Source organism: Escherichia sp. KTE96 (genome assembly GCF_000408525.1).
In the GTDB taxonomy this organism is placed as follows: Bacteria; Pseudomonadota; Gammaproteobacteria; order Enterobacterales; family Enterobacteriaceae; genus Escherichia; species Escherichia marmotae.
Genome location: NZ_KE137146.1, coordinates 478248 through 528359, shown reverse-complemented (window position 1 = coordinate 528359; position 50112 = coordinate 478248). Strand labels below are relative to the sequence as shown.

The window sequence follows — 50112 nt, the reverse complement described above, 5'->3', positions numbered from 1 at the left end:
AGGGCGGATAAGGCGTTCACGCCGCATCCGCCAATAAATAATAACTAACAGGGAGTAAAGGCGATGGGAATTAATGAAATCATCATGTACATCATGATGTTCTTTATGCTGATAGCTGCCGTAGACAGGGTTCTGTCGCAGTTCGGCGGTTCAGCGCGTTTCCTCGGTAAATTCGGTAAAAGCATTGAGGGATCGGGCGGCCAGTTTGAAGAAGGCTTTATGGCAATGGGCGCTCTGGGTCTGGCGATGGTCGGTATGACCGCGCTTGCGCCTGTACTGGCACACGTACTTGGGCCGGTAATCATCCCGGTTTACGAAATGCTCGGCGCAAACCCGTCAATGTTCGCCGGAACACTGCTGGCGTGCGATATGGGCGGCTTCTTCCTCGCCAAAGAACTGGCGGGCGGCGATGTGGCAGCGTGGCTATACTCTGGGTTAATTCTCGGGTCGATGATGGGGCCAACGATTGTGTTTTCCATTCCGGTGGCGCTTGGCATCATCGAACCGTCTGACCGCCGTTATCTCGCACTCGGCGTGCTGGCCGGTATTGTGACCATTCCGATTGGTTGTATCGCCGGTGGTCTGGTGGCGATGTATTCCGGTGTGCAGATCAACGGCCAGCCGGTGGAATTTACCTTCGCGCTGATCCTGATGAATATGATCCCAGTGATCATTGTCGCGATTCTGGTGGCGCTGGGGCTGAAATTCATCCCGGAAAAAATGATCAACGGTTTCCAGATCTTCGCCAAATTTCTCGTGGCATTAATCACCATCGGTCTTGCCGCTGCGGTGGTGAAATTCCTGCTTGGCTGGGAACTGATCCCCGGTCTTGATCCCATCTTTATGTCTCCTGGCGACAAACCCGGCGAAGTGATGCGCGCCATTGAAGTGATCGGATCGATTTCCTGCGTTCTGTTGGGGGCGTACCCGATGGTGCTGCTGCTGACCCGCTGGTTTGAAAAACCGCTGATGAGTGTCGGTAAGTTGCTGAATATAAACAATATTGCGGCGGCGGGTATGGTGGCGACGCTTGCCAACAATATCCCGATGTTCGGCATGATGAAGCAGATGGATACCCGCGGCAAAGTGATCAACTGTGCCTTCGCCGTTTCCGCTGCCTTTGCCCTGGGCGACCACTTAGGTTTCGCCGCTGCCAACATGAACGCCATGATCTTCCCGATGATTGTCGGCAAGCTGATCGGCGGTGTTACGGCGATTGGCGTGGCGATGATGCTGGTGCCAAAAGAAGATGCGACCACGGCTAAAACCGAAGCGGAGGCGCAATCGTGAACACTCGCCAGCTACTGAGCGTCGGTATCGATATCGGCACCACCACCACCCAGGTGATCTTCTCCCACCTGGAACTGGTTAACCGTGCGGCAGTGTCGCAGGTGCCGCGTTACGAATTCATCAAACGCGAAATTAGCTGGCAAAGCCCGGTGTTCTTTACCCCTGTCGACAAACAGGGCGGATTAAAAGAAGCGGAACTGAAAACTTTAATCCTTGAGCAATATCAGGCTGCGGGCATTGCACCGGAGAGCGTCGATTCCGGTGCCATTATTATCACCGGCGAAAGCGCGAAAACCCGCAATGCCCGTCCGGCGGTGATGACGCTCTCTCAATCGCTGGGCGATTTTGTCGTCGCCAGTGCCGGACCGCATCTCGAATCGGTGATTGCCGGGCACGGTGCCGGAGCGCAAACACTCTCTGAACAACGGTTATGTCGGGTGCTGAATATCGATATCGGTGGCGGCACGGCGAACTACGCCCTGTTCGATGCCGGAAAAATCAGTGGAACTGCCTGCCTCAACGTCGGCGGTCGGCTGCTGGAAACCGACTGCCAGGGGCGCGTGATTTACGCTCATAAACCGGGGCAGATGATTGTGGATGAGTGCTTCGGCACAGGCACTGACGCCCGTTTACTGACCGGTGCGCAGTTGGTGCAGGTTACCCGGCGGATGGCGGAACTGATTGTCGAAGTGATTGAAGGAACGCTCTCGCCGCTCGCGCAGGCATTGATGCAAACCGGTTTGCTGCCCGCAGGCGTTACGCCCGAAATCATTACTCTTTCTGGCGGCGTGGGCGAATGTTATCGCCATCAGCCCGCTGACCCGTTCTGTTTTGCCGATATTGGGCCGCTGCTGGCAACAGCGCTGCATGACCATCCGCGCCTGCGTGAGATGCGCGTGCAGTTTCCGGCGCAAACCGTGCGCGCCACGGTGATTGGCGCGGGTGCGCATACCCTTTCGCTCTCTGGCAGCACTATCTGGCTGGAGGGCGTGCAACTGCCGCTGCGCAATTTGCCGGTGGCGATCCCGATTGATGAAACGGATCTGGTGAATGGCTGGCAACAGGCGCTGATTCAGCTCGATCTTGATCCCAACTCTGACGCGTACGTGCTGGCGCTTCCCGCCGGGCTTCCCGTGCGTTACGCCGCGGTACTGACGGTCATCAACGCGCTGGTCGATTTCGTCGCGCGTTTTCCGAATCCGCATCCCCTGCTGGTGGTGGCCGGGCAGGACTTTGGTAAAGCTCTGGGCATGTTGTTGCGCCCACAGCTACAACAACTCCCGTTGGCAGTCATTGACGAAGTGATTGTTCGCGCGGGGGACTATATCGACATTGGTACGCCTCTTTTTGGCGGATCGGTTGTGCCGGTGACGGTGAAATCACTCGCATTTCCTTCCTGAGGGAACGACTTATGAAACTAAAGACCACATTGTTTGGCAATGTTTATCAATTCAAGGATGTAAAAGAGGTGCTGGCGAAGGCCAACGAACTGCGTTCGGGGGATGTGCTGGCGGGGGTTGCGGCAACAAGCTCGCAGGAGCGGGTAGCGGCAAAGCAGGTGTTGTCGGAAATGACCGTGGCGGATATCCGCAATAACCCGGTGATTGCCTATGAAGAAGACTGCGTGACGCGGCTGATTCAGGATGACGTTAACGAAACGGCCTACAACCAGATTAAAAACTGGAGCATCAGCGAGCTGCGTGAGTACGTCCTGAGCGACGAAACCAGCGTTGATGATATTGCCTTTACCCGTAAAGGGCTGACCTCGGAAGTGGTCGCGGCAGTGGCGAAGATTTGCTCTAACGCGGATCTGATCTACGGCGCAAAGAAAATGCCGATTATCAAAAAGGCCAATACCACCATCGGTATTCCAGGCACTTTCAGCGCCCGTTTGCAGCCAAACGATACCCGTGATGACGTACAAAGTATCGCCGCGCAAATCTATGAAGGGCTTTCCTTCGGGGTAGGCGATGCGGTGATCGGCGTCAACCCGGTGACGGACGATGTGGAAAACTTAAGCCGCGTGCTGGACACCATCTACGGGGTGATCGACAAATTCAACATTCCGACTCAGGGCTGCGTGCTGGCGCACGTCACCACCCAGATTGAAGCGATTCGTCGCGGCGCACCGGGCGGGCTGATTTTCCAGAGTATTTGTGGCAGCGAGAAAGGGCTGAAAGAGTTCGGCGTGGAACTGGCAATGCTGGACGAAGCCCGCGCAGTGGGCGCAGAGTTCAACCGTATCGCCGGGGAAAACTGCCTCTACTTCGAAACCGGACAAGGTTCTGCACTCTCCGCTGGTGCCAACTTCGGTGCAGATCAGGTGACGATGGAAGCGCGTAACTACGGGCTGGCGCGTCATTACGATCCGTTTATCGTCAACACCGTGGTCGGTTTTATTGGGCCGGAGTATCTCTACAACGACCGGCAGATTATCCGTGCGGGCTTAGAAGATCACTTTATGGGCAAGCTGAGCGGCATTTCTATGGGCTGTGACTGCTGCTACACCAACCACGCTGACGCTGACCAGAACCTCAACGAAAACCTGATGATCCTGCTCGCTACCGCAGGCTGCAACTACATCATGGGGATGCCACTGGGTGACGACATCATGCTCAACTACCAGACCACGGCGTTCCATGACACCGCTACTGTGCGTCAGTTACTGAATCTGCGTCCGTCACCGGAGTTTGAACGCTGGCTGGAAAGCATGGGCATTATGGCAAACGGTCGCCTGACCAAACGGGCGGGCGATCCGTCACTGTTCTTCTGATGACGCGGAGATAACACATCATGGATCAAAAACAGATTGAAGAAATTGTACGCAGCGTGATGGCGTCAATGGGACAAGCGGCCGCCGCGCCGTCAGAAGCAAAATGCGCCACCACAACCTGTGCAACACCGGTGACCTCGGAAAGCTGCGAGCTGGATTTAGGTTCTGCTGAAGCGAAGGCGTGGATTGGCGTTGAAAATCCGCATCGCGCAGACGTATTAACCGAACTGCGCCGCAGCACCGTGGCCCGCGTCTGTACCGGTCGTGCCGGTCCGCGTCCGCGTACCCAGGCGCTGTTGCGTTTCCTGGCCGACCACTCGCGCTCTAAAGATACGGTGCTGAAAGAGGTGCCGGAAGAGTGGGTGAAAGCGCAGGGGCTGCTGGAAGTACGTTCTGAAATTAGCGACAAAAACCTTTATCTGACGCGCCCGGATCTGGGACGTCGTCTGTGTGCGGAAGCCGTCGAGGCTTTGAAAGCGCAATGTGTCGCCAATCCTGACGTGCAGGTCGTTGTCTCCGATGGTCTGTCTACGGATGCCATCACTGTGAACTACGAAGAAATTCTGCCGCCGCTGATGGCGGGCTTGCAACATGCGGGGCTGAAAGTCGGCACGCCGTTTTTTGTGCGTTATGGTCGCGTGAAAATTGAAGACCAGATTGGCGAGCTTCTTGGCGCGAAAGTGGTGATCCTGCTGGTGGGCGAACGTCCGGGGTTAGGGCAGTCAGAGAGCCTCTCCTGCTACGCCGTTTACTCACCGCGTATGGCAACTACCGTGGAGGCCGATCGCACCTGTATCTCTAACATTCACCAGGGCGGCACGCCGCCGGTTGAAGCCGCAGCCGTCATTGTGGATTTGGCGAAACGTATGCTGGAGCAGAAAGCATCCGGCATCAACATGACCCGATAAGGAGGCATCATGCCAGCTTTAGATTTGATTCGACCGTCGGTCACTGCCATGCGGGTGATTGCCTCCGTTAACGCTGATTTTGCGCGTGAACTGAAATTGCTGCCGCATATTCGTAGCCTCGGGCTGATTTCCGCCGATTCTGATGATGTCACCTACATTGCGGCTGATGAAGCGACAAAACAGGCGATGGTTGAAGTGGTGTATGGTCGCTCGCTGTATGCCGGCGCGGCGCACGGCCCGTCACCGACTGCCGGTGAAGTATTGATTATGCTCGGCGGGCCAAACCCGGCGGAAGTGCGTGCCGGTCTGGATGCGATGGTCGCGCATATTGAAAACGGCGTGGCGTTCCAGTGGGCGAACGATAAGCAAGATACGGCATTCCTCGCTCATGTGGTTTCGCGTACCGGTTCTTATCTCTCTTCCACTGCAGGCATTACGCTCGGTGATCCGATGGCGTATCTGGTGGCACCGCCGCTGGAAGCGACCTACGGCATTGATGCTGCGTTGAAATCTGCTGATGTGCAACTGGTGACTTATGTTCCGCCACCGTCAGAAACCAACTATTCAGCGGCATTTTTGACCGGTAGCCAGGCAGCGTGTAAAGCGGCCTGTAACGCCTTTACTGATGCAGTGCTGGAAATCGCGCGTAATCCAATCCAACGTGCGTAACGGAGGTTGCCGATGAACAATGCACTGGGTTTGTTGGAAGTTGACGGCATGGTCGCCGCAATCGATGCGGCAGATGCCATGCTGAAAGCGGCAAACGTGCGTCTGCTCAGTCATGAAGTGCTTGACCCCGGTCGCTTAACGCTGGTGGTGGAAGGCGATCTGGCGGCGTGTCGTGCAGCGCTGGATGCCGGTTATGCCGCCGCAATGCGTACCGGGCGAGTTATCAGCCGCAAGGAAATTGGTCGACCTGATGATGACACCCAGTGGCTGGTTGCTGGCTTTAACCGACAGCTAAAGCAACCTGGCGCGCCAGCGATCGTCACGGAATCTGCCGACGAGTTGTTGGCGTTGTTAACATCAGTACGTCAGGGAATGACGGTCGGAGAAGTTGCCGCCCACTTTGGCTGGCCGCTGGAAAAAGCCAGAAATGCGCTCGAACAGCTCTTTTCTGCCGGGACGTTGCGTAAACGCAGTAGTCGTTATCGTCTCAAGCCCCATTAACCTGTCGGAGGTGCCGGGTGTCATATAACACCCGGCATTAACATCATGAAAAAGACCCGTACAGCCAACTTGCACCATCTTTATCATGAACCCTTACCCGAAAATCTGAGGCTCACGCCGAAGGTTGAAGTGGATAATGTTCATCAACAACAGACAACAGATGTCTATGAACATGCTTTGACAATTACCGCCTGGCAGCAGATTTATGATCAACTGCATCCGGGAAAGTTTCATGGTGAATTTACGGAAATCCTGCTTGATGATATTCAGGTTTTCCGTGAATACACCGGTCTGGCGCTGCGCCAGTCGTGTCTGGTCTGGCCGAACTCATTCTGGTTTGGTATTCCGGCGACGCGCGGTGAACAGGGATTTATCGGTTCGCAATGTCTGGGAAGCGCAGAAATAGCTACGCGGCCTGGCGGCACTGAGTTTGAATTAAGTACGCCGGACGATTACACCATTCTTGGCGTGGTGATCTCGGAAGATGTCATTTCCCGTCACGCAAACTTTCTGCATAACCCGGAAAGGGTGCTGCATATGTTGCGTAATCAGTCGGCGCTGGAAGTGAAGGAGCAGCATAAAGCCGCACTGTGGGGCTTTGTTCAACAGGCGCTGGCGACGTTTTGCGAGAACCCGGAGAACTTACATCAATCCGCTGTGCGTAAAGTGCTTGGCGATAACTTGTTGTTGGCGATGGGAGTGATGCTGGAAGAAGCGCAGCCAATGGTGACGGCGGAAAGCATCAGTCATCAGGGCTATCGACGATTGCTTTCCCGCGCCCGCGAATATGTGCTGGAGAATATGTCCGAACCGGTAACGGTGCTGGACTTGTGCAATCAACTGCACGTCAGTCGCCGCACCTTACAAAACGCATTTCACACTATTTTGGGCATTGGCCCGAACGCGTGGCTGAAACGCATTCGCCTGAACGCCGTGCGCCGCGAGCTGATAAGCCCGTGGTCGCAAAGTCTGACGGTAAAAGACGCCGCCATGCAGTGGGGATTCTGGCATCTTGGGCAATTTGCGACGGATTATCAGCAACTGTTTGCCGAGAAGCCATCACTGACGCTGCATCAGCGGATGCAGGAGTTAGGGTGATGAAATTACACCCAATCCCTGACCTGAATAAATTCACTCAACGCCGCCTCCGGGCTGCTTTCTTCCGGTTGATAATCGTACTCCCAGCGTACCAGTGGCGGCATTGACATCAGGATTGATTCGGTGCGCCCGCCGGTTTGTAAGCCAAACAGCGTACCGCGATCCCAGACCAGGTTGAATTCGACATAACGACCGCGACGGTAGAGTTGGAAATTGCGCTCGCGCTCGCCATATGTCATTGCTTTACGTCGCTCAACAATCGGCAAGTATGCGTCGGCGTAACCTTTGCCTACCGCCTGCATAAAGGCGAAGCAGTGGTCGAAGTCTGGCGTGTTCAGGTCATCAAAGAACAGCCCGCCAATGCCGCGCTGTTCATTGCGATGTTTAAGGTAGAAGTATTCGTCGCACCACTTTTTGTAGCGTGGATAAACATCTTCGCCAAATGGCAGGCACAGGTCGCGGGCGGTGCGGTGCCAGTGAATGGCGTCTTCTTCAAAGCCATAGAAAGGGGTTAAGTCAAAACCACCGCCAAACCACCAGACGGGATCGACACCCGGTTTTTCGGCAATAAAAAAGCGCACATTGGCGTGGCTGGTGGGAACATACGGATTATGCGGATGCACTACCAGCGATACACCCATCGCCTCGAAACTGCGCCCGGCAAGTTCCGGGCGATGAGCAGTGGCAGAAGCGGGCATCGCGTCGCCGTGGATGTGAGAAAAGTTGACGCCCGCCTGTTCGAAAACACCACCATTACGCAACACCCGGCTACGCCCGCCGCCACCAGCTTCGCGCTGCCAGCTATCTTCGGCAAACTGTGTGCCATCTACGGCGCTCAGTTGCTGGCAAATTGTATCCTGAAGGTTGAGCAGGAACTGTTTAACCTGGTGTGCGTCGGGCTTCATAACTTACCGTTTTTTCGAGTGTGCTTTCTGGTTGTCAAACCAATGGAAATAACTGATCACGCCTTCGGCAATGGCAGAGGCGATTTTCTGACGAAACGCCGCCGTGCCTAACAGTCGCTCTTCTTCCGGGTTGGTGATAAATGAGGTTTCCACCAGCACCGAAGGAATCGACGGTGATTTCAACACCACAAACGCGGCTTGTTCGGTGTTGCGGCTGTGCAGCTTATGCACTGGTTTAATCTTCTTCAGAATATGCGAGCCAAGCGTCAGGCTGTTTTTAATGGTATCTGTTTGCACCAGATCAAACAGCACTTGCTGCAATAGATGATCCCTGTCAGTCGCTTTTTTCCCGGCGACTTCATCAGCGCGGTTTTCGCGTTCCGACAAATATTTTGCCATCGCACTACTCGCGCCACGGTTGGAGAGGGCAAAGACCGATGCCCCCGCGGCTTTCGGGTTGGTGAAGCCGTCGGCGTGAATTGACATAAACAGATCTGCGCCATGCTTATGGGCGATTTCAACGCGATCGTACAGTGGAATAAACGTATCGCCAGAACGCGTTAAACGCGCATCAATGCCATGATTGCGCAAAATAGAACGGACATTTTTGGCGATTGCCAGCACCACGTGTTTTTCTTTTGATCCGTTGCGACCAATCGCACCGGTATCAATCCCGCCGTGACCTGGATCGAGAACGACTACCCGTTTGCCTCCGGCTTTTTTGGCTTTCGGCTTACTGTGTCCGTTACTGGTTTTTAAAGGTTCTTCTTTGGCGATGGCTTGCGACATTCCTGACAACGTCAGGGCAGCCAATCCGGCTTTCAGCACCTGGCGGCGCGAAGTGAGTGTTTTTAGTGGTTTAAAAGTGCTCATACGGCCTGAGTTGTAATAATAAAGTTCCAGATGTTATATCGTATCGCGTAATCCGTTACGACGGTTTGCTGGTGAGAATTGTTTTACTTTTCATTTCAATAAATGACAACGCGTCATTATGCCACTTTTTCAACCGATTTTCGTCAGATATTGGCTAATTCGGTCGTTCACGCCATAATCACCCTTTTAACCCCCAAAAAGGTAACTCATACCATGGAGATACGCGTATTTCGCCAGGCAGATTTCGAAGAGGTCATCACCCTTTGGGAGCGTTGCGACTTGCTGCGTCCGTGGAACGATCCGGAAATGGACATCGAGCGCAAGATGAACCATGACGTCAGTTTGTTCCTGGTCGCGGAAGTTAACGGCGAAGTAGTGGGAACGGTGATGGGCGGTTATGACGGGCATCGCGGGTCTGCTTATTATCTTGGCGTGCATCCGGAGTTTCGCGGGCGTGGAATTGCCAATGCATTGCTTAATCGGCTGGAGAAAAAGCTTATTGCTCGCGGCTGTCCGAAAATTCAGATCAATGTACCGGAAGACAACGATATGGTACTCGGAATGTACGAACGCCTGGGATATGAACACGCCGATGTGCTGAGTCTGGGTAAGCGTTTGATTGAAGATGAAGAGTACTGAGTTTCATCCTGTCCATTATGATGTGCACGGACGCCTGCGTTTACCCTTCCTCTTCTGGTTTGTGCTATTGCTTCAGGCGCGAACCTGGGTGCTGTTTGTCATTGCCGGTGCGTCGCGCGAGCAGGGCACTGCGCTGCTGAATCTGTTTTATCCCGATCACGATAATTTCTGGCTGGGGTTGATACCGGGCATTCCGGCGGTGCTGGCATTCTTACTGAGTGGTCGGCGGGATACGTTTCCCCGTATCTGGCACGTGCTCTATTTTCTGTTGCTGTTGGCGCAGCTCGTTTTGCTTTGTTGGCAACCGTGGCTGTGGCTAAATGGTGAATCCGTCAGCGGTATCGGTCTGGCGCTGGTTATCGCGGATATTGTGGCGTTAATCTGGCTGTTGACCAATCGACGTTTACGCGCTTGTTTTGTGGAAGGAAAAGAATAACGGCACTTTTTTGCAAATTCGCACTCCAAGCAACGTTATTGAATAACCAAAGGAAGTGACATGAAATCGCTGCGTTTAATGTTATGCGCTATGCCGTTGATGCTGACCGGCTGTTCCACCATGTCGTCAGTTAACTGGTCTGCCGCTAATCCGTGGAACTGGTTTGGTTCGTCCACTAAAGTGAGCGAGCAAGGCGTTGGCAAATTAACGGCGTCCACGCCACTACAAGAACAAGCCATTGCCGATGCGCTTGATGGTGATTATCGGCTGCGCAGCGGAATGAAAACCGCGAACGGTAATGTGGTGCGCTTTTTTGAAGTGATGAAGGGCGACAGCGTGGCGATGGTTATCAACAGTGATCAAGGTACAATCAGCCGCATTGATGTCTCAGATAGCGATATTCCTGCTGACACGGGGGTTAAAATCGGTACACCGTTTAGTGACCTTTACAGCAAAGCATTTGGCAATTGCAAAAAAGCAGACGGTGATGATAATCGTGCCGTCGAATGTAAAGCCGAAGGCAGTCAACATATTAGCTACCAGTTTAGCGGTGAGTGGAGTGGTCCTGAAGGGTTAATGCCTTCTGACGATACCCTAAAAAACTGGAAAGTCAGTAAAATCATCTGGCGGCGTTAATTTGCGTCTGAACAAACCGTCGCCACAAAAAACACGTAAAATAGCGCTCAACAATGCCACGGATTGCGTGGCATTCTTATTTCAGGAGGAACAATGTCTCAGGTTCAGAGTGGCATTTTGCCAGAACATTGCCGCGCGGCGATTTGGATCGAAGCCAACGTAAAAGGGGAAGTTGATGCCCTGCGTGCGGCCAGTAAAAACTTTGCCGATAAACTGGCAACCTTTGAAGCAAAATACCCGGACGCGCATCTTGGCGCGGTTGTCGCCTTTGGCAACAACACCTGGCGTGCTCTGAGCGGCGGCGTGGGAGCCGAAGAGCTAAAAGATTTTCCGGGTTACGGAAAAGGTCTTGCGCCGACGACCCAGTTCGATGTGTTAATCCACATTCTTTCTCTGCGTCACGACGTAAACTTCTCCGTGGCCCAGGCGGCGATGGAAGCCTTTGGCGGCTGCATTGAGGTAAAAGAAGAGATCCACGGCTTCCGTTGGGTGGAAGAGCGTGACCTGAGCGGCTTTGTTGACGGCACGGAAAATCCGGCGGGTGAAGAGACGCGTCGCGAAGTGGCGGTCATCAAAGACGGTGTGGATGCGGGCGGCAGCTATGTGTTTGTGCAGCGCTGGGAACACAACCTGAAGCAACTCAACCGTATGAGCGTTCACGATCAGGAAATGATGATCGGCCGTACTAAAGAAGCCAACGAAGAGATCGATGGCGATGAGCGTCCGGAAACTTCTCACCTGACCCGTGTTGATCTGAAAGAAGATGGCAAAGGCCTGAAGATTGTTCGCCAGAGCCTGCCATATGGCACCGCCAGCGGCACGCACGGCCTGTACTTCTGCGCTTACTGCGCACGTTTGCATAACATTGAGCAGCAGTTGCTGAGTATGTTTGGCGATACTGATGGCAAACGTGACGCAATGTTACGTTTTACCAAACCAGTCACTGGCGGCTATTACTTTGCACCGTCGCTGGACAAACTGATGGCGCTGTAAGTTTTACTCACGCACTTGTAGCGTCTTGCCGGATGCGGCGTAAATGCTTAATCCGGCGTGTAAGATCGTTCAAACTTAATAAATTGCAGTCAACCTGTAGGCCCGATAAGCGTAGCGCATCGGGCTGTTTTGTCTCTAAGCTACTGCTTAGTCCAGATTGACGTTATGGCAGCCAAAGAGCGTGGTGTAAACAGCACGGCACAACTGAGCGGATCACTGCTCAGGTGTATGAACAGCCAGGAGATGTCTTCAAATTTGTCATGGGTTATTCCCTGTCTAAAACCTGACGAATAAAGCCATTGTATTGATCCAGTTGTTTTTTCGCTTCTGCGGCATCGAGATTTTTCAGCACCATCACAATGGCCGTTTTGCAGTGACGGTCGCAGGCAATCAATGCCGCTTCCGCTTGTTCCTCGCTACATCCGGTCGCGTTTTTGACGATATTGACCTGGCGCACGTGCAATTTTTCGTTGGTGGCGACCACATCGACCATCAGGTTACCAAACACTTTGCCTGACTTAATCATCAGCCCGGTGGAGAGCATGTTGAGCACCAGTTTCTGCGCCGTACCTGCTTTCATCCGCGAAGAACCGGTAACCACTTCAGCCCCGACGACTGGCGTAATAGCAAACTCTGCGGTGGTGGAAACCGCGCTTCCCGGATTACAGGAAATACCGACCGTACGGCAACCCAACTGGCGCGCGTATTCCAACCCGGCAATCACATATGGCGTGCGTCCACTGGCGGCAATACCAACCACCACATCCTGCGCCGTTAAAGTAATATTTTTCAGATCGTTGATGCCGCCTTCCCGGCTGTCTTCCGCGCCTTCCACTGCGTGCTGGATGGCATATTCGCCGCCAGCAATCAAACCAACGACCAGACCTGGTTTCACGCCGTAAGTGGGGGGGCACTCGCTGGCATCGAGAATACCCAGACGACCGGAAGTTCCCGCGCCGAGATAAATCAGACGACCGCCGCCGCTCACCTGGGTGTGGATAACATCAATCGCCGCTGCGATATCCGGTAGTACGCGCTCAACGGCGAGCGGTACGGTTTTATCTTCTTCGTTAATGATCCGACACATTTCCAGCGTCGATACGCGGTCAATTTCAGCAGAGGCATTGTTGGAGCCTTCAGTAATCATCTTTTCAAGTTGCATAGGCAATCACCTTAAATATTTGTCTTCAAATAATTTCATTTGGCGTGAATCATATCTCCCTGCCTGATTATGTACAGCAGTGAATTCGCGCAATGGCTGAGTTGTGGTTATGGGTGATTTTACTTAAGATTTCCCTGAATTTAGATCCACTCCTCAGCATTGATCTGTCATTCAGGTATGGTAGGGACAATAGGGCGTAATGCTCTGTATTCAAAAGGAGAAACTTGAAATGGGTAAACTCACGGGCAAGACAGCACTGATTACGGGCGCATCGCAAGGTATTGGCGAAGGTATTGCCAGAACCTTTGCGCGTCATGGCGCAAACCTAATCTTGCTGGATATCTCCCCTGAGATTGAAAAGCTGGCAGACGAGCTGTGTGGTCGCGGTCATCGCTGTACGGCGGTAATTGCCGATGTACGCGACCCGGCGTCGGTTACGGCAGCGATCAAGCGCGCGAAGGAAAAAGAAGGGCGCATTGATATTCTGGTGAATAACGCAGGTGTTTGCCGTCTGGGTAGTTTTCTGGAAATGAGCGATGACGATCGCGATTTCCATATTGATATCAATATCAAAGGCGTGTGGAACGTCACGAAGGCAGTCCTACCGGAGATGATTGCCCGCAAAGATGGTCGCATTGTGATGATGTCTTCGGTCACTGGCGATATGGTGGCCGATCCGGGCGAAACGGCGTATGCCTTGTCGAAAGCGGCGATTGTTGGCCTGACCAAATCGCTGGCAGTGGAGTATGCTCAGTCGGGGATTCGCGTTAACGCAATCTGCCCTGGTTACGTGCGCACGCCAATGGCGGAAAACATCGCTCGCCAGTCGAATCCGCAAGATCCGGAATCAGTACTGACTGAAATGGCGAAAGCAATTCCGCTGCGTCGCCTCGCTGATCCGCTGGAAGTAGGCGAGCTGGCAGCCTTCCTGGCGTCGGATGAGTCCAGCTATTTAACGGGTACACAGAATGTGATCGATGGCGGCAGCACACTGCCAGAGACGGTCAGCGTCGGCATCTGATTCACCTCTGTTTCCTCCCTGCATCAGTGGGGAGGATTTCGCCTTATTCTCTTTTTAACTTCCAAATCACCAAACGGTATATAAAACCGTTACTCCTTTCACGCCCGTTATAAATATGATGGCTATTAGAAAGTCATTAAATATATAAGGGTGCGCAATGGCCGTTAACTTACTGAAAAAGAACTCTCTCGCGCTGGTCGCTTCTCTGCTGCTGGCTGGCCACGTGCAGGCAACGGAACTGCTGAACAGTTCTTATGACGTCTCCCGCGAGCTGTTTGCTGCCCTGAATCCGCCGTTTGAGCAACAATGGGCAAAAGATAACGGCGGTGACAAACTGACGATAAAACAATCTCATGCCGGGTCATCAAAACAGGCGCTGGCGATTTTGCAGGGCTTAAAAGCCGATGTTGTAACTTATAACCAGGTGACCGACGTGCAGATCCTGCACGACAAAGGCAAGCTGATCCCGGCGGACTGGCAGTCGCGCCTGCCGAATAACAGCTCGCCGTTCTACTCCACGATGGGTTTCCTGGTGCGTAAGGGCAACCCGAAGAATATCCACGACTGGAACGATCTGGTGCGTTCCGACGTGAAGCTGATTTTCCCGAATCCGAAAACCTCCGGTAACGCGCGTTATACCTACTTAGCAGCGTGGGGCGCAGCCGATAAAGCGGACGGCGGCGATAAAGCCAAAACCGAACAGTTTATGACCCAGTTCCTGAAAAACGTTGAAGTCTTCGATACCGGCGGTCGTGGCGCGACCACAACCTTTGCCGAGCGTGGCCTGGGCGACGTGCTGATAAGTTTTGAGTCGGAAGTGAACAACATCCGCAAACAGTATGAAGCGCAGGGTTTTGAAGTGGTGATTCCGAAAACCAATATTCTGGCGGAATTCCCGGTGGCATGGGTGGATAAAAACGTGCAGGCCAACGGTACGGAAAAAGCCGCAAAAGCTTATCTGAACTGGCTCTACAGCCCGCAGGCGCAAACCATCATCACCGACTATTACTACCGCGTGAATAACCCGGAAGTCATGGACAAGCTGAAAGATAAATTCCCGCAGACCGAACTGTTCCGCGTGGAAGATAAGTTTGGCTCCTGGCCAGAAGTGATGAAAACCCACTTTACCAGCGGCGGTGAGTTAGACAAGCTGTTGGCTGCGGGGCGTAACTGATGTTTGCAGTTTCTTCAAGACGCGTGCTGCCGGGCTTTACCTTAAGCCTTGGCACCAGTCTGTTGTTTGTGTGCCTGATATTGTTACTGCCGCTTTCCGCGCTGGTGATGCAGCTTTCTGAGATGAGCTGGGCGCAGTACTGGGAGGTGATCACCAATCCGCAGGTGGTCGCGGCCTACAAAGTGACGCTGCTGTCAGCGTTTGTGGCATCGATTTTTAACGGCGTTTTCGGTCTGTTAATGGCGTGGATCTTAACCCGCTATCGCTTTCCGGGGCGCACGCTGCTTGATGCGCTGATGGATTTACCCTTCGCGCTACCGACAGCGGTCGCGGGTTTAACCCTGGCGTCGCTCTTTTCCGTGAACGGTTTTTACGGCGAATGGCTGGCGAAGTTTGATATCAAAGTGACCTATACCTGGCTGGGGATCGCGGTGGCGATGGCCTTTACCAGCATTCCGTTTGTGGTGCGAACCGTGCAGCCGGTACTGGAAGAATTAGGGCCGGAATACGAAGAAGCGGCAGAAACGCTCGGCGCAACACGTTTACAGAGTTTCCGCAAAGTGGTGCTGCCGGAGCTTTCTCCGGCGCTGGTGGCGGGCGTGGCGCTGTCGTTTACCCGTAGTCTTGGTGAGTTTGGCGCGGTGATATTTATCGCCGGGAACATCGCCTGGAAGACGGAAGTAACGTCGCTGATGATTTTTGTTCGCTTACAGGAATTTGATTACCCGGCGGCGAGCGCGATTGCTTCGGTGATCCTCGCAGCATCGCTGTTGCTGCTGTTTTCTATTAACACTCTGCAAAGTCGCTTCGGTCGGCGTGTGGTAGGTCATTAATGGCGGAAGTTACACAGTTGAAGCGTTATGACGCGCGCCCGATTAACTGGGGCAAATGGTTTTTGATTGGCACCGGGATGCTGGTGTCGGCGTTCATCCTGCTGGTGCCGATGATTTACATCTTTGTGCAGGCATTCAGCAAGGGGATCATGCCGGTATTACAGAACCTGGCAGACCCGGACATGCTGCACGCCATCTGGCTGACGGTGATGATTGCGCTGATTGCTGTGCCGGTGAACCTGGTGTTCGGCATCCTGTTGGCCTGGCTGGTGACGCGTTTTGATTTTCCGGGGCGTCAGTTGCTGCTGACGCTGCTGGATATTCCGTTTGCGGTGTCGCCGGTAGTCGCCGGTCTGGTGTATCTGCTGTTCTACGGCTCCAACGGCCCGCTGGGCGGCTGGCTTGACGAACATAATCTGCAAATTATGTTCTCCTGGCCGGGAATGGTGCTGGTGACTATCTTCGTGACGTGTCCGTTTGTGGTGCGTGAACTGGTGCCGGTGATGTTAAGTCAGGGCAGCCAGGAAGACGAAGCGGCGATTTTGCTTGGCGCGTCTGGCTGGCAGATGTTTCGCCGCGTTACGTTGCCGAACATCCGCTGGGCGCTGCTGTATGGTGTGGTGCTGACTAACGCCCGCGCGATTGGCGAGTTTGGTGCGGTATCGGTGGTTTCCGGCTCGATTCGCGGCGAAACCCTGTCGTTGCCATTACAGATTGAATTGCTGGAGCAGGACTACAATACCGTCGGCTCCTTTACCGCCGCCGCGCTGTTGACGCTGATGGCGATTATCACCCTGTTTTTAAAGAGTATGTTGCAGTGGCGTCTGGAGAGTCAGGAAAAACGCGCGCAGCAGGAGGTACATCATGAGCATTGAGATTGCCAGGATTAAGAAGTCATTTGGTCGCACCCAGGTGTTGAACGATATCTCACTGGATATTCCTTCTGGTCAGATGGTCGCGTTACTGGGGCCGTCCGGCTCCGGGAAAACCACGCTGCTGAGGATTATCGCCGGGCTGGAGCATCAAACCAGCGGGCATATTCGCTTCCACGGCACCGACGTCAGCCGCCTGCACGCGCGCGATCGTAAAGTGGGATTTGTGTTCCAGCATTACGCGCTGTTCCGCCATATGACGGTGTTCGACAACATCGCCTTTGGCCTGACGGTGCTGCCGCGTCGAGAGCGCCCAAATGCGGCGGCGATCAAAGCGAAAGTCACCCAGTTACTGGAGATGGTGCAGCTTGCTCATCTGGCAGATCGTTATCCGGCGCAGCTTTCTGGTGGTCAGAAACAGCGTGTGGCGCTGGCGCGTGCGCTTGCCGTGGAACCGCAAATTCTGTTGCTTGATGAACCGTTTGGCGCGCTGGATGCGCAGGTGCGTAAAGAACTGCGTCGCTGGCTGCGTCAGCTTCACGAAGAGTTGAAATTTACCAGTGTGTTCGTCACTCACGATCAGGAAGAGGCGACTGAAGTTGCCGATCGTGTGGTCGTGATGAGCCAGGGCAATATCGAGCAGGCGGATGCGCCGGATCAGGTCTGGCGTGAACCGGCGACCCGCTTTGTGCTCGAATTTATGGGCGAAGTGAACCGCTTACAGGGAATTATTCGCGGCGGGCAGTTCCACGTTGGCGCGCATCGCTGGCCGCTGGGGTATACGCCTGCATATCAGGGGCCGGTGGATCTCTTCCTGCGTCCGTGGGAAGTGGATATCAGTCGCCGCACCAGCCTCGATTCGCCGCTGCCGGTACAGGTACTGGAAGCCAGTCCGAAAGGACACTACACCCAATTAGTCGTACAACCGCTGGGGTGGTACAACGAACCGCTGACAGTTGTGATGCATGGCGATGACGCCCCGCAACGCGGTGAGCGTTTATTCGTTGGCCTGCAACATGCGCGGTTGTACAACGGCGATCAGCGTATTGAAACCCGCGATGAGGAGCTTGCTCTCGCACAAAGCGCCTGATAGGTTGAGTAAATGTTAAACGCCCGGAGGCGCATCCCGCGATCCGGGCTTTTTAATGGCAAGGTTTATAACCTGTAGGCCTGATAAGACGCGCAAGCGTCGCATCAGGCAACACCACGTATGGACAGAGATCGTGAGTACATTAGAACAAACAATTGGCAATACGCCTCTGGTGAAGTTGCAGCGAATGGGGCCGGATAACGGCAGTGAAGTGTGGTTAAAACTGGAAGGGAATAACCCTGCGGGTTCGGTGAAAGACCGCGCGGCATTATCAATGATTGTCGAGGCGGAAAAGCGTGGGGAAATTAAACCCGGTGATGTGTTAATCGAAGCCACCAGTGGTAACACAGGCATTGCGCTGGCAATGATCGCCGCGCTAAAAGGCTATCGCATGAAATTGCTGATGCCCGACAACATGAGCCAGGAACGTCGCGCGGCGATGCGTGCCTACGGTGCGGAACTGATTCTTGTCACTAAAGAGCAGGGCATGGAAGGCGCACGCGATCTGGCGCTGGAGATGGCGAATCGTGGTGAAGGCAAGCTGCTCGACCAGTTCAATAACCCCGATAATCCTTATGCGCATTACACCACTACCGGGCCGGAAATCTGGCAGCAAACCGGCGGTCGCATTACGCATTTTGTCTCCAGCATGGGGACGACTGGCACCATCACCGGCGTGTCACGGTTTATGCGCGAACAATCCAAACCGGTAACGATTGTTGGCCTGCAGCCGGAAGAGGGTAGCAGCATTCCGGGGATTCGCCGCTGGCCAGCGGAATATCTGCCGGGCATCTTTAACGCTTCTCTGGTGGACGAGTTACTGGATATTCACCAGCGCGACGCGGAAAACACCATGCGCGAACTGGCCGTGCGGGAAGGGATTTTCTGCGGCGTCAGCTCCGGCGGCGCGGTTGCCGGTGCGATACGCGTGGCAAAAGCCAACCCTGGCGCAGTGGTGGTAGCGATCATCTGCGATCGTGGCGATCGCTACCTTTCCACCGGGGTGTTTGGCGAAGAACACTTTAGCCAGGGGGCGGGGATTTAAGGATTAATAGCATTGGAGGCTGATGACAAACGCAAAACAGCCTGATGCGCTACGTTTATCAGGCCTACAAGGTTCCTGTAATATATTGCATTAGCAATATTTTGTAGGCCGGATAAGGCGTTTACGCCGCATCCGGCATAAACAAAGTGCACTTTGTCAATAATCTGATTTGTCGGCAGTTGTTGCTGCCGACAAATGCCATAGTTGACAGCTAAACTATCCCCTTCGTAATCTATCCACCAAAATTTACTCGATTTTTCATCGTTATAAATAAAGCATTTTTTCATGTTACCTCCTGTAAATGCCTTGCTAAAGCGGATTAATTCCCTTCCTCAGGCACTGTTTTATCCGTCTGCGCAATCAGCGCATGTAAAAAAGGTTGCGCATTTTCATCGCTCTTACCGGGCATCTTCACGATGTAAGGCTTCCCGGTAATGGATGACGACGAAGCAACCTTATCAATGAATTGCTCGGCAGTATCAATGCGGTTACGGGTATTACCCAGCTTCAAGCGCAGATGAGAAACTGCTTCATCACAAGTATGTTGATCGCCATTGCGTATGAATATCAAATCCTTATGCTGCGCTAATCCCTCCAGCATGGCGTTAATTCTGACTTCTTCATGGGCAGTTAACTTCGCGTAAGCGGGGAGTGCCATCAGCAGTGTGATGACCAGACAAATGATTTTCTTCACTGAATTGCCTTATCCTTGTGTTGTATTAGCCGATTTGACTGCCAGAATCAGGTAAAGTTTCGGTTGGGGTACGATGAGGATCATCGGCAAGGAGAAATTATTAAATGAGTAGTTTGTTGTTGTTTAACGATAAGAGCAGGGCGTTGCAGGCGGATATCGTCGCCGTGCAGTCGCAGGTGGTGTATGGCAGCGTAGGCAACAGCATTGCCGTGCCTGCCATTAAACAGAACGGCCTGAATGTCTTTGCCGTACCGACCGTGTTGCTGAGTAATACGCCGCATTATGACACGTTCTACGGTGGTGCGATTCCGGACGAGTGGTTTAGCGGTTATTTGCGCGCACTGAAAGAGCGTGATGCGCTGCGTAAGTTACGTGCGGTGACTACGGGCTATATGGGGACAGCGTCACAAATTAGAATCCTTGCCGAATGGCTGACAGTCTTACGCGAAGAGCATCCTGACTTGCTGATTATGGTCGATCCGGTGATTGGCGATATTGATAGTGGTATTTACGTCAAACCTGACCTTCCCGATGCGTATCGGCAATATTTACTGCCACTGGCGCAGGGGATTACGCCAAATATATTTGAGCTGGAAATCCTGACCGGTAAAAACTGCCGCGATCTCGACAGCGCCATTGCTGCTGCAAAAAGCCTGCTTTCAGAGACATTAAAATGGGTGGTTATTACCAGCGCTTCCGGCAATGAAGACAATCAGGATATGCAGGTGGTGGTGGTCAGTGCCGATAGCGTGAATGTCATTTCCCACTCTCGGGTAAAAACGGATCTTAAAGGTACTGGCGATCTGTTTTGCGCTCAACTTATCAGTGGATTACTGAAAGGGAAGGCGTTAACCGACGCAGTGCACAGCGCAGGTTTACGCGTGCTGGAGGTGATGTGTTATACCCAGCAGCATGAAAGCGATGAATTGATTTTGCCGCCGCTGGCGGAAGCATAAAAAAATGGCGCCCACGGGCGCCATTTTTCACTGTGGCAAGAATTACTTCTTGATGCGGATAACCGGGGTTTCACCCACAGTCACGCTACCGGACAGTTTGATCAGTTCTTTGATTTCGTCCATGTTGGAGATAACAACCGGAGTCAGGGTTGACTTGGCTTTCTCTTCCAGCAGCGGCAGATCGAATTCAATAACAGTATCGCCAACTTTTACGCGCTGACCTTCTTCAGCAATACGCTTGAAGCCTTCGCCTTTCAGTTCAACGGTGTCGATACCGAAGTGGACGAACAACTCAACGCCGCTATCAGATTCGATAGAGAACGCGTGGTTGGTTTCAAAGATTTTACCAATGGTGCCGTCAACCGGAGCTACCATTTTGTTGCCAGTTGGTTTGATAGCAATACCATCACCAACGATTTTTTCCGCAAAAACGACATCCGGCACGTCTTCGATATTGACGATCTCGCCAGAGAGCGGAGCAATGATCTCAATAGTTCCGGTATCTTTTTTGTCATCAGAAACCAGAGATTTCAGTTTATCGAACAAACCCATGATCTTCTCCTAAGCAGTAAATTGGGCCGCATCTCGTGGATTAGCAGATTGTTTTTTCTTCAATGAACTTGTTAACCAGCGTCATTAACTCGTCCGTTGTCGGTTGAGCAAGAGCCTGCTCTGCTAACACCTTCGCATCTTCGAAGTTCGTGTTACGGATAATCTTCTTAATGCGCGGGATAGAAATGGCGCTCATAGAGAATTCGTCCAGACCCATCCCCAGCAACAGAAGTGTAGCACGTTCATCGCCAGCAAGCTCACCACACATGCCAGTCCATTTGCCTTCAGCATGAGAAGCATCAATAACTTGCTTGATCAAGTTCAGCACGGACGGTGACATTGGCTGGTAAAGGTGTGAAATCATATCATTACCACGGTCAACTGCCAGAGTGTACTGCGTTAAATCATTGGTGCCGATACTAAAGAAATCAACTTCTTTGGCTAAATGACGCGCAATTGTTGCGGCAGCCGGTGTTTCCACCATCACGCCAATTTCAATTGATTCGTCAAACGCTTTACCTTCGTCGCGCAGTTCCTGTTTGTAGATTTCAATCTCTTTGCGCAGTGCGCGTACTTCTTCAACAGAGATGATCATCGGGAACATGATGCGCAATTTGCCGAAAGCAGAGGCACGCAGGATAGCGCGGAGCTGATCGCGCAGAATCTCTTTACGATCCATCGCGATACGGATAGCACGCCAGCCGAGGAACGGGTTCTCTTCTTTCGGGAAGTTCATGTACGGCAGCTCTTTGTCGCCGCCAATGTCCATGGTACGAACAATAACCGCCTGTGAGCCACACGCTTCAGCCACAGCTTTGTAGGCCGCGAACTGTTCTTCTTCAGTCGGCAGCGCGTCGCGGTCCATGAACAGGAATTCGGTGCGATACAGACCAACGCCTTCAGCGCCATTACGTTCTGCACCTTCAACGTCACGAACAGTACCGATGTTAGCGCACACTTCTACCTGGTGACCGTCCAGCGTAATGGCTGGCAGATCTTTCAGCTTAGCAAGCTCTGCTTTTTCAGAAGCTACTTGCTCCTGAACAGCGCGCAATTTATCGATAACTTCGTTGGTTGGATTGACGTAAACCTGATTATTTACGGCATCCAGAATCAGATAGTCGTCATTTTTCACCTGAGAGGTGACGCTACCAGTACCCACAATGGCTGGCAGTTCCAGAGAGCGTGCCATGATTGAGGTGTGGGAAGTACGGCCACCCGCGTCGGTGATGAAACCCAGTACCTTCTTCAGGTTCAACTGTGCGGTTTCGGACGGCGTCAGGTCAGCGGCAACCAGAATGACTTCATCCTGAATCGCGCTCAGGTCGATAATCTTCAGACCCAGGATGTTGCGCAGCAGGCGCTTACCGATATCACGCACGTCAGCCGCACGTTCTTTCAGGTATTCATCATCCAGTTCTTCCAGGGCAGAAGCCTGACCTTCAATAACTTCATGAGCAGCAGCGTCAGCCGTCATGTGCTTATCTTTAATCAGGGCTATGATTTCCTGCTCCAGCTCCTCATCTTCGAGTAGCATGATATGCCCTTCAAAGATGGCTTCTTTTTCTTCACCGAACGTTTCACCAGCTTTCGTTTTGATCGTTTCAAGCTGGGCTGATGCCTTGGCACGACCGCTCAGAAAACGTTCAACTTCCTGATCAACCTGGTCGGCAGAAATTTTTTTCCGGTCAATGACGATTTCGTCTTCTTTCAGAAGCAGAGCTTTACCGAAAGCGATACCCGGGGATGCTAAAATGCCTGAAATCATAACCCTACCTTACTTGTGACTGATTTTTAAAAGAACCCGGGAAATTACTCGAGTTCCGCCATCAGTTTAACCAGATGTTCAACCGCTTTCTGTTCGTCTTCGCCTTCAGCGGAGATAGTCACAACGGTCCCTTGAGTCAGGCCCAGAGTCTGCAGTTTAAACAGGCTTTTTGCGCTGGCGCTTTTGCCGTTGGAAGTCACAGTAATTTCAGAAGTGAAGCCCTTAGCTTCTTTTACAAACTGGGCAGCAGGGCGGGTGTGCAGACCGTTCGGAGCGGTAATGGTAACTTCTTGCTGGAACATTGTATTTCCCCAACTTATAGGTTTAGTGTTGTGGAACTAAAGTCTAGCCTGGCGGTTTGACTTTAGCCTGTATTGTTAGCGCCAGTTTTAACAGACGCGACGCACGAAGTGTTCTATGCAGTCCATTGCTGGCGGATGTTGGCCGCTGACGTTTCGTTCATCATTAAACATTATGCCGCTAAAGGAAGAATTGAACCAAATCATAAAATCGATTCAGCTAAGGCTTTTCCTGTAACGATTAATTTCGCGCATCAAAATAATTAGTCAGGTTAAATACCAGTTCCGACAGGCTGAATCAATGCCAGGAGGGGCGAAAATTTGAAGTAGGCCACAAAAAAGCACCTAAAAAGGTGCTTTTTTACGCATTTCTAACAACCTGGCATTACTGTTGCAATTCTTTCTCGGTAAAGAGATCGGCAAATAATGCAGTGCTTAAATAACGTTCACCCGATGATGGCAGAATAACCACAATATTCTTATTGGTAAAGCTTTCATCTTCTTGCAGCTTCAATGCAGCGGCAACCGCCGCGCCAGAAGAGATCCCAGCAAGAATGCCTTCTTCTTCCATCAGACGACGTGCGGTAGAGATAGCTTCTTCATTGGTGATGCCAATAACTTTATCGACCAGTTTAAGATCAAGGTTAGCCGGGATAAAGCCAGCACCTATGCCCTGGATTTTATGCGGGCCGGGTTTGATTTCTTCACCTGCCAGCGCCTGGGCGATAACGGGAGAGTCGGTTGGCTCAACGGCGACAGAGATGAGATCAGTCTTGCCTTTGGTGCCTTTAATGTAGCGGCTGACGCCGGTCAGCGTACCGCCAGTACCGACACCAGCAATAAATACATCAACCTGACCATCGGTATCTTCCCAGATCTCCGGACCGGTGGTTTTTTCATGAATTTCTGGATTCGCCGGGTTGCTGAATTGTTGCAGCAGCAGATATTTTTCTGGGGTGCTGGCGACAATTTCTTCTGCTTTTTGAATTGCGCCTTTCATGCCTTTCGCGCCTTCGGTCAACACCAGGTTTGCGCCCAGAGCTTTCAGCAGTTTGCGGCGTTCAATACTCATGGTTTCTGGCATGGTCAGGGTGAGTTTGTAACCGCGAGCGGCAGCCACATAAGCCAGAGCAATACCTGTGTTGCCGCTGGTTGGTTCAACCAATTCAACGCCGGGTTTCAGTACGCCGCGTTTTTCGGCATCCCAAATCATATTGGCACCGATACGGCACTTAACGCTGAAGCTGGGGTTACGAGATTCCACCTTCGCCAGAATACGTCCGTTACCGATGCGATTCAGGCGAACCAGCGGTGTGTGACCGATAGTCAGCGAGTTATCTTCAAAAATCTTACTCATGGCCTGTCCTTAACTGTATGAAATTGGGATACAACAGGTAGCATACCCGCTCAGAGAATATGCGGAAGTAAGGATTTAGCATATCTATATGCAGAAGGGAAATAATGGCTTGCAAGATGGAATAAGGGTGGCATAAGCCACCCCTCTTCCATACAAAAAGTTTACAAAATAACCAGGAGACTGTTACTTCCACAATGCATGTTTAGCGCGATAACAATCGACCCACATTGCTGTCGCGCCACAGACGGCCACTGGCATGATGAACAGGTTGAGCACCGGGATCATCGTGAACAGGCTGGTTAATGCGCCAAACTGCATATTGGTGATTTTGCGCGTGCGCAGGGCAGTGCGCATCTCTTTGAACGGCACTTTGTGGTTGTCGAACGGATAGTCGCAGTACTGAATGGCTAACATCCAGGCACTGAACAGGAACCACAGTACTGGCGCGACGGTTTGCCCGATGCCCGGGATGAAGTAGAGGATCAGCAATACGATGGCGCGTGGCAGATACCAGGCAAATTTTTGCCATTCGCGTTTCATAATTCGCGGCACATCTTTCATGATGCCAAAGATGCCGGTATCCGGCGGCGTAGCGCCTGTCAGCCTGGCTTCCAACTGTTCAGCCAATAAACCGTTAAACGGTGCGGCAATCCAGTTCGCAATAGTTGAGAAAAAATAGCCAAAAACCAGTAGAACGGAGATAACCGCGACAGGCCACAGCAAATAGCTCAACCATTGCAGCCAGTCAGGCACGTGGCTCATTAATGATGGGATCCAGGCATCCAGTTGAGTAAAGAGCCACCAGAATGCACTTCCCATCAACAAAATATTGACCAACAGAGGTAAAATAACAAAACGCCGAATCCCGGGTTGCGAGACGAGCTTCCAGCCTTGCGCAAAATAGTAAAAACCGCTGCGTGGGGAAGATGTGAATGTTGAAATCATAATCAGGATATGCTCCTTTTGACCAATCCCAGGAAAATTCTGCGTATTTTACCGGGTAATTGCGCAATGGACAGTTAGGATATGTTCGAAAAAACAGCAAAAAGCACGATTTCATCTATCTTTGTGCTGTGAAAGTTAAGAGTGCACTTGCACTTGAGGTAATCGGCAAATACTCTTAGTGAGTAAATGTTTGCCGTGGTGGCAAGGTGTTAGAACAACAGAGAATATAATGATGCAGGATTTGCGTCTGATATTAATCATTGTTGGCGCGATCGCCATAATCGCTTTACTGGTACATGGTTTCTGGACCAGCCGTAAAGAACGATCTTCTATGTTCCGCGATCGGCCATTAAAACGAATGAAGTCAAAACGTGACGACGATTCTTATGACGAGGATGTCGAAGATGATGAGGGCGTTGGTGAGGTTCGTGTTCACCGCGTAAATCATGCCCCGGCTAACGCCCAGGAGCATGAGGCTGCTCGTCCGTCGCCGCAACACCAGTACCAACCGCCTTATGCGTCTGCGCAGCCGCGTCAACCGGTTCAGCAGCCGCCTGAAGCGCAGGTATCGCCGCAACATGCTCCGCATTCAGCGCATCCTGTTCAGCAACCACAGCCAGTACAGCAGCCGGCCTACCCGCCGCAGCCTGAACAGCCTGTTGCTTCGCAGGTACAGTCAGCTCCGCAGCCGACACAGCCAGCGCCACAACCGGCGCAGCAGGCTTTCCAGGCTGCGGAACCCGTAGCAGCACCGCAGCCTGAGCCTGTGGCTGAACCGGTGCCTGTCATGGATAAGCCGAAGCGCAAAGAAGCGGTGATCATTATGAACGTCGCAGCGCATCACGGTAACGAGCTGAACGGTGAACTGCTTCTTAACAGCATTCAGCAGGCGGGCTTTATCTTTGGCGATATGAATATTTACCATCGTCATCTTAGCCCGGACGGCAGTGGCCCGGCGTTATTCAGCCTGGCGAATATGGTGAAACCGGGAACATTTGATCCTGAAATGAAGGATTTCACTACACCGGGTGTCACTATCTTTATGCAGGTGCCGTCTTATGGTGATGAACTGCAAAACTTCAAGCTGATGCTGCAATCTGCGCAGCATATCGCTGATGAAGTGGGCGGCGTGGTGCTTGATGATCAGCGCCGTATGATGACTCCGCAGAAACTGCGCGAGTATCAGGACATCATCCGCGAAGTGAAAGACGCTAACGCCTGATACACTTAAATTAAATCAACTTCTCTTCGAACCCCCGCTTGTCGGGGGTTTTTAGCATTGATGGTGCGATATGGAATCAATCGAACAACAACTGACAGAACTGCGAACGGTGCTTCGTCATCATGAATATCTTTATCATGTGATGGATGCGCCGGAAATTCCTGACGCTGAATACGATCGCCTGATGCGCGAACTGCGCGAGCTGGAAGCCAAACATCCAGAACTGATTACCCCTGATTCACCCACTCAACGTGTAGGTGCAGCACCGTTAGCGGCTTTCAGCCAGATCCGTCATGAAGTACCGATGCTGTCGCTGGATAACGTTTTTGATGAAGAGAGTTTTCTTGCTTTCAACAAACGCGTTCAGGATCGTCTGAAAAGTAACGAAAAAGTGACCTGGTGCTGTGAGCTGAAGCTCGATGGCCTTGCCGTCAGCATTCTGTATGAGAATGGCGTACTGGTGAGCGCAGCAACCCGTGGCGATGGTACTACCGGGGAAGACATCACATCTAACGTCCGTACTATTCGCGCCATTCCGCTGAAACTACACGGTGAGAATATCCCGGCGCGTCTGGAAGTGCGTGGTGAAGTGTTCCTGCCGCAGGCGGGCTTCGAAAAGATCAACGAAGATGCGCGACGCACGGGCGGAAAAGTGTTTGCTAACCCACGTAATGCGGCGGCAGGTTCATTGCGTCAGCTTGATCCGCGTATCACAGCCAAGCGGCCGCTCACTTTCTTCTGCTACGGCGTTGGCGTGCTGGAAGGCGGTGAGCTGCCAGATACTCATCTTGGTCGTTTACTGCAATTTAAAAAGTGGGGATTACCGGTCAGCGATCGCGTCACGTTATGCGAATCGGCGGAAGAGGTGCTGGCGTTCTACCATAAAGTAGAAGAAGACCGCCCGACGCTGGGCTTTGATATCGACGGCGTGGTAATTAAGGTCAACTCCCTGGCGCAGCAGGAACAGCTTGGCTTTGTTGCGCGCGCCCCTCGTTGGGCAGTGGCGTTTAAATTTCCGGCACAGGAGCAGATGACTTTTGTGCGTGACGTCGAGTTTCAGGTTGGGCGTACTGGCGCGATTACGCCTGTTGCACGTCTCGAACCTGTCCATGTCGCGGGTGTGCTGGTGAGCAACGCCACCCTACACAATGCCGATGAAATCGAACGTCTTGGCTTACGTATTGGCGATAAAGTGGTGATTCGCCGTGCTGGCGACGTGATCCCGCAAGTGGTTAACGTGGTGCTTTCTGAACGCCCGGAAGATACTCGTGAGGTAGTATTCCCGACGCATTGCCCGGTATGCGGTTCTGACGTGGAACGAGTGGAAGGCGAGGCTGTGGCTCGCTGTACTGGTGGTTTGATTTGCGCCGCTCAGCGTAAAGAGTCGCTGAAACACTTTGTTTCCCGTCGCGCGATGGACGTTGACGGTATGGGAGACAAAATCATCGACCAGTTGGTTGAAAAAGAATATGTCCATACGCCTGCGGATCTGTTCAAGTTAACGGCGGGTAAGCTCACCGGGCTGGAGAGAATGGGGCCGAAATCGGCGCAAAACGTGGTTAACGCACTGGAAAAAGCGAAAGAAACCACCTTTGCCCGCTTCCTTTATGCGCTTGGCATCCGCGAAGTCGGTGAGGCAACGGCATCAGGTCTGGCGGCATATTTCGGCACGCTGGAAGCGCTGGAAGCGGCTTCGATTGAAGAGCTGCAAAAAGTGCCCGATGTTGGAATTGTCGTCGCATCTCATGTGCACAACTTCTTTGCCGAAGAAAGTAACCGTAATGTCATCAGTGAACTGCTGGCGGAAGGCGTTCACTGGCCTGCGCCGGTAGTCATCAACGCGGAAGAGATCGACAGCCCGTTTGCTGGTAAAACGGTGGTGCTCACGGGTAGCTTAAGTCAGATGTCGCGTGATGACGCTAAAGCTCGCCTGGTCGAACTGGGCGCGAAAGTGGCGGGCAGCGTGTCGAAGAAAACCGACCTGGTGATTGCCGGAGAAGCCGCAGGTTCTAAACTGGCGAAAGCGCAGGAACTGGGCATTGAAGTGATCGACGAAGCTGAAATGCTGCGTTTGCTGGGCAACTGAGATGGAAAAAGAGCAGTTGATTGAAATAGCCAATACGATAATGCCGTTTGGCAAGTACAAAGGGCGTCGCTTAATTGACCTGCCGGAGGAGTATCTGCTGTGGTTTGCCCGCAAAGATGAATTTCCGGCAGGGAAACTCGGTGAGCTAATGCAAATCACGCTGCTGATTAAAACGGAGGGGCTGACGCAACTGGTCCAGCCCCTGAAACGCCCGCTTTAAACCTTTCCGTGGCTTTCCTGCTGCGACTGTAACTGCCCGGTCTGGCGCTTGTAACGACGCGCCAGTACCGCGCAAACCATCAGTTGGATCTGATGGAAAATCATCAATGGCAGCACCATCATACCGATCACCGATGTCGGGAACAGAATGTTTGCCATTGGGATACCATTCGCCAGACTCTTTTTCGAGCCACAGAAGACGATAGTGATTTCATCCGCCTTATTGAAACCCAGTCGGCGCGCCATAAAGACGTTAATCACAATCACAATAGCCAACAGCACGCAACTAACCACCACAATAAACAATAGCGATCCCCAGCCGACTTTATGCCAGATACCGTTAACGACTGCTTCGCTAAATGCCGTATAAACCACCAACAGAATGGATGTTTGATCGGTTTTCGCAATCCACTTTTTATTGCGCGCCACCCAGTTACCAATCCACGGGCGGGAAAGATGCCCCAACACAAACGGCAGCAACAGTTGCAGCATAATCTTACCGACCTGCTCGAGGCTACCCTCTGCACCGTGAACATTCATCACCACACCAACCAGCAACGGCGAAAGGAAAATCCCCAGCAGACTGGATGCTGACGCAGAGCAAACTGCAGCCGCGACATTACCACCCGCCATTGAGGTAAAGGCAATTGCGGACTGCACGGTAGCCGGAAGAATGCACAGATAGAGAAAACCGGAGTAGAGCATCGGGTCGACATTTACCGGTTTCCACCAGGCAAACAGTACGCCCAGAATTGGGAACAGCACGAAGGTGCTGCACATTACCCACAAATGTAGCCGCCAGTGACTACCGCCAGCGATAATCGCTTCACGCGACAATTTTGCGCCGTGCATAAAGAACAGCAGGGCAATAGCTGCCGTAGTCAGATTTTCAAAGAACGGGACGAAATCGCCTCTGGCCGGGAAGAAGGAAGCCAGTAATACCACTGTGATCAGGGTTAAGGTGAAAGGATCGAGGATACGAAAAAGTTTCATAAAGACTCCAGATGATCGATGGTTCTATTGTGCTTCTTCCAGTTTGAGAAATAAAATTGATTTATTGCATCCATTTATGAAGAAAATAGATGAATTATTCTTTAAAACAATTAAAGGTTTTCGTCACAGTAGCGCAGGAGAAAAGTTTTAGTCGCGCAGGTGAGCGTATTGGCCTGAGCCAGTCGGCAGTGAGTCACAGTGTGAAGGAGCTGGAAAACCATACGGGTGTTCGCCTGCTGGACAGAACCACGCGTGAAGTGGTGCTTACAGATGCTGGGCTGCAGTTGGCTTTGCGTCTTGAGCGACTGCTGGATGAACTAAACAGCACGTTGCGCGATACCGGGCGTATGGGGCAACAACTGAGCGGAAAAGTTCGGGTCGCTGCCAGCCAGACCATTTCCGCGCATCTTATTCCGCAATGCATTGCTGAAAGCCATCGCCGCTATCCAGATATTCAGTTTGTCCTGCACGATCGTCCGCAGCAGTGGGTGATGGAAAGTATTCGCCAGGGAGATGTCGATTTTGGCATCGTCATCGATCCAGGCCCAGTGGGCGATCTGCAATGTGAAGCGATTCTTTCCGAGCCTTTCTTCTTGCTTTGCCATCGCGATAGCTCTCTGGCCGCGGAAGATTATGTACCCTGGCAGGCATTACAGGGAGCGAAACTGGTGTTGCAGGATTACGCGTCAGGCAGCCGACCGCTGATTGATGCAGCGCTGGTGCGCAACGGTATTCAGGCGAATATTGTGCAGGAGATTGGTCATCCGGCGACGTTGTTCCCGATGGTAGCCGCAGGCATCGGCATCAGTATTCTTCCCGCACTGGCGCTGCCATTACCTGAAGGTAGCCCACTGGTGGTAAAGCGTATTACGCCGGTGGTGGAACGCCAGTTGATGTTGGTGCGCAGGAAGAACCGTTCACTTTCCACTGCCGCTGAAGCGTTATGGGATGTGGTACGAGACCAGGGTCATGCGCTAATGGCTGAGCGGGAAGGGGATCCGTTGTATCAGATATAGAATGAATTCATACTGCCGGGAGCCCCGGCAGTAATTAATCAGAAGTTAAATTTGATGGAGTAGATTATCGCATCCTGGTAAAAATCTTCGCCCAGTTTGTCATCCGCATATCGATACTGAATCCCCGTAGTGATGTGTGATGTTGCATTCCACCACAGTGCAACTGCGCCGTTCAGCCCTTCTTTACCGCCATTACCCGTCGCATAGGTAGCGTCACGGTCAAACTCGTACTCGTTCCAGTTGGTGAGAGTGAATTTCTCACTGCCCAGCATAAAGTTGTAACCTGCAATCCAGCCGGCTACATAGCCGTTGTTGCCAGTGTAATAGGTTTGATCTGTATAACGCTTAGCAAAGAACGGTTTGAACCACCAACCGCTGCCGGTGAAATTGTAGCCGACACCGTACAGGAACATATCGTCGTGGAAATTCACGCGATTTGCAGATCCGTAGGTGCCATACGCGTGCAGGTAAAGATTAAATCCGGTGTCACCCAGGTAAATACGGTTGGTATTTTTAAAGGTATAACGCTGCTCGCTACTTGGTTTATTATGGCGACCGTTATAGAAGTTTTCCCAGTCGAAGAACCCGTACATTTCTCCCCAATTAAAGTTAGCGCCACCTTCAATTTCAAGATAACCAAAATCATCTTTGTGTGATTTTGTTGACGATTTTTCGGTAGTCCGACTGGTCCAGTCCAGATAATGCACGCCGATATCTGCAAAACCGCCTTTAAATTCTGCATGAGATATAACAGGTATCGCTAATATAGAGGATAGAGTCAGAGTTAAAAGATGTTTTTTCATAGCATAAATCCCTATGCTGATCGTTATTAGTAGATTGCTTAATAAAGTGGTTTGTTAAAAACGATATATTGTTAATGCAAAGGAATTAATATCGCCAATACAGTTTTTACCATTGATTAATAGAGAAAAGATATAAATCCATCGATATCGAATCGCTATTGAATGCGTGAGAAAAGTGTATTGGTAAGAGCCGGGACAACCTCGCTATAAAAAGGCGTTAGATTCCACCCTACAGAAAAAGGATATATATGCCTCAGGTTCAATTTTCTCATAACTCGCTGTTTTGCGTAGATATTATCAAGACTTATAAACCTAATTTCACGCCACGAGTGGCCTTTATTTTAGGTTCCGGGCTGGGCGCGCTGGCCGATCAGATTGAGAACGCTGTCGCAATTTCCTACGAAAAGCTGCCAGGTTTCCCGGTAAGTACGGTACATGGTCATGCGGGGGAGTTAGTGCTGGGCCATCTCCAGGGCGTACCGGTGGTATGTATGAAAGGTCGCGGACATTTCTACGAGGGTCGTGGAATGACCATCATGACTGACGCAATTCGTACCTTTAAGCTGCTGGGCTGCGAGCTACTGTTCTGCACCAATGCGGCAGGCTCACTGCGTCCGGAAGTGGGGGCAGGCAGCCTGGTCGCATTGAAAGATCATATCAACACCATGCCAGGTACGCCGATGGTGGGTCTTAACGATGATCGTTTTGGAGAGCGTTTCTTCTCACTGGCAAATGCCTACGATGCGGAATACCGCGCACTGTTACAAAAAGTGGCGAAAGAAGAGGGATTCCCTCTGACGGAGGGCGTGTTCGTCTCGTATCCGGGGCCGAATTTCGAGACTGCGGCGGAAATTCGCATGATGCAAATTATTGGTGGGGATGTTGTTGGTATGTCTGTGGTGCCTGAGGTTATTTCAGCTCGCCATTGCGACCTTAAAGTAGTTGCGGTCTCTGCGATTACCAATATGGCGGAAGGTTTAAGCGATGTGAAATTGTCACATGCCCAAACGCTGGCGGCTGCGGAGCTCTCTAAGCAGAACTTCATCAACCTTATTTGCGGCTTTCTGCGCAAAATTGCCTGAGAAAAACAATAAGAAACGGCCTCGCAGGTGAGGCCATATGATGCGACAAGGAAACGATTATGAGCATCGCTATGCGCTTAAAGGTAATGTCCTTTTTGCAATATTTTATCTGGGGGAGCTGGTTGGTTACCCTTGGATCTTACATGATTAATACCCTTCATTTCACCGGCGCGAACGTCGGTATGGTCTATAGCTCCAAAGGTATCGCCGCGATCATTATGCCCGGTATTATGGGGATCATCGCGGACAAATGGCTGCGCGCTGAACGTGCATATATGCTGTGTCATCTGGTGTGCGCTGGCGTACTTTTTTATGCGGCGTCGGTGAGTGATCCGGATACGATGTTTTGGGTGATGTTAATTAATGCGATGGCATTTATGCCGACTATCGCATTATCGAACAGCGTCTCGTATTCCTGTCTTGCTCAGGCAGGGCTTGACCCCGTATCTGCTTTCCCGCCCATTCGCGTTTTTGGTACGGTAGGATTTATTGTCGCGATGTGGGCGGTCAGCTTACTGCATCTGGAATTGAGCAGCCTGCAGTTGTATGTTGCGTCTGGTGCGTCATTGCTGCTGTCGGCTTATGCGCTGACTTTGCCTAAGATTCCGGTTGCGGAGAAAAAATCGACCACGTCGCTTGCCAGCAAGCTGGGTCTGGATGCTTTCGTGCTGTTTAAAAATCCACGCATGGCCATCTTTTTCCTCTTTGCCATGATGCTGGGTGCGGTACTGCAAATTACCAACGTTTTTGGTAATCCATTCCTGCATGATTTCGCCCGTAACCCGGAGTTTGCTGATAGCTTCGTGGTGAAATATCCCTCCATTTTACTGTCAGTTTCACAGATGGCTGAAGTCGGTTTCATTTTGACGATTCCGTTCTTTTTGAAGCGTTTTGGCATCAAAACCGTCATGCTGATGAGTATGGTGGCCTGGACGCTGCGCTTTGGCTTCTTCGCCTATGGAGATCCGTCACCAACCGGCTTTATTTTGCTGCTGCTGTCGATGATTGTTTACGGCTGTGCATTTGATTTCTTCAATATTTCTGGTTCGGTATTTGTCGAACAGGAAGTTGATTCCAGCATCCGTGCCAGCGCGCAGGGGCTCTTTATGACCATGGTAAATGGTGTCGGCGCATGGGTTGGCTCGATTCTGAGTGGTATGGCAGTAGATTACTTCTCGGTAGATGGCGTAAAAGACTGGCAAACTATCTGGCTGGTGTTTGCAGGATATGCTCTTTTTCTCGCAGTGATATTTTTCTTTGGGTTTAAATATAATCATGACCCTGAAAAGATAAAGCATCAAGCGGTGACTCATTAAAAGGATTCGCAGCTCTGCTCTTCAGAGCTGCTTTTATGATAAAGGTTAATTAGTGAAAGATATTTTATTTTCTTCCGGCGTTGGTTTTGGTATTGGTGCTTTATTTACAATCGTGCGCTTGCCTATTCCTGTACCAAATGTATTACCGGGTATATTATCCATTGTGTTTATGTATGTCGGATATCTGGTGGTGAAATACTTTATGCCATGATAATTTAATACGATGTATTTATTATATGGAGCACTTAATTATGGAACGCGTATACAGAACAGATCTTAAGTTGCTCCGTTATTTTCTTGCCGTAGCGGAAGAGTTGCATTTTGGCCGCGCAGCAGCACGTTTAAATATGTCTCAGCCTCCGCTCAGTATTCATATTAAAGAGCTGGAAAATCAACTCGGCACGCAGCTTTTTATTCGCCATTCGCGCAGCGTCGTACTGACACACGCGGGCAAAATCTTGATGGAAGAATCGCGTCGATTGCTGGTGAATGCAAATAATGTATTGGCTCGGGTTGAACAAATAGGTCGGGGAGAAGCAGGGCGGATTGAACTCGGCGTAGTGGGAACGGCAATGTGGGGACGGATGCGCCCGGTTATGCGGCGATTCCTCAGGGAAAATCCTAACGTTGAAGTTCTTTTTCGCGAAAAGATGCCCGCGATGCAAATGGCCCTGCTGGAACGACGTGAACTCGATGCCGGGATCTGGCGAATGGCGACAGAACCACCGGCAGGTTTTACCAGCTTACGGTTGCATGAATCGGCGTTTCTGGTGGCGATGCCTGAAGAGCATCATCTCTCATCATTTTCCACCGTCCCACTGGAGGCGCTACGTGACGAGTATTTTGTTACAATGCCGCCTGTGTACACTGACTGGGATTTTTTGCAGCGAGTTTGCCAGCAGGTGGGATTTTCACCGGTTGTTATTCGCGAAGTTAATGAACCGCAAACGGTACTCGCCATGGTCAGTATGGGTATTGGTATCACATTGATAGCGGACAGCTACGCACAAATGAACTGGCCAGGTGTCATTTTCCGTCCGCTCAAAGAGCGCATCCCTGCGGATTTATATATTGTTTATGAAACACAGCAGGTGACGCCTGCGATGGTTAAGCTGTTGGCAGCATTGACACAGTAGGTGAGGGGACAGGAATTGCCGGAAATAGTAGGTGTGATAAGTGAAGCGCATCAGGCAATTTCGCAAATCACAGATAGCAAAAAAGCGCCTTTAGGGCGCTTTTTTACATTGGTGGGTCGTGCAGGATTCGAACCTGCGACCAATTGATTAAAAGTCAACTGCTCTACCAACTGAGCTAACGACCCGAAGTGGTGGGTGATGACGGGATCGAACCGCCGACCCCCTCCTTGTAAGGGAGGTGCTCTCCCAGCTGAGCTAATCACCCACTTCGGTACTTCACATTTTTACAAGAAATTTAGCTGGCGAGAAAGTGGTGGGTGATGACGGGATCGAACCGCCGACCCCCTCCTTGTAAGGGAGGTGCTCTCCCAGCTGAGCTAATCACCCATTTCTCAATTTCTTGCTACACGGCGGAGACTACATAAAGTAGTTGGTGGGTGATGACGGGATCGAACCGCCGACCCCCTCCTTGTAAGGGAGGTGCTCTCCCAGCTGAGCTAATCACCCCCGCTGTGTGGAGTCGCATTATAGGGAGAGTTCAAAATGAGTCAACGCCTTTTCCAAAGAAATTGTTCGTTCGTCGTAAATTTAAGCAGGATGATCGCAAAACAGACCGTGTTGCGCAATTTCTCAACGAAAACAATAATGCATCATGTAGCAACCCGAACTACATTGAGGAATCAGGCTGGAGTGATAGAATATCGCCCACTCAATTTTTCCAGGATTTGCCGGTTGTCGGCATCTTTCTAAACGTAAGGCCATTTCATGAAAATCAAAACTCGCTTCGCGCCAAGCCCAACAGGCTATCTGCACGTTGGCGGCGCGCGTACTGCTCTTTACTCCTGGCTTTTTGCACGTAACCACGGTGGTGAGTTTGTGCTGCGTATTGAAGACACCGATCTTGAGCGTTCCACGCCGGAAGCTATCGAAGCCATTATGGATGGCATGAACTGGCTGAGTCTGGAGTGGGATGAAGGTCCGTACTTCCAGACCAAACGTTTTGATCGCTATAACGCGGTTATCGATCAGATGCTGGAAGAGGGGACGGCCTATAAATGCTACTGCTCTAAAGAGCGTCTGGAAGCACTGCGTGAAGAGCAGATGGCAAAAGGCGAGAAGCCGCGTTATGACGGTCGCTGCCGCCACAGTCATGAACATCATGCTGATGATGAACCGTGCGTCGTGCGTTTTGCTAATCCGCAGGAAGGTTCCGTTGTTTTTGACGATCAGATCCGTGGTCCGATCGAGTTCAGTAACCAGGAGCTGGATGATCTGATTATCCGCCGTACCGATGGTTCTCCGACCTATAACTTCTGTGTGGTTGTTGATGACTGGGATATGGAAATCACCCACGTAATCCGTGGTGAAGACCATATCAACAATACACCGCGTCAGATCAACATTCTGAAAGCCCTGAAAGCGCCAGTACCTGTTTACGCGCACGTTTCTATGATCAACGGTGATGACGGTAAAAAACTGTCCAAACGCCACGGTGCGGTCAGCGTAATGCAGTATCGCGACGATGGTTACCTGCCAGAAGCGTTGCTGAACTATCTGGTACGTCTGGGCTGGTCCCACGGCGATCAGGAAATCTTCACCCGTGAAGAAATGATCAAATACTTCACCCTGAACGCGGTTAGCAAATCTGCCAGTGCGTTTAACACAGACAAACTGCTGTGGCTAAACCATCATTACATTAACGCGTTGCCGCCGGAGTATGTCGCTACTCATTTACAGTGGCATATCGAGCAGGAAAATATTGATACCCGCAACGGCCCGCAACTGGCGGAACTGGTGAAACTGCTGGGTGAACGCTGCAAAACCCTGAAAGAGATGGCACAAAGTTGCCGTTATTTCTACGAAGATTTTGCCGAGTTTGATGCTGATGCAGCGAAAAAACATCTGCGCCCGGTCGCTCGCCAGCCGCTGGAAGTGGTACGTGACAAACTGTCTGCAATTACTGACTGGACGGCTGAAAATGTTCACCACGCTATTCAGGCAACAGCGGATGAGCTGGAAGTGGGTATGGGAAAAGTCGGTATGCCGCTGCGCGTAGCTGTTACCGGTGCGGGCCAGTCTCCGGCGCTGGATGTTACGGTTCACGCAATTGGCAAAGCACGCAGCATTGAGCGCATCAATAAAGCGCTGGCATTTATTGCTGAACGCGAAAACCAGCAGTAATTAATACTTAAAAGATAAACGGCAGGAGATAATATCCTGCCGTTTTTTACTTATTATTTATGCTGATTCGTCAATGTTGAGACGGGCAAGGAAATTGCGAATCCCTTCACGCGATAAAAACTGCGCAACTTTTTCTTGCTCACTATGAGTCATATTGTCTATCGCGCTGATTATTTGCCGGTAAGCCGGAGTTCGCATACCAGGTGCGTATTCAGCAAGAGGTTCTTCGGCCTCGAGAAAAACCGGCGTGTTATGGAAGGCCGGTGTGTTTTGAATAAACTCGCAAACCTGCGTATCGATCAGAATAAGTCTGGCACGGCCGCCCTTCACGCCGGGAAATTTTTCCGTTTTCCAGCCTTTTTCTCTAATCCAGCGGTTAACGGTTTGTTTAGCCACGCCGAGGCATTCCGCCAGTTCTTCGGTGGTCATTTTATTGCGTAATCTTTTCATATTATTTGCTGTTGCGAATCCCTAAGCGTTGTAATAACCCGATAATCCCTTCCCGCAGAAGCAAGGATGTAAACTGTTTTTGTTCAGTTGCCGTCATCTCTTTCGCCAGCGTCGCTAACAGCACTTCAAGCGGCGCATCGCCAGACAGAGCGGGTATTTCTCCCTGACACTGTGGGCGTTCTGCATTGCGAATATATTCACGAACCTGTTCATTGATGTGTACCAGTCGGGCCTTGCCACCCTGGACGCCTGGTTTTGGTGATGTCGTCCAGCCTTCCTTGCGTACCCATTTATTAATGGTCTGGCGGCTATAACCGGTCAGTCTGGCAAGTTCATCTGGCGTCATCCTCTCCTTGAACATAACAATTCCCTGAATAGTTGTGGGTCTATTAAGTGTTCATTTTATAGCATCAATTTACAGGAAACCGTGATATGAATAACTACTGAATGCGAGACGTAATCCAAAAATGTTCATTTGCCTGATTTTTCAGCGATTGAAACCAGGTGCTGCAATTTGCCGTTGACACATAAGGGCGGAATTCATATGATGCCGCCCGTCAACTCGACAAGCTTTACGTGACGGGGCTATAGCTCAGCTGGGAGAGCGCTTGCATGGCATGCAAGAGGTCAGCGGTTCGATCCCGCTTAGCTCCACCAAATTTCAAACCCTCGCTGCGAAGCGGGGGTTTTTTGTCTCTGCTTTTTGCCGCTTTTGTAATACAGTCTACGCCCGGGTTAGCGCCGCCTGGTGAAAACATCACTGGACAAAAAAACAGCAGCAGGCCGGCCCCTGTTTGCTTCGCGATGCGAATAAACTTATTATTTGTGTGCCTGAAAAACCCGATCAGTGAGAGTAGTGTACTCATGTTTGTGGAGCATAACCTGATAAAAAATATCAAGATATTCACACTGGCGTTTACGCTCACCGTGGTACTTATTCAGCTATCTCGTTTTATTTCGCCACTTGCAGTTATCCATTCCAGTTATATCTTTCTGGCGTGGATGCCTCTGTGCGTAATGCTGTCAATAGTGTTCATCTTTGGCTGGCGTGGTGTCGTTCCCGTTTTATGCGGGATGTTTTGCACTAATCTGTGGAATTTTCATCTCTCATTTTTGCAAACCGCTGTCATGCTTGGCAGCCAGACTTTCGCTGTGTTGTGTGCTTGTGCAATATTACGCTGGCAGTTGGGAACGCGTTGGCGTTATGGCTTGACCACCCGAAACGTCTGGCAACGTCTCTTCTGGCTTGGTTTGGTGACGCCGATCGGCATCAAATGCAGCATGTATCTTGTAGGCAACTTCTTTGATTTCCCGCTAAAAATATCGACATTTTTCGGGGATGCAGATGCTATTTTCACGGTCGTTGATTTGCTTAGCCTTTTCACTGCGGTGTTGATTTACAACATGTTCTTTTACTATCTCACTCGCATGATTGTAAGTCCCCACTTTGCGCAGATATTGTGGCGCAGAGATATCGCACCGTCACTGAACAAAGAGAAACGTGCATTTACCTTAAGCTGGCTTGCTGTTCTTACCGTGCTGCTACTTCTGATGTGTACGCCTTATGAAAACGACTTCATTGCCGGTTATCTGGTGCCCGTTTTCTTTATCATCTTTACTCTTGGTGTCGGTAAGCTTCGCTATCCGTTTTTAAATCTCACCTGGGCTGTCTCGACTCTTTTCCTCCTGAATTACAACCAGAACTTTTTACAAGGGGTGGAAACAGAATATTCGCTGGCATTTATTCTGGCGGTACTGATTTCTTTTAGCGTTTGCCTGCTCTACATGGTGCGCATTTATTATCGTAGTGAATGGCTTAACCGTCGCTGGCATTTGCAGGCGCTGACCGACCCTTTAACGCTATTACCCAACTTTCGCGCGTTGGAGCAATCGCAAGAGCAAGAGGCCGGAAAGAGTTTTTGCTGCCTGCGTATTGATAATCTTGAGTTTATGAGTCGTCATTACGGTCTGGTGATGCGCGTTCATTGCATCCGCTCAATTTACCGTACACTGCTACCGTTGATGCAGGAAAACGAAAAGTTGTATCAACTACCGGGCAGTGAATTGCTGCTGGTACTGACCGGGCCGGAAACGGAAGGGCGGCTCCAGCATATGGTTAATGTCCTCAATAGTCGGCAGATTCACTGGAACAACACCGGCCTGGATATGGGCTACGGCGCGGCCTGGGGGCGTTTTGATGGTAATCAGGAAACCCTGCAGCCCATGCTGGGGCAGTTAAGCTGGCTGGCGGAACAATCCTGCGTTCATCATCACGTTCTGGCGTTGGATAATCGAGAGGAGATGGCGTCCGGGCAGACTACCAAACAGGTGCTATTGCTGAACACCATTCGTAAAGCATTAGATAATGGTGATTTGCTTCTCTACGCCCAGCCCATTCGTAACAAAGAGGGACAAGGCTATGATGAGATCCTTGCTCGTCTGAAATATGACGGCGGCATTATGACGCCGGATAAATTTCTGCCACTTATCGCCCAGTTTAACCTAAGCGCGCGTTTCGATTTGCAGGTGCTGGAATCCCTGTTGAAGTGGCTGGCAACTCACCCTTGTGACAAAAAAGGACCGCGATATTCGGTAAATTTAATGCCGCTCACTCTGCTACAAAAAAATATCGCCGGACGGATTATTCGCCTGTTTAAGCGTTATCACATCTCCCCGGAGGCTGTCATTCTCGAAATCACCGAGGAGCAGGCGTTTTCTAACGCAGAAAGCAGTATGTATAACATTGAACAACTGCATAAATTTGGCTTCCGTATTGCGATTGATGACTTTGGCACTGGCTATGCCAACTACGAGCGGTTAAAACGTTTGAAGGCCGATATCATCAAGATTGATGGCGTCTTTGTGAAAGATATCGTCACGAACACGCTGGATGCGATGATTGTGCGCTCGATTACCGATCTGGCGAAAGCGAAGTCGTTAAGTGTGGTTGCAGAGTTTGTAGAGACGCAACAGCAGCAAGCGCTATTGCATAAACTTGGGGTGCAATATCTGCAAGGATATTTAATTGGTCGCCCGCAGCCATTAGTTGATTAGCAGGGATAAAAAAGCCGGGGATAAATAATCCCCGGCTTTTTTAATGGATTGCCTTACAGCACCAGTGCTGCGATTGATGCAGAAAGCACACTCACCAGCGTAGAACCATAAACCAGTTTCAGACCGAAACGAGAAACCACGTTACCTTGCTCTTCGTTCAGACCTTTAACCGCGCCCGCGATAATCCCGATAGAAGAGAAGTTAGCGAAGGATACCAGGAACACAGAGATGATGCCTTCAGCACGCGGAGAGAGCGTAGAGGCAATTTTCTGCAGATCCATCATCGCAACGAATTCGTTGGAAACCAGTTTGGTCGCCATGATGCTGCCTACTTGCAGTGCTTCACTGGAAGGAACACCCATCACCCATGCAATCGGATAGAAGATGTAGCCCAGGATGCCCTGGAAGGAGATGCTGTAGCCAAACCAGCCAGTCACGGTAGCAAACAGGGCGTTCAGTGCTGCGATCAAGGCGATAAAGCCGATTAGCATTGCTGCAACGATAATGGCTACTTTGAAGCCCGCCAGAATGTACTCACCCAGCATTTCGAAGAAGCTCTGACCTTCGTGCAGGTTGGACATCTGAATGTTTTCTTCGCTGGCATCAACACGGTACGGGTTGATCAGCGACAGTACGATAAAGGTGCTGAACATGTTCAGTACCAGCGCTGCAACCACGTATTTCGGTTCCAGCATCGTCATGTATGCGCCAACGATGGACATCGACACGGTGGACATCGCCGTGGCTGCCATAGTGTACATACGATTACGGGAGATTTTGCCGAGGATATCTTTATAGGCGATAAAGTTCTCGGACTGACCCAGAATCAGGGAGCTGACGGCGTTAAAAGATTCCAGCTTGCCCATTCCGTTGACTTTGGAAAGCAGGAAGCCAATCGCGCGGATAATCACCGGCAACACGCGAATGTGCTGGAGAATACCGATCAATGCAGAGATAAAGACGATTGGGCACAGCACTTTCAGGAAGAAGAACGCCAGGCCTTGATCATTCATGCTACCAAAGACAAAGTTAGTACCTTCGTTGGCAAACCCGAGCAGTTTTTCAAACATTTCGGAGAAGCCTTTCACGAAGCCCAGACCAACGTCAGAGTTCAGGAAGAACCACGCCAGTAACACTTCGATAACAAGCAGTTGAATTATATAACGGATACGAATTTTTTTGCGGTCGCTGCTTGCCAGCAATGCGAGAATCGCAACAACGGCTAGTGCCAGTACAAAATGAAGGACGCGGTCCATATTTGCTCCAAATATGAGGCAGGTTAAGTTTCCGTGCACATTCTATGTAACATGGTTAAGGAAAACGAGATCTGACACACACTATAATGATGTCCTGTGACAAGCTTCAAAAATAGTGAGCTGTTATACATTTCTGCTATGTTGTGTATGGAAGCTGAAAGTTATGTAAATGTGCTAACATTAAACATAATCATAACATTTAACTCATCAATCTTTTCGTAGTCATAATCCTGGCCTATCAGAGAAATCACCCTAATCCAATTAAATGAATTTGATAATCATTCTCGTTTAGCATAGCATGAAACATAGCAAAGGCTATGTTTTAGAGGCACAACAAGATGACAAACTATCGCGTTGAGAGTAGCAGTGGACGGGCGGCGCGCAAGATGAGGCTCGCATTAATGGGACCTGCGTTCATTGCAGCGATTGGTTATATCGATCCCGGTAACTTTGCGACCAATATTCAGGCGGGAGCCAGCTTCGGCTATCAACTGCTATGGGTTGTTGTCTGGGCGAACCTGATGGCGATGCTGATTCAGATTCTTTCAGCCAAACTGGGGATAGCCACCGGTAAAAATCTGGCAGAGCAAATCCGCGATCACTACCCGCGCCCCGTAGTGTGGTTCTATTGGGTTCAGGCGGAAATTATTGCGATGGCGACCGACCTGGCGGAATTTATTGGCGCAGCGATCGGTTTCAAACTGATTCTTGGTGTTTCGTTGTTGCAGGGGGCGGTGCTGACGGGTATCGCGACTTTCCTGATTTTAATGCTGCAACGTCGCGGGCAAAAACCGCTGGAGAAAGTGATTGGCGGGCTACTGCTGTTTGTTGCCGCGGCTTACATTGTCGAGCTGATTTTCTCTCAGCCTAACCTGGCGCAGTTGAGTAAAGGGATGGTGATTCCGAGTTTACCAACCTCGGAGGCGGTCTTCCTGGCGGCTGGCGTGTTAGGGGCGACGATTATGCCGCACGTGATTTATTTGCACTCTTCGCTCACTCAGCATTTACATGGTGGTTCGCGTCAACAACGTTATTCCGCCACCAAATGGGATGTGGCTATTGCCATGACTATTGCCGGTTTTGTTAATCTGGCGATGATGGCAACGGCTGCCGCCGCGTTCCATTTTTCCGGTCATACGGGGGTCGCTGATCTTGACGAAGCCTACCTGACGCTGCAACCGCTGTTAAGCAATGCTGCCGCGACGGTCTTTGGTTTAAGTCTGGTGGCGGCGGGGCTTTCGTCAACGGTGGTGGGAACATTGGCGGGGCAGGTAGTGATGCAGGGATTCATTCGCTTCCATATTCCGCTGTGGGTGCGCCGTACCGTGACCATGTTGCCATCTTTTATTGTTATTCTGATGGGGCTGGATCCGACGCGGATTCTGGTCATGAGTCAGGTGCTGCTAAGTTTTGGTATTGCCCTGGCGCTGGTGCCACTGTTGATTTTCACCAGTGACAGTAAGTTGATGGGCGATCTGGTTAACAGCAAATGGGTTAAACAAACCGGTTGGGTGATTGTAGTACTGGTGGTCGCGTTGAATATCTGGCTGCTGGTGGGAACGGCACTGGGGTTGTAGTTCAACTGGCGTCGCATGTGGTGCCACTGGCGGATGCGGCGTAAACACCTTATCCGCCCTACGTGTTTAATGGCGCGGGTTTGTGGGCCTGATAAGACGCGCCAGCGTCGCATCAGGCATCGTACTCCATTGGCGAATGTGTTTAATGACGGTGCCCATGTCCACGACCTTTTCCGCGATGATCATCACGGTCGCGCCAGCCTTCGCGGTAGCCTCGTTCATACGCTTTACGCTTATCCCAGCCACGGTGGTAGCCATTATCGTGACGCCACCAGCGGTTTTTACGCCATTCGTAATTACGGTGCCAGTAATCACGGTCGCGCCAGTGACCACCGTCCCAATAATTACCGTAATGATCGCGATCGCCAATTTGTAATTTTATCGATGGCAGTAGGGTAATTTCACCTGCGTTTGCCGCAAGTGGGGTAAATACCATCAGGGCGGCCGCCAGAAACAGTGACCTGAACATTGTTATTCTCCTTCACGATCGAAGCCGTCAGCGGCCTGTTAACGCAATATTACGGGGAGGTAAAGCCCCGTTTCATCGCCATAACTCTTAAATCGTGAGGGAGAGCATTTTTTGTTAAAGCTTATCGTGGGGGGGCTGTTGCTTCGGGCGATTCACAATCATCATTGGTTTACCTGCCAGCAATAGCCACGCCGGAAGCATGACGATACAAAGCAGCGGTAGCAAAGTGGTATCAGGTACAACGACCGCCGCCATAAACAGACTTAACCAGCCATCGCGCGTCACCACCAGTACTATGCCGAGAATAGCGCAGGAAACGGTAATCGCCGCCGGGACTGCGGGAACATGTTCATGCAGCATCAACCCTAACGCTACGCCAACAAACACGGCCGGGAAGATTCGCCCACCACGAAATCCGCTGGCGGCGGCAATAACCAGGGCGGCAAGTTTAATGAGCGCCAGCAAAAAGTAATCGCTGGCGCTCAAAGCCTGATTCATCACCATTTGCTGCATCTCATCCAGTCCTTTAAACAGTGAGACAGGTCCGCCGATGACGCCCAGAATACCCAGCATAAAACCGCCAACTCCCAGCATGAGTACTGGGTTTTTAATCTGATGCATCATCGCGTGCAACCGTGGCAGACACCACACAGCAACCATCCCCGCAGCGATGGCAATCGTCGCCACAATGGCACCGCTGATGATGTCGGTCATCTGCATCTGTTCGTAATGCGCAATGGGTAGCGAAAAATGAGGATGAAAAAATAGACTTGTGGTCAGAGCACCAGTCGCCGCCGCCATTAACGGTGCAAAGAGCCGATCCCATAGCGGGACTTCATTACTGCCATTTAAGGTTTGCGAAAATATCAACGCTGCCGCAACAGGTGTACCAAACAGCGCGCCGATAGTTCCGGCTGAGGCTAAAATAGTCCACTCCATCCGGTGAACTCGTGGTAACAGACGAGTGCCAATCGCCACTGCGAGAGCGATATTAACGGTCATGATCGGATGTTCCGGCCCGAGGCTGACGCCACCAGCAAGACCGAGAATTAATGCCAGGATCAGTCCCGGTAGCGCAGAGGGGGGAACCGGTGCGCCGATCAGTGGTTCACTGGCCGGATCTGGCCCGGCATGACCCTGGCTGAAACGGATAACCAGTCCTACCGCGATCCCTGTCAGCGTTAATATTCCGATGATCCACAGCGGTGAGTCCTGAGCTAACCCCAGACTTTCCGGTAGTCGTTGCCAGAGCAAACTCTGTAATACCGAGGCGATTTTCATCACTACAATCAGAATAAGACTGGACGCAATCCCAATTGCCACTGCGGGAAGCGATAATAACAACATGGTTCTGGCTCGCGGATGGAGCATGTTCTATTCCTTATGCGGGATCAGATACTTAGTTTGCCCAGCTTGCATAAAGGCATCGCTGCAATTGGTGCTGAAACGATAAAGTAATTGTGTGACCCAGATCGATATTTACAGGGAGCCAGCCTTTCCGGCGTTGTTGTTATGCCCCCAGGTATTTACAGTGTGAGAAAGAATTCTTTTGACTTTAGCGGAGCAGTAGAAGAATGACAAAGTATGCATTAGTCGGTGATGTGGGCGGCACCAACGCACGTCTTGCCCTGTGTGATATTGCCAGTGGCGAAATCTCGCAGGCTAAAACCTATTCAGGGCTTGATTATCCCAGCCTGGAAGCGGTCATTCGCGTTTATCTCGAAGAACATAAGGTTGAGGTGAAAGACGGCTGTATTGCCATCGCTTGCCCAATCACCGGTGACTGGGTGGCAATGACCAACCACACCTGGGCATTTTCGATTGCTGAAATGAAAAAGAGCCTCGGTTTTAGCCATCTGGAAATTATCAATGATTTTACGGCGGTTTCGATGGCGATCCCGATGCTGAAAAAAGAGCACCTGATCCAGTTTGGCGGAGCAGAACCAGTAGAAGGTAAACCAATCGCGGTGTACGGTGCCGGAACAGGGCTTGGGGTTGCGCATCTGGTCCATGTAGATAAACGCTGGATCAGCCTGCCGGGTGAGGGCGGTCACGTTGATTTTGCGCCAAATAGCGAAGAAGAGGCCATTATCCTCGAAATACTGCGTGCGGAAATTGGCCATGTCTCGGCGGAGCGCGTGCTTTCTGGCCCTGGGCTGGTGAATCTGTATCGTGCGATTGTGAAAGCCGATAACCGCCTGCCGGAAAATCTCAAGCCGAAAGATATTACCGAACGTGCACTGGCCGACAGTTGCACCGATTGTCGTCGGGCATTGTCGCTGTTTTGCGTCATAATGGGACGTTTTGGCGGCAATCTGGCGCTCAATCTCGGGACATTTGGCGGTGTGTATATTGCAGGCGGTATCGTGCCGCGTTTCCTCGAGTTCTTCAAAGCTTCTGGTTTCCGCGCCGCTTTTGAAGACAAAGGCCGCTTTAAAGAATATGTCCATGATATTCCGGTTTATCTCATCGTCCATGACAATCCGGGACTTCTCGGTTCGGGCGCACATCTACGCCAGACCTTAGGCCACATCCTGTAAAACCTTCCTGTCATATCGGGAGGAATCTCTCCCGATAGTCATTTAAATCATAGAGTTAATTAGATTTTTCTTTGTGTTTCATCACAAGGCCGACCTGCGTCACACTTCCGTATAACGGGATTAATTATCCAGTAAAAGCATTATTTGTCTGGTAACAGCGATTTGTTTTGCACGTTCATAATTTCACTTGCTAACTATAACCAAGCGAGGAAATAACGATGAGTAAGAAACTGATTGCCCTGTGTGCTTGCCCGATGGGGCTGGCGCACACCTTTATGGCTGCCCAGGCGCTGGAAGAAGCGGCGGTAGAAGCAGGCTATGAAGTGAAAATTGAAACCCAGGGCGCAGATGGCATCCAGAACCGTCTTACGGCGCAAGATATCGCAGAGGCGACCATCATCATCCACTCCGTGGCGGTTACCCCGGAAGATAACGAACGTTTTGAGTCACGCGATGTTTATGAAATCACTTTGCAGGACGCAATTAAAAACGCTGCGGGCATCATCAAAGAAATCGAAGAGATGATTGCCGCTGAACAGGCGTAATTTTTTACAGGGATATTGTTATGGCCATTAAAAAACGCAGTGCAACCGTTGTGCCTGGCGCATCCGGTGCGGCAGCGGCAGTTAAGAATCCGCAGGCCTCTAAAAGCAGCTTCTGGGGTGAACTCCCGCAGCACGTGATGTCAGGGATTTCACGCATGGTGCCGACCTTAATTATGGGCGGTGTGATCCTCGCTTTCAGCCAGTTGATTGCTTATAGCTGGCTGAAAATTCCCGCTGACATTGGCATTATGGATGCGCTCAATAGTGGGAAATTTACCGGTTTCGACCTCTCGTTACTGAAATTTGCCTGGCTGTCGCAGTCGTTTGGCGGCGTGCTATTTGGCTTTGCCATTCCGATGTTCGCCGCCTTTGTGGCTAACTCCATTGGTGGCAAACTGGCATTCCCGGCAGGGTTTATCGGCGGGTTGATGTCTACCCAGCCCACGCAACTGCTGAATTTTGACCCCAGCACCATGCAGTGGGCGACCTCTTCGCCCGTGCCGTCCACCTTCATTGGCGCGCTGATTATTTCTATTGTCGCGGGTTACCTCGTGAAATGGATGAACCAGAAAATCCAGATGCCGGATTTCCTGTTAGCGTTCAAAACCACTTTTTTATTACCAATTCTTTCCGCCATTTTTGTCATGCTGGCGATGTATTACGTGATCACGCCGTTTGGTGGCTGGATCAACGGTGGCATTCGCGCCATGTTGACGGCAGCAGGTGAAAAAGGCGCGCTGATGTACGCAATGGGAATTGCCGCAGCAACGGCAATTGACCTGGGGGGGCCAATCAACAAAGCGGCAGGTTTCGTTGCCTTCAGCTTTACGACAGACCACGTACTACCCGTCACCGCGCGTTCTATCGCTATTGTTATTCCGCCGATTGGTCTGGGCCTGGCGACCATTATCGACCGTCGTTTAACCGGCAAACGCCTGTTCAACGCCCAGCTTTATCCACAGGGCAAAACCGCCATGTTCCTTGCGTTTATGGGTATCAGTGAAGGTGCTATTCCGTTCGCGCTGGAAAGTCCCATCACCGCCATTCCGTCCTATATGGTAGGTGCGATTGTTGGTTCCACCGCCGCTGTCTGGCTGGGTGCAGTGCAGTGGTTCCCGGAATCTGCTATCTGGGCATGGCCGCTGGTTACTAACCTCGGCGTCTATATGGCGGGGATCGCGTTGGGGGCAATCATCACTGCGCTGATGGTGGTGTTCCTGCGTCTGATGATGTTCCGCAAAGGCAAATTGTTAATCGATAGCCTGTAAGAAGGACAATCCTGATGACATTACTCGCTTCGCTGCGCGATTGGCTTGCGGAACAACAGCTTGATGCGGTGCTTCTCTCTTCACGGCAGAACAAGCAGCCACATCTGGGACTCTCCACCGGATCAGGCTATGTGGTGATTAGCCGTGAGAGCGCGCACATTCTGGTGGACTCACGCTATTACGCGGATGTGGAAGCCCGTGCGCAAGGCTACCAGCTACATTTACTCGATGCGGCGCAGACGCTTGCAACCATCGTCAATCAGCTCATTGCCGATGAGCAACTGCAAACGCTTGGTTTTGAAAGCCAGCAGGTGAGTTGGGAAAGCGCACATCGCTGGCAGACTGAACTCAATGCAACGTTGGTCAGCGCCACGCCGGACGTACTGCGGCAAATCAAAATGCCGGAGGAGGTAGAGAAAATCCGCATCGCCTGTGGGATTGCCGATCGCGGTGCGCAACATATCCGCCGGTTTATACAGGCGGGGATGAGCGAGCGTGAGATAGCCGCTGAACTGGAGTGGTTTATGCGCCAGCAGGGCGCGGAAAAAGCCTCTTTTGACACCATTGTTGCCAGTGGCTGGCGTGGGGCGCTACCGCACGGCAAGGCCAGCGACAAGATTGTTGCCGCGGGCGAGTTTGTCACTCTCGATTTCGGTGCGCTGTATCAGGGCTACTGTTCTGATATGACGCGCACCTTTCTGGTGAATGGCGAAGGGGTGAGCGCCGAATCTCACCCGCTGTTTAACGTGTATCAGATTGTCCTGCAGGCGCAACTGGCGGCAATCTCTGCGATTCGCCCCGGTGTGCGTTGTCAGCAGGTTGACGACGCCGCGCGTCGGGTGATTACCGAGGCTGGTTATGGCGAGTATTTCGGTCATAACACCGGTCACGCCATCGGTATTGAAGTGCATGAAGATCCGCGCTTTTCACCGCGGGACACCACGATGCTCCTGCCAGGCATGTTACTGACCGTGGAGCCGGGGATTTATTTGCCAGGGCAAGGGGGCGTGCGCATCGAAGATGTCGTGCTGGTTACCCCGCAAGGCGCAGAAGTGCTGTACGCCATGCCGAAAACAGTGTTGCTCACGGGAGAGGCATAATGGATTTATCGCTATTAAAAGCGTTGAGTGAGGCAGATGCGATCGCCTCCTCGGAACAGGAAGTGCGGCAGATCCTGCTGGAGGAAGCGGATCGCCTGCAAAAAAAGGTCCGTTTTGATGGTCTGGGATCGGTGCTGATCCGCCTCAATGAATCGACAGGTCCGAAGGTGATGATCTGCGCGCATATGGACGAAGTGGGATTTATGGTACGCAGCATCTCCTGTGAGGGTGCTATCGACGTGCTGCCGGTTGGTAATGTGCGCATGGCCGCCCGCCAGCTTCAGCCGGTGCGGATCACCACCCGTGAAGA

50 protein-coding genes, 5 tRNA genes and 1 pseudogene (1 of these 56 cut by a window edge) are annotated in these 50112 nt (G+C 51.5%); 35 read left to right on the top strand and 21 right to left on the bottom strand.

All coding sequences use genetic code 11. From position 1 onward, the window contains the following. Positions 1-63 precede the first annotated feature (63 nt). From eutH to eutR, 7 genes are read left to right on the top strand one after another with little or no spacing between them, the layout of a single operon-like run. Positions 64-1290, top strand: a complete 1227-nt coding sequence (eutH, locus tag A1WG_RS18765) for an ethanolamine utilization protein EutH (protein ID WP_001516844.1) — start codon at positions 64-66, stop codon at positions 1288-1290. Further along, a complete protein-coding gene (gene eutA / locus A1WG_RS18770) occupies positions 1287-2690 on the top strand; it encodes an ethanolamine ammonia-lyase reactivating factor EutA (protein ID WP_001097493.1) in 1404 nt (467 codons plus the stop codon). The genes eutH and eutA overlap by 4 nt, the downstream gene beginning before the upstream one ends. Positions 2691-2701: 11 nt before the next feature. Then, positions 2702-4063, top strand: a complete 1362-nt coding sequence (gene eutB, locus A1WG_RS18775; protein WP_001516843.1) for an ethanolamine ammonia-lyase subunit alpha — start codon at positions 2702-2704, stop codon at positions 4061-4063. Between the two features lie 20 nt (positions 4064-4083). Then, complete coding sequence (eutC, locus tag A1WG_RS18780) at positions 4084-4971, top strand: ethanolamine ammonia-lyase subunit beta (protein WP_001516842.1); 888 nt, start codon at positions 4084-4086, stop codon at positions 4969-4971. A gap of 9 nt (positions 4972-4980) precedes the next feature. Next, positions 4981-5640, top strand: coding sequence for an ethanolamine utilization microcompartment protein EutL (gene eutL, locus A1WG_RS18785; RefSeq protein ID WP_001516841.1), 660 nt, complete (start codon positions 4981-4983; stop codon positions 5638-5640). A 12-nt stretch (positions 5641-5652) separates the two neighbouring features. Beyond that, positions 5653-6141: an ethanolamine utilization microcompartment protein EutK gene (gene eutK / locus A1WG_RS18790; protein ID WP_001516840.1), complete on the top strand. Its 489-nt coding sequence runs from the start codon at positions 5653-5655 to the stop codon at positions 6139-6141. 45 nt (positions 6142-6186) lie between these two features. Beyond that, positions 6187-7239 (top strand): HTH-type transcriptional regulator EutR, encoded by a 1053-nt coding sequence (gene eutR / locus A1WG_RS18795; protein ID WP_001516839.1) that lies wholly within the window; start codon positions 6187-6189, stop codon positions 7237-7239. 5 nt (positions 7240-7244) lie between these two features. Here the strand turns inward: eutR and hemF are convergent, their stop codons facing one another. Both hemF and amiA read right to left on the bottom strand, forming a co-directional pair. Further along, positions 7245-8144: an oxygen-dependent coproporphyrinogen oxidase gene (hemF, locus tag A1WG_RS18800; protein ID WP_001516837.1), complete on the bottom strand. Its 900-nt coding sequence runs from the start codon at positions 8142-8144 to the stop codon at positions 7245-7247. A gap of 3 nt (positions 8145-8147) precedes the next feature. Beyond that, on the bottom strand, positions 8148-9017 hold the full coding sequence (gene amiA, locus A1WG_RS18805; protein ID WP_000102900.1) for an N-acetylmuramoyl-L-alanine amidase AmiA: 870 nt from the start codon (positions 9015-9017) through the stop codon (positions 8148-8150). Positions 9018-9230: 213 nt separating this feature from the next. Between amiA and A1WG_RS18810 the strand changes: the two genes are divergently transcribed. From A1WG_RS18810 to yfeX, 4 genes are all read left to right on the top strand, one after another. After that, positions 9231-9656, top strand: coding sequence for a GNAT family acetyltransferase (locus A1WG_RS18810; RefSeq protein WP_000405994.1), 426 nt, complete (start codon positions 9231-9233; stop codon positions 9654-9656). Then, on the top strand, positions 9643-10092 hold the full coding sequence (locus A1WG_RS18815; RefSeq protein WP_001516835.1) for a DUF2919 domain-containing protein: 450 nt from the start codon (positions 9643-9645) through the stop codon (positions 10090-10092). Before A1WG_RS18810 ends, A1WG_RS18815 begins: the two co-directional genes overlap by 14 nt. 60 nt (positions 10093-10152) lie before the next feature. Next, positions 10153-10728, top strand: a complete 576-nt coding sequence (locus A1WG_RS18820) for an RpoE-regulated lipoprotein (RefSeq protein WP_001516832.1) — start codon at positions 10153-10155, stop codon at positions 10726-10728. 93 nt (positions 10729-10821) lie between these two features. Further along, a complete protein-coding gene (gene yfeX / locus A1WG_RS18825; RefSeq protein WP_000084587.1) occupies positions 10822-11721 on the top strand; it encodes a porphyrinogen peroxidase in 900 nt (299 codons plus the stop codon). Positions 11722-11986: 265 nt separating this feature from the next. Here the strand turns inward: yfeX and murQ are convergent, their stop codons facing one another. Next, positions 11987-12883: an N-acetylmuramic acid 6-phosphate etherase gene (murQ, locus tag A1WG_RS18830; protein WP_001516831.1), complete on the bottom strand. Its 897-nt coding sequence runs from the start codon at positions 12881-12883 to the stop codon at positions 11987-11989. A gap of 229 nt (positions 12884-13112) precedes the next feature. Between murQ and ucpA the strand changes: the two genes are divergently transcribed. The 6 genes from ucpA to cysM all read left to right on the top strand — a co-directional run bounded on the left by ucpA (position 13113) and on the right by cysM (position 18918). Then, positions 13113-13904, top strand: a complete 792-nt coding sequence (gene ucpA / locus A1WG_RS18835; RefSeq protein ID WP_000517453.1) for an SDR family oxidoreductase UcpA — start codon at positions 13113-13115, stop codon at positions 13902-13904. Positions 13905-14061: 157 nt separating this feature from the next. Then, complete coding sequence (gene cysP, locus A1WG_RS18840) at positions 14062-15078, top strand: thiosulfate/sulfate ABC transporter substrate-binding protein CysP (protein WP_000290223.1); 1017 nt, start codon at positions 14062-14064, stop codon at positions 15076-15078. Continuing rightward, positions 15078-15911, top strand: a complete 834-nt coding sequence (cysT, locus tag A1WG_RS18845; RefSeq protein WP_000458417.1) for a sulfate/thiosulfate ABC transporter permease CysT — start codon at positions 15078-15080, stop codon at positions 15909-15911. The genes cysP and cysT overlap by 1 nt, the downstream gene beginning before the upstream one ends. After that, positions 15911-16786 carry a sulfate/thiosulfate ABC transporter permease CysW gene (gene cysW, locus A1WG_RS18850; RefSeq protein ID WP_001516830.1) on the top strand — a complete coding sequence of 292 codons (876 nt, stop codon included), beginning with the start codon at positions 15911-15913 and terminating at the stop codon, positions 16784-16786. The genes cysT and cysW overlap by 1 nt, the downstream gene beginning before the upstream one ends. Next, positions 16776-17873, top strand: coding sequence for a sulfate/thiosulfate ABC transporter ATP-binding protein CysA (cysA, locus tag A1WG_RS18855; protein WP_000021087.1), 1098 nt, complete (start codon positions 16776-16778; stop codon positions 17871-17873). Before cysW ends, cysA begins: the two co-directional genes overlap by 11 nt. A 133-nt stretch (positions 17874-18006) precedes the next feature. Further along, positions 18007-18918, top strand: a complete 912-nt coding sequence (gene cysM, locus A1WG_RS18860) for a cysteine synthase B (RefSeq protein ID WP_016242528.1) — start codon at positions 18007-18009, stop codon at positions 18916-18918. 197 nt (positions 18919-19115) lie between these two features. On the opposite strand, the pseudogene A1WG_RS24075 reads toward cysM, so the two are convergent. Both A1WG_RS24075 and A1WG_RS18865 read right to left on the bottom strand, forming a co-directional pair. Continuing rightward, positions 19116-19205, bottom strand: a pseudogene (locus A1WG_RS24075) (WGR domain-containing protein); the annotation flags it as partial. A 32-nt stretch (positions 19206-19237) separates the two neighbouring features. Next, positions 19238-19612 (bottom strand): YfeK family protein, encoded by a 375-nt coding sequence (locus A1WG_RS18865; RefSeq protein ID WP_000719937.1) that lies wholly within the window; start codon positions 19610-19612, stop codon positions 19238-19240. A gap of 104 nt (positions 19613-19716) precedes the next feature. Here A1WG_RS18865 and pdxK point away from each other — a divergent pair, with 104 nt between their 5' ends. Continuing rightward, positions 19717-20568, top strand: coding sequence for a pyridoxine/pyridoxal/pyridoxamine kinase (gene pdxK, locus A1WG_RS18870; protein ID WP_000096626.1), 852 nt, complete (start codon positions 19717-19719; stop codon positions 20566-20568). Between the two features lie 42 nt (positions 20569-20610). On the opposite strand, the gene crr is transcribed toward pdxK, so the two are convergent. From crr to cysZ, 5 genes are all read right to left on the bottom strand, one after another. Next, entirely contained in the window at positions 20611-21120 is a 510-nt protein-coding gene (crr, locus tag A1WG_RS18875) for a PTS glucose transporter subunit IIA (RefSeq protein WP_000522247.1), read from the bottom strand. A 40-nt stretch (positions 21121-21160) separates the two neighbouring features. After that, the gene (gene ptsI, locus A1WG_RS18880) at positions 21161-22888 is read right to left on the bottom strand and encodes a phosphoenolpyruvate-protein phosphotransferase PtsI (RefSeq protein WP_000623129.1); all 1728 of its coding nucleotides are present in this window, start codon (positions 22886-22888) and stop codon (positions 21161-21163) included. A gap of 44 nt (positions 22889-22932) precedes the next feature. Then, positions 22933-23190: a phosphocarrier protein Hpr gene (gene ptsH / locus A1WG_RS18885; RefSeq protein ID WP_000487600.1), complete on the bottom strand. Its 258-nt coding sequence runs from the start codon at positions 23188-23190 to the stop codon at positions 22933-22935. A 382-nt stretch (positions 23191-23572) separates the two neighbouring features. Continuing rightward, positions 23573-24544 (bottom strand): cysteine synthase A, encoded by a 972-nt coding sequence (cysK, locus tag A1WG_RS18890; protein WP_001516827.1) that lies wholly within the window; start codon positions 24542-24544, stop codon positions 23573-23575. A gap of 183 nt (positions 24545-24727) precedes the next feature. Then, complete coding sequence (gene cysZ, locus A1WG_RS18895; protein ID WP_000626012.1) at positions 24728-25489, bottom strand: sulfate transporter CysZ; 762 nt, start codon at positions 25487-25489, stop codon at positions 24728-24730. 229 nt (positions 25490-25718) lie between these two features. On the opposite strand from cysZ, the gene zipA reads away from it, so the two are divergent. From zipA to A1WG_RS18910, 3 genes are all read left to right on the top strand, one after another. Beyond that, entirely contained in the window at positions 25719-26711 is a 993-nt protein-coding gene (gene zipA / locus A1WG_RS18900) for a cell division protein ZipA (RefSeq protein ID WP_001516826.1), read from the top strand. A gap of 70 nt (positions 26712-26781) precedes the next feature. Continuing rightward, entirely contained in the window at positions 26782-28797 is a 2016-nt protein-coding gene (gene ligA, locus A1WG_RS18905) for an NAD-dependent DNA ligase LigA (protein WP_000443718.1), read from the top strand. A 1-nt stretch (position 28798) separates the two neighbouring features. Next, complete coding sequence (locus tag A1WG_RS18910) at positions 28799-29017, top strand: DUF3820 family protein (RefSeq protein ID WP_000410201.1); 219 nt, start codon at positions 28799-28801, stop codon at positions 29015-29017. Here the strand turns inward: A1WG_RS18910 and A1WG_RS18915 are convergent. Beyond that, entirely contained in the window at positions 29014-30009 is a 996-nt protein-coding gene (locus A1WG_RS18915; RefSeq protein ID WP_000765619.1) for a bile acid:sodium symporter family protein, read from the bottom strand. The two genes, A1WG_RS18910 and A1WG_RS18915, sit on opposite strands and share 4 nt — an antisense overlap. Before the next feature lie 89 nt (positions 30010-30098). Here A1WG_RS18915 and A1WG_RS18920 point away from each other — a divergent pair, with 89 nt between their 5' ends. Continuing rightward, on the top strand, positions 30099-31025 hold the full coding sequence (locus A1WG_RS18920; RefSeq protein ID WP_001516825.1) for a LysR family transcriptional regulator: 927 nt from the start codon (positions 30099-30101) through the stop codon (positions 31023-31025). 38 nt (positions 31026-31063) lie between these two features. On the opposite strand, the gene A1WG_RS18925 is transcribed toward A1WG_RS18920, so the two are convergent. Beyond that, complete coding sequence (locus tag A1WG_RS18925; protein WP_016242527.1) at positions 31064-31828, bottom strand: nucleoside-specific channel-forming Tsx family protein; 765 nt, start codon at positions 31826-31828, stop codon at positions 31064-31066. 248 nt (positions 31829-32076) lie between these two features. Here A1WG_RS18925 and xapA point away from each other — a divergent pair, with 248 nt between their 5' ends. Genes xapA through xapR form a run of 4 tightly spaced genes read left to right on the top strand, consistent with a single transcriptional unit; the run spans position 32077 to position 35362 of the window. Then, positions 32077-32910, top strand: a complete 834-nt coding sequence (gene xapA, locus A1WG_RS18930) for a xanthosine phosphorylase (protein WP_001516823.1) — start codon at positions 32077-32079, stop codon at positions 32908-32910. A 59-nt stretch (positions 32911-32969) separates the two neighbouring features. Then, positions 32970-34226 (top strand): xanthosine/proton symporter XapB, encoded by a 1257-nt coding sequence (gene xapB / locus A1WG_RS18935; protein WP_000020394.1) that lies wholly within the window; start codon positions 32970-32972, stop codon positions 34224-34226. A 52-nt stretch (positions 34227-34278) separates the two neighbouring features. Beyond that, complete coding sequence (locus A1WG_RS0121370) at positions 34279-34437, top strand: DUF1427 family protein (protein WP_000651752.1); 159 nt, start codon at positions 34279-34281, stop codon at positions 34435-34437. Positions 34438-34477: 40 nt separating this feature from the next. Beyond that, a complete protein-coding gene (gene xapR / locus A1WG_RS18940; protein ID WP_001516822.1) occupies positions 34478-35362 on the top strand; it encodes a DNA-binding transcriptional regulator XapR in 885 nt (294 codons plus the stop codon). Between the two features lie 109 nt (positions 35363-35471). Here xapR and A1WG_RS18945 read toward each other — a convergent pair. From A1WG_RS18945 to A1WG_RS18960, 4 genes are all read right to left on the bottom strand, one after another. Next, positions 35472-35547: transfer RNA gene (locus A1WG_RS18945), tRNA-Lys, on the bottom strand. Between the two features lie 4 nt (positions 35548-35551). Further along, positions 35552-35627: transfer RNA gene (locus A1WG_RS18950), tRNA-Val, on the bottom strand. A 46-nt stretch (positions 35628-35673) separates the two neighbouring features. Then, positions 35674-35749 (bottom strand) — tRNA-Val (locus A1WG_RS18955). Positions 35750-35793: 44 nt separating this feature from the next. Beyond that, a tRNA-Val gene (locus A1WG_RS18960) sits at positions 35794-35869 on the bottom strand. A 258-nt stretch (positions 35870-36127) separates the two neighbouring features. Here A1WG_RS18960 and gltX point away from each other — a divergent pair. Continuing rightward, the gene (gene gltX / locus A1WG_RS18965) at positions 36128-37543 is read left to right on the top strand and encodes a glutamate--tRNA ligase (protein WP_001516821.1); all 1416 of its coding nucleotides are present in this window, start codon (positions 36128-36130) and stop codon (positions 37541-37543) included. Between the two features lie 57 nt (positions 37544-37600). On the opposite strand, the gene A1WG_RS18970 is transcribed toward gltX, so the two are convergent. Together A1WG_RS18970 and A1WG_RS18975 are read right to left on the bottom strand one after the other, a co-directional pair. Next, complete coding sequence (locus A1WG_RS18970; protein ID WP_024191900.1) at positions 37601-37993, bottom strand: MerR family transcriptional regulator; 393 nt, start codon at positions 37991-37993, stop codon at positions 37601-37603. A 1-nt stretch (position 37994) separates the two neighbouring features. Next, the gene (locus A1WG_RS18975; protein ID WP_000472019.1) at positions 37995-38354 is read right to left on the bottom strand and encodes a YfeC-like transcriptional regulator; all 360 of its coding nucleotides are present in this window, start codon (positions 38352-38354) and stop codon (positions 37995-37997) included. Positions 38355-38574: 220 nt separating this feature from the next. Between A1WG_RS18975 and A1WG_RS18980 the strand changes: the two genes are divergently transcribed. Both A1WG_RS18980 and A1WG_RS18985 read left to right on the top strand, forming a co-directional pair. Further along, positions 38575-38650 (top strand) — tRNA-Ala (locus A1WG_RS18980). Between the two features lie 207 nt (positions 38651-38857). Continuing rightward, positions 38858-41047: a bifunctional diguanylate cyclase/phosphodiesterase gene (locus A1WG_RS18985; protein ID WP_001516819.1), complete on the top strand. Its 2190-nt coding sequence runs from the start codon at positions 38858-38860 to the stop codon at positions 41045-41047. Between the two features lie 53 nt (positions 41048-41100). On the opposite strand, the gene nupC is transcribed toward A1WG_RS18985, so the two are convergent. Continuing rightward, the gene (gene nupC / locus A1WG_RS18990; RefSeq protein ID WP_001516818.1) at positions 41101-42303 is read right to left on the bottom strand and encodes a nucleoside permease NupC; all 1203 of its coding nucleotides are present in this window, start codon (positions 42301-42303) and stop codon (positions 41101-41103) included. Positions 42304-42641: 338 nt separating this feature from the next. Here nupC and A1WG_RS18995 point away from each other — a divergent pair, with 338 nt between their 5' ends. Continuing rightward, complete coding sequence (locus A1WG_RS18995) at positions 42642-43880, top strand: Nramp family divalent metal transporter (protein WP_000186376.1); 1239 nt, start codon at positions 42642-42644, stop codon at positions 43878-43880. Positions 43881-44022: 142 nt separating this feature from the next. On the opposite strand, the gene ypeC is transcribed toward A1WG_RS18995, so the two are convergent. Both ypeC and A1WG_RS19005 read right to left on the bottom strand, forming a co-directional pair. Further along, positions 44023-44349, bottom strand: a complete 327-nt coding sequence (ypeC, locus tag A1WG_RS19000; protein ID WP_000490087.1) for a DUF2502 domain-containing protein YpeC — start codon at positions 44347-44349, stop codon at positions 44023-44025. A gap of 114 nt (positions 44350-44463) precedes the next feature. Beyond that, positions 44464-45720, bottom strand: a complete 1257-nt coding sequence (locus A1WG_RS19005) for an ion channel protein (protein ID WP_000903162.1) — start codon at positions 45718-45720, stop codon at positions 44464-44466. 203 nt (positions 45721-45923) lie between these two features. Here A1WG_RS19005 and glk point away from each other — a divergent pair, with 203 nt between their 5' ends. The 5 genes from glk to ypdE all read left to right on the top strand — a co-directional run. Continuing rightward, complete coding sequence (gene glk / locus A1WG_RS19010) at positions 45924-46889, top strand: glucokinase (RefSeq protein WP_000170363.1); 966 nt, start codon at positions 45924-45926, stop codon at positions 46887-46889. 218 nt (positions 46890-47107) lie between these two features. Then, positions 47108-47434 (top strand): PTS fructose transporter subunit IIB, encoded by a 327-nt coding sequence (locus A1WG_RS19015; protein ID WP_000038452.1) that lies wholly within the window; start codon positions 47108-47110, stop codon positions 47432-47434. Between the two features lie 20 nt (positions 47435-47454). Beyond that, on the top strand, positions 47455-48702 hold the full coding sequence (locus A1WG_RS19020; protein ID WP_001516817.1) for a PTS fructose transporter subunit IIC: 1248 nt from the start codon (positions 47455-47457) through the stop codon (positions 48700-48702). Positions 48703-48716: 14 nt separating this feature from the next. Further along, a complete protein-coding gene (gene ypdF, locus A1WG_RS19025; RefSeq protein WP_001516816.1) occupies positions 48717-49802 on the top strand; it encodes an aminopeptidase in 1086 nt (361 codons plus the stop codon). Continuing rightward, positions 49802-50112, top strand: the 5' portion of a protein-coding gene (ypdE, locus tag A1WG_RS19030; RefSeq protein ID WP_001516815.1) for an aminopeptidase. Its footprint extends 727 nt past the window's final position; the window shows 311 of its 1038 coding nt (coding positions 1-311); it begins with the start codon at positions 49802-49804; its stop codon lies beyond the right edge, outside the window. Before ypdF ends, ypdE begins: the two co-directional genes overlap by 1 nt.

What these genes read in the sequence shown, in the direction of transcription:
- cysA (WP_000021087.1), top strand. Translation starts at nt 16,776, where the DNA reads ATGAGCATTGAGATTGCCAGGATTAAGAAGTCATTTGGTCGCACCCAG.
- ypdF (WP_001516816.1), top strand. Translation starts at nt 48,717, where the DNA reads ATGACATTACTCGCTTCGCTGCGCGATTGGCTTGCGGAACAACAGCTT.
- A1WG_RS18815 (WP_001516835.1), top strand. Translation starts at nt 9,643, where the DNA reads ATGAAGAGTACTGAGTTTCATCCTGTCCATTATGATGTGCACGGACGC.
- A1WG_RS19015 (WP_000038452.1), top strand. Translation starts at nt 47,108, where the DNA reads ATGAGTAAGAAACTGATTGCCCTGTGTGCTTGCCCGATGGGGCTGGCG.
- cysT (WP_000458417.1), top strand. Translation starts at nt 15,078, where the DNA reads ATGTTTGCAGTTTCTTCAAGACGCGTGCTGCCGGGCTTTACCTTAAGC.
- A1WG_RS18810 (WP_000405994.1), top strand. Translation starts at nt 9,231, where the DNA reads ATGGAGATACGCGTATTTCGCCAGGCAGATTTCGAAGAGGTCATCACC.
- xapR (WP_001516822.1), top strand. Translation starts at nt 34,478, where the DNA reads ATGGAACGCGTATACAGAACAGATCTTAAGTTGCTCCGTTATTTTCTT.
- cysW (WP_001516830.1), top strand. Translation starts at nt 15,911, where the DNA reads ATGGCGGAAGTTACACAGTTGAAGCGTTATGACGCGCGCCCGATTAAC.
- eutC (WP_001516842.1), top strand. Translation starts at nt 4,084, where the DNA reads ATGGATCAAAAACAGATTGAAGAAATTGTACGCAGCGTGATGGCGTCA.
- ucpA (WP_000517453.1), top strand. Translation starts at nt 13,113, where the DNA reads ATGGGTAAACTCACGGGCAAGACAGCACTGATTACGGGCGCATCGCAA.
- eutB (WP_001516843.1), top strand. Translation starts at nt 2,702, where the DNA reads ATGAAACTAAAGACCACATTGTTTGGCAATGTTTATCAATTCAAGGAT.
- A1WG_RS19005 (WP_000903162.1), bottom strand. Translation starts at nt 45,720, where the DNA reads ATGCTCCATCCGCGAGCCAGAACCATGTTGTTATTATCGCTTCCCGCA.
- ptsH (WP_000487600.1), bottom strand. Translation starts at nt 23,190, where the DNA reads ATGTTCCAGCAAGAAGTTACCATTACCGCTCCGAACGGTCTGCACACC.
- nupC (WP_001516818.1), bottom strand. Translation starts at nt 42,303, where the DNA reads ATGGACCGCGTCCTTCATTTTGTACTGGCACTAGCCGTTGTTGCGATT.
- A1WG_RS18975 (WP_000472019.1), bottom strand. Translation starts at nt 38,354, where the DNA reads ATGTTCAAGGAGAGGATGACGCCAGATGAACTTGCCAGACTGACCGGT.
- ptsI (WP_000623129.1), bottom strand. Translation starts at nt 22,888, where the DNA reads ATGATTTCAGGCATTTTAGCATCCCCGGGTATCGCTTTCGGTAAAGCT.
- A1WG_RS18995 (WP_000186376.1), top strand. Translation starts at nt 42,642, where the DNA reads ATGACAAACTATCGCGTTGAGAGTAGCAGTGGACGGGCGGCGCGCAAG.
- A1WG_RS18985 (WP_001516819.1), top strand. Translation starts at nt 38,858, where the DNA reads ATGTTTGTGGAGCATAACCTGATAAAAAATATCAAGATATTCACACTG.
- zipA (WP_001516826.1), top strand. Translation starts at nt 25,719, where the DNA reads ATGATGCAGGATTTGCGTCTGATATTAATCATTGTTGGCGCGATCGCC.
- gltX (WP_001516821.1), top strand. Translation starts at nt 36,128, where the DNA reads ATGAAAATCAAAACTCGCTTCGCGCCAAGCCCAACAGGCTATCTGCAC.
- A1WG_RS18910 (WP_000410201.1), top strand. Translation starts at nt 28,799, where the DNA reads ATGGAAAAAGAGCAGTTGATTGAAATAGCCAATACGATAATGCCGTTT.
- hemF (WP_001516837.1), bottom strand. Translation starts at nt 8,144, where the DNA reads ATGAAGCCCGACGCACACCAGGTTAAACAGTTCCTGCTCAACCTTCAG.
- cysZ (WP_000626012.1), bottom strand. Translation starts at nt 25,489, where the DNA reads ATGATTTCAACATTCACATCTTCCCCACGCAGCGGTTTTTACTATTTT.
- cysK (WP_001516827.1), bottom strand. Translation starts at nt 24,544, where the DNA reads ATGAGTAAGATTTTTGAAGATAACTCGCTGACTATCGGTCACACACCG.
- yfeX (WP_000084587.1), top strand. Translation starts at nt 10,822, where the DNA reads ATGTCTCAGGTTCAGAGTGGCATTTTGCCAGAACATTGCCGCGCGGCG.
- pdxK (WP_000096626.1), top strand. Translation starts at nt 19,717, where the DNA reads ATGAGTAGTTTGTTGTTGTTTAACGATAAGAGCAGGGCGTTGCAGGCG.
- murQ (WP_001516831.1), bottom strand. Translation starts at nt 12,883, where the DNA reads ATGCAACTTGAAAAGATGATTACTGAAGGCTCCAACAATGCCTCTGCT.
- A1WG_RS19020 (WP_001516817.1), top strand. Translation starts at nt 47,455, where the DNA reads ATGGCCATTAAAAAACGCAGTGCAACCGTTGTGCCTGGCGCATCCGGT.
- glk (WP_000170363.1), top strand. Translation starts at nt 45,924, where the DNA reads ATGACAAAGTATGCATTAGTCGGTGATGTGGGCGGCACCAACGCACGT.
- A1WG_RS18820 (WP_001516832.1), top strand. Translation starts at nt 10,153, where the DNA reads ATGAAATCGCTGCGTTTAATGTTATGCGCTATGCCGTTGATGCTGACC.
- eutH (WP_001516844.1), top strand. Translation starts at nt 64, where the DNA reads ATGGGAATTAATGAAATCATCATGTACATCATGATGTTCTTTATGCTG.
- A1WG_RS18925 (WP_016242527.1), bottom strand. Translation starts at nt 31,828, where the DNA reads ATGAAAAAACATCTTTTAACTCTGACTCTATCCTCTATATTAGCGATA.
- eutR (WP_001516839.1), top strand. Translation starts at nt 6,187, where the DNA reads ATGAAAAAGACCCGTACAGCCAACTTGCACCATCTTTATCATGAACCC.
- A1WG_RS18970 (WP_024191900.1), bottom strand. Translation starts at nt 37,993, where the DNA reads ATGAAAAGATTACGCAATAAAATGACCACCGAAGAACTGGCGGAATGC.
- cysP (WP_000290223.1), top strand. Translation starts at nt 14,062, where the DNA reads ATGGCCGTTAACTTACTGAAAAAGAACTCTCTCGCGCTGGTCGCTTCT.
- ligA (WP_000443718.1), top strand. Translation starts at nt 26,782, where the DNA reads ATGGAATCAATCGAACAACAACTGACAGAACTGCGAACGGTGCTTCGT.
- A1WG_RS18915 (WP_000765619.1), bottom strand. Translation starts at nt 30,009, where the DNA reads ATGAAACTTTTTCGTATCCTCGATCCTTTCACCTTAACCCTGATCACA.
- crr (WP_000522247.1), bottom strand. Translation starts at nt 21,120, where the DNA reads ATGGGTTTGTTCGATAAACTGAAATCTCTGGTTTCTGATGACAAAAAA.
- eutK (WP_001516840.1), top strand. Translation starts at nt 5,653, where the DNA reads ATGAACAATGCACTGGGTTTGTTGGAAGTTGACGGCATGGTCGCCGCA.
- xapB (WP_000020394.1), top strand. Translation starts at nt 32,970, where the DNA reads ATGAGCATCGCTATGCGCTTAAAGGTAATGTCCTTTTTGCAATATTTT.
- amiA (WP_000102900.1), bottom strand. Translation starts at nt 9,017, where the DNA reads ATGAGCACTTTTAAACCACTAAAAACACTCACTTCGCGCCGCCAGGTG.
- A1WG_RS18920 (WP_001516825.1), top strand. Translation starts at nt 30,099, where the DNA reads ATGAATTATTCTTTAAAACAATTAAAGGTTTTCGTCACAGTAGCGCAG.
- eutL (WP_001516841.1), top strand. Translation starts at nt 4,981, where the DNA reads ATGCCAGCTTTAGATTTGATTCGACCGTCGGTCACTGCCATGCGGGTG.
- ypeC (WP_000490087.1), bottom strand. Translation starts at nt 44,349, where the DNA reads ATGTTCAGGTCACTGTTTCTGGCGGCCGCCCTGATGGTATTTACCCCA.
- xapA (WP_001516823.1), top strand. Translation starts at nt 32,077, where the DNA reads ATGCCTCAGGTTCAATTTTCTCATAACTCGCTGTTTTGCGTAGATATT.